This is a genomic window from uncultured Pontibacter sp. (genome assembly GCF_947495565.1).
Lineage (GTDB): Bacteria > Bacteroidota > Bacteroidia > Cytophagales > Hymenobacteraceae > Pontibacter.
This window is the reverse complement of record NZ_CANLZM010000006.1, coordinates 171,900-229,570: the sequence shown is the minus strand read 5'-3', so window position 1 is coordinate 229,570 and position 57,671 is coordinate 171,900. Positions and strand designations below refer to the sequence as shown.

The window sequence follows — 57,671 nt, the reverse complement described above, 5'->3', positions numbered from 1 at the left end:
CATTTTTAGTTTTATAATTTTCTACTTCGACATCACTTGTATAGAAAGGATACTTATCACTTCTTTTCTTAATAACTCCTTTCTCAAACAAACATGGAAAGCCAGCAGGAACTGTAACTTCACTTTCAGGATTTTTAGGACCGTTCTTTACTATTGTATTTTGAATGATATCTTTAAATAGTTTACTATCCTCATTCACATTAGGATCGATAACTGCACCAACCTTGAATCCATCTTTCAGCTTACAATAGCTAAGAATGTATTCATGACAGTTTTTGATTTGTGCTTGATTATCAAAGTTGCCATCTGTCCTCCAGATAAATTTTGAAATTAGATTTTCTTCTCCAAAAACCTCGTCACAAAGCAACTTCAACTGAGCCTGCTCATTGTCATCTATACTTATAAAATAACACCTTTGGGAGAAAGAAGGCACTTGGCCAGCTCGAGGCGTTTGTGCATAAAGCTTAGCCATTTGCTGTGGCGATAGCTGTCTTCGCGGTCCACGAAGCTGTCATTATACTTAAAGTCCTTATTGCCGGTGTTGTAGGGCGGGTCTATGTAGATGACGTCAACCTTGCCTTCGTGGGTAAAGGTAAGGGCCGTTAGGGCGTGCAGGTTGTCGCCTTCTATTAGGATATGGTTGGGGTTTTCTTCTCCGTTTACAATGGCTTTCGCAGCCACTTCCTCCAATACAGGCAAGTGTTGGCGCAGCTGTTCCTCCACGTCCTCAGGCTTGTCTTCCCACACCAGTCCGTACTTTTTCTGGTTCAGCAAATCAATCAGGTAGCTGCGCTCGTCGGTGCTCAGGCTCTCCAGGCTTTTGAGTTTGTTTATCAGCTCGTGTTTCTCGTCTTTTCTCATCAGGTATGTCCAACTTCTCGGTTTCCAGCGGGCTAGCCGGTGGTGGAATATAGGTTTATGTTTTAGCAAGTATAGCCAGTGCGCAAGGCCGTAGCCCGTGTTGCACCATCTGTTGCCAAATATAATAAAATATCAATGTTTTAGGGCTATGGAATGTTGAAGTGCTTGGCTAAACCTGTAGTAAGCAGGTTGCTTTAAAATTTCCTCTTGCCGCCGTAGCGCACTAAATATATGATGATGTTAATTTAATTAAAGTTTTATATATTTATATTATAAAATATATATATAAGAAAGCCTACGGGAGCGATGGAGGAGAAAATTTGGTATGAACTGGTTCAGGTAAAGTTCGGAGAAACCTACCTCGCCCAGTACATTTCGCTACAACAATACTTAAGACGCACTTTTAAAATCCTGACATTAGTTCTATCTAGTAGTGGAGCGCTTGGTTGGGCTATTTGGAAACCTATTGCCGGGATTGCCTGTGGCATTATTGCTGTAATGCAAGTGCTATCTATGATTGAAAATCTGCTTTTCAGGACTGAAGAAGAGATTCAAAAAGTCTGTGACTTGCGGACAATGTACATAAAGTACCTTAATAAGATAGAGCAGCTCTGGGTAGCCTACAGCAATGGCGATCTTTCTGAGAGTGACGCATCAAAAGCTTTCTTTAAGCTAAGGAATAAAGAGTGGGTCCAGATCGAGCAGCTTGATAATACCTTAAATATCAAGCATTATAAAAAGCTAGAAGAAAAGGCAGATAGATTAACGAATCAGTATATAACTACTTATCATTCAACTAATGGCAAAGCAGTCACCAAGCCCGAAATCGTCTGTTAAGACAAGCATGCCCAATGGGGAAGTAAAGGGAAGTGTTCCAAAGATGAAGAACCCGCCTCCGCCACCTAGGAAAGACTAACACTTTTCATTCTGTGGGCACTTACTCAATGAGTTGAAATAGCACCATGATGTATCTTTAAGAAACTTCATGGTGCTATTTCTATATATTAGGATGTCTAAATTACCCTTTACACTTCTCTTTCCACTTTTTGTAATGAAGCTGAAGGCCTGTTTTTTGCCCACCTCGAAAGAATCGCCCTTCGTTCAATGTGTTAATCAACTTCTCCACGTCTTTAGCATGCTGCGCCTTCCATCCTAGCTTGCCGACGAGGTAGGAACCTATCTCGTCGGCGTTTAGCTTCGGTTCATACTTGTGTAGCGCTTTGATGTAAGTCTTAGCCCTCTCTTCATCTGAGGGGTGGTTTATGCCGGTTGTCCTATTGATTGTAGCTGTTAGCGACTCCATGGCCACTTTCACCACGCATGAAGGCTCAGGGTGAGAAGCCTCTGTCTGCTGATTTCCCCTAAGCTCAATAGGGCTCCAGGTCTGCACCCACTTGGCAAGCCCTTCCTGGCTCCAAGGTATGGCGATGATTGCCCTAATGGAACGGTAACCGTCTATTTTGAGCACTTCTTCCGAGTCTAGCCCAAGCGTGATCACCGCTTCCTCTGGTGTGTAGCCCCCGCTGTAGGTTCTGAGGGTCTCTATTTTAAACAGCGGTGTGCAGTTTTTGAATTTAGTCCCTGTGAAAAGTTTCTTCACGGTGTCATTCCCGAATAGTCTTTCCAGCCATCCAACATTTTGCTTGGTGTGAGCCAGTAGAATAACCTTTTTAATCTCGGGATACTCCTCGGCGAGGCGGCAAGCAAAAGCCATTGCCTCTCTGTACGCCTCGTCGTCATTGCCTTGTGTGGCGATATAGTACCTATCCTTATCCATTATTGAAAGTTATCGTTAATTTACTTTATTGTGCGCTATATTAGCTGATGACACCGCCCAAGCGCTAAAGATCCTTGAAATCAAAGGAGCTTTCCAGCTCCTTTATTTTTGCTTGTTTGCTTTCTGCGCTCCAGAGCCTGTGATAGCACAGATTAAATGTCACAATAAGATATGAGATCGGAGCATAAAGCAACGCTCTTAAGGAGGTTTGCTTTGTCTCGCTTTCCAGCCCGTCGACCCACTTGACAAGCATAGCAGGGTAGTTGTACTCCCACTCACTCAGAACGAATTGTAGAACAGTGAACAATATGATAATAACTCCGAACAAAAGAGACCAATAAGCCGAAGATTGCCACTTAATAAACCTTTCCCTCACAAAATTACGCTTTAGCTTGTCTTTCAGCTCTTGATTCTCCTGCTCCTTTTCTTGGATTTTTCTTTCTCTTGCCGCTGCCACTGATGCCAAGTCGGATAATTTGCCCTCTGCCTCTTCCTGCTGGATTGCCATTTGGCCTGTAAGCTCGGCATTCTGGACTGTGATATTCTCCAGCTCTCTTTCAAGTGCGGACTTAGCGAAGTCTTTCGTTCGCTCCAGTATCTCGTCACCTTCGGCCCCGTTGTCCAGTATGCCTTCAAACTTGCTTTGTACAAGCGAATTGACCAGCATTTTCTGCTGCATGTAATTGGTTGTCATCTCACTAATGCCCGCTAGCACGATGTGCAGCTTTTCGCTGTCTATCGCCTGCTCCGAGTTCGGCAGGTTCAAAAAACTGACGAAGCTTCGGAAATCGTCGCTGCTTCTCGAGACATACCTGAGCACGATGCTTAGCCACTGACTCGGCAGCAGGACAATCGGCGTGACACTGGTGCGGTAGTAGTCCCATCTTCTGAGCATCTGGTCAGTTGAGATGAAGTAGTACTTGGAGTCAAATAGGTTGATGTTGTTGTCGTCCCGTTTTACATTGACTAGGTGTACGTTACAGGCATCGGTGTAGCTGCTGTCGTAGCCGTGACTGACGCCTTCGGCCGTTTTAAAGCTCGATATATCGTTGGCGATTTCAGCGATAACCTTGGCCGTCTTCTCCTCGGACAGGTCGAAGGGTATTTTGTAGTCTACCTCAATTGCAAAGTCTTTCTTGAACGAGTCGTAGTGGCCCAGGACATAGGCTTCAAACAAATCGTGGCTGTCGTTGACCCTCCCAATGCGCCATTGGTGGTAGTAATCGTAGAAGCTGCGCAGGCTCCTGAAGTGCTTCTGGTTAAGGATCTCTGGGTTGAGATTTTTGACAGGGTACCTCCTCAACTTGTTGACATAGAACCTAACACTTTCCTTGAACTCGGCTTCAGTGAACTTAGAGATTACCAGCTTCTCACCTGCGTCCATGAATTTCCTAAGGAAGGTACGCGTCCGCTTCTCCCTGTCTGCTCCGTTGATGCCCAAGGCCCTAAAGACCACATTAGTATCGAGATAGAAAATTTTGTTCCTCAGCGAGGAAAGATGTACAGCCGCACCATGGCTGTTGTTGGTGAGCATGCAGTATTCGAGTGCATAGCTGGCAATATCAAATACTGCCTTGTTCTTCTCGTCGTTATTCCAAGAAAGGAAGTCATTTATTATGCTCCTTTCAGAGGCAGAGTAGCGATTCGATTCAACGCCTATTAAGTCATCTACCGCTTTATCCTTCTCCAGAAGCTTTTTAAAACTTGTGATGTTAGTGTTAAGAAGCTCGTAAAGGAACCTGTACAGCAAATCTTTGACGTTTGCCTCGGCAGGAATGTCGCTGCTCTCCCTTACGAACTGCTCAATGAAAAAGTCGATGTTCCTTCCCGAAAGCTTCGCATGCAAGGTCAACCGCCTTTTCTCCGTCAGGCTAACATAGATAGTGCCGCCTCTCTCGTTCGCGAGAAAGCTGTCTTCCTTCTCGTTAAGAACTATGGAAGCAACTTCGCCCTCATCGAAATCTATGCTGTAGTTCTCCTGTATGTGATCAATAATGCTGTGTACGCTCAATTCCTTACCGCCTACGTCCAGCAGGGCGGACTCGATTATCTTCTTATGAATCGTTCTGGGGGTGACTTCGTAGTTGTTGTCGGCATAGAGTACCGCGGCTAAGCGAAATGATTGCTTTTTTAATTCTGTGACCACGCTTAATGTTTGTTTCCTGTTAGATGATATTAAATAATGGAGTATGCGCTGACACAGCATCAAATAGATGTCAGATACTAACTCTAGATACATGCTAATATAGGGAATGAATTGTTAAATATTATGGAATTTATAATCTAAAGAGGTATATATCAATAATGTAAAGAAAGCTACATCATAGATGAGAAATCCATAAAGCTAGGCACTAACGGAGAAGGTACTGTTTACATTGAGAAGTATCGCCACCACTGGGGATTACTACGGCGTAGAAGGGTTAACTTTTCTCGTTTTATACTTGAGGTTAGTGTATAAAAGAAGTAAATTTGATTACAATAGACATCAGGCATCTTAGATAGGAGGTAAATTCGGATGTCCGCTGTGTTTTTGGGAGATAAGTAATTGGTAATAAATAAGTTATGCAGGTGGTTCGAATCCCTGCATAACCTGGCGTCCCTTTCCTTTGAACAGTACCATGGTTTAAAAACTGCCGAGTCTGTAGCGAACAAGTTCTGGCTCATATCGCAAAGAGGATAGGCTTTGCTCGTGGCGTCGGAGATTTGGCACACCCTTTAAGCTGGCCTTCACTGGCAATTTCGCTGTTGCTAATTTTGCTGAGCCAGACCTGGGGCGGGGACAATCATTTGCCTCCAACCTTTACAAGCTTTTCATACCAAAGCATATTTTATAAAAGCTTTTCACGCGTTCTAGTTGGTTTTCCTATCTTCGCTGTATAGGCTTTTCCCCGCATTGTGGCGGATGACAGTTGCTTATGATTTTAGACTGGCGAACCTAACACGCCCAGTGACTTCACAATCGGGGCACCCCACACCGCTCTATTTGCTTACCTGCTTCACATACTACTACTGCCCAGTTTTACGCAGCAAACGTTGGGCTGAGGAATAGACGGCAGAGAGTGCAAGTAACTCTCCTGCTGTAGTGGCAACAGAGACGATCATGTCTCCTTCTTTTGTCGGACAAACGATATGGATGTCGGATAAATGGCGGATAAAGCTTCCCATTTACCCAGCAGGTGAACTGGCTTTTACTTGTCGAGTTTTTGTGTTGCTAAACTTGACAAACCACCCTGTTTTCCGATTCGGGGCCACAAAAGCAGCATGCCCATCGCTAATGCATCAAAACGTAATCTATACTGGACAAAGCCGAGCAGGTGGCCGAGTGCGCGGCCATCTCGCGTCCCACACTAAGCCAGATTGAGAAAGTGGAGCCTACGGTGGCCATGGCGAAGCACAAGGATGCTAACATCTTGAAAATCGATCATTCTTCCATCCTGCCTTTCCAGGGGGCAGCTTGGTCGGGAATGACTAAGTTAGCGACCAAGGTGGTGTCTACGCTGGTGACCAGGTTAGTGACTGAGTGAGGGAGCTGTCAGCCTGTTTAGGCGTGGAGCACCTGCGGGTGTCGGCTTACGCCGCTAAACCGGCGAAGCGCAAACAGACACGCAGACAATAGCTCCTGCTTTCTCTCGTTGATTAATCTGCATTTACATGTCAAATCCTGCTCATTCACGCTTTGGTTGTCTATTTTTAATTACTAATTTGCAATTCGCGAATCACAAATAAAGGATAAATGAAGAAGCACAGCGGCATGCGGCCGCAGGATATCGTGGTATTGCTGGCCATCGTCGCCCAAGGCGATAGCCCCTGGATGATGAAGGACATCGCCCGGGAGGCCTGCATTAGCCCGTCAGAAGTCACGGAGTCGCTCCACAGGTCCTACAAGGCAGGCCTGATCGATAAGTCGAAGAAGAAGGTGATGCGGCACGCGCTGCTGGAGTTCCTTTCGCACGGTTTGCGGTATGTTTTCCCCCAGGAGCCCGGGGCGATTGTGAGAGGGGTGCCCACAGCTTTCAGTGCCGCTCCTTTGGATGAGCTTATTATGAGCAGCGAAAAGCTGGTCTGGCCCTATGCCAAGGGGCAAGAGCGGGGGCAGGCGGTAGAACCGCTTTACCCTTCGGCCGTGGAGGCGGCAATCAGTAAGCCTGAGCTGCACGAGCTGCTGGCGCTGGTGGATGCGCTCCGGGTGGGGAGGGTGCGGGAGCGGGAGCTGGCCAATGCGGAACTTGAGAAGCGAATTCTGAATGGACGGTAAGGCAATCAACATAGAGGTCATCAAGAAGGTGGCCACCGGGCTGCAGGAGCTTCGGGAGGAGATGGTGTTCGTGGGCGGGGCCACCCTGAGCCTCTACGCCGACGACCCCGCCGCCGACGCAGTTCGCCCCACCAGCGATATAGACCTGAGCGTATCGCTGGCTGGCTACGGTGCCTGGAACCGGCTTCAGGAGCGCCTGCAGGAGCTAAGGTTCTATCCCGATCCGTCTAGCAGGGTGATCTGCCGCTTTGCCTACGAGGGCATCACCATAGATGTGATGCCGGATGACCCGGCTATACTGGGTTTCACTAATCCTTGGTACCAGCCGGGCCTGGACCAGTCGGTAACTGTCGCACTGGCAGGAGATCTGCACATTCGCATACTGCCCGTGGCGTACTTCCTGGCAACCAAGTTCGCCGCCTACCACAGCCGGGGCGGTGATCCCCGCACAAGCCACGATTTTGAAGACATTGTGTATGTAACTGACAACAGGCTGCGCCTGGTAGAGGAAATCGCGCGTGCACCCAAAGAAGTGAGGGAGTACCTGCAGCAAGAGTACAGGGCAATCCGAGACAGCCGATACAGGGAGGAGATATTGGGCTGCCACCTGATGGATCAGGACCGCTTGCCGCTGCTAGAGGAGAGGATCGAGCAGATCATCGCAATCTAAAGTAGAAGTTGTCACAGGGAGCTACGGGCTTACTTAACATAGGGGAAGTTAGTACAAAGAGCTAAGATTATTAGTTACTACCAATGTAGAAGCTGTGGCTGCGGGTAAAGTTGACAAAGTGGAAATCTTTAAGTATTTTTAAATCATAGCATTTGCAGCTATTCCGCAGTAAACCAGGCGGTGAGCGATTCGGTGAGTAGTGCTTTGTGCAGGTTTGTAAAGTGTTGGTTTTCAATTGATAAGTGGGATGTACAAAATCCCTCACTCTCTGCAAAGCCTGCAACTGAAGAGTTTGCAGGCTTTTTTGTTTTTATAGGGTTTACGGCGGCGGTATAATACTAATCAGTTGATTTTATGGTAAGGCTAAAAACCGGTTTATACTCTGAAAGGCATATACTGGCAGGTAACTGCTGTTCCACCTGAGATTGCTGCGGAGGTGCAGGATGGGTGACCTTAAAATAACAAGAGCCGCCCTGGCGCTTATCCTTCAGCACATTACTAACGCTTTACTATTCAAAGTTTCATAATTTAATTAAAGCCTGCATGCGGAAACGTTTGCAGGCTTTCTTGCTTAAAGGCCACTGAAATTCTTATATGGCAGAGCAGTTGCAGCAACCTCTTTTTTAGCTCATGAACCTGCTGTTAGCGCCGTTTAAGTTGATTATTCGTAATTTCAAGCTCCCTATACTTTCTGTCTTGGCTTAGGTATAAGGAGTATTAAATTGATCGATACCTTCCATATTCATGAGAAAAACATCTCTTAAATCAAGTATATTGTTTAGTATGATGGCTTTAGGTGCTTGCCAGTCGCAGAAACCAACGGCTGAAATTGGTGGAGCTGCCATCTGGCAGTCAGAGGCTTATACCATTTACCCGGATAGCGTGGTGCAGGGCGAGCATGTGGCTCGGGTTATCTCCAGAACAGAGATGACTACCGATTATAAGAGTCCGGCCAATGCATTTCAGAGCCCCCGCATTACGTTCAAGTTCGCCATCAACGGCCGTGACAATGAAATGAAATCCGGCACCGACCATTACTTTAATTGCCTTAGCGGTAGCTGCCAGACTCCTGTTATCACTTTCGGGCAGCAGTTTACTGATCCGTCTGAGATACCGAATGATGCGTATCTATCGCCTAATACCGAGATGACCGTGCGCCTGGACATGCGCCCGGTGCTGCAGGCTTTCGAAAAGCATGGCGTTTATACTTCAGCAACCGGCGACAAGATCTATAAGGAAGATTTTAAAGGAGTATATATTGCCGGCAACACCGCGCCTCTGACCTGGGACTTCGACAACCTGGGCGGCAAAAAAGATGCAGAGCTGCAGGACCCGGACGGAGACGGTATTTACGAAATCACGCTAAAGCTTAATGTCCCTGAAGACGACAAATCTACGGCCACGCATTGGGCGCTGACGCGGGATATCTCTGCCTTCCCAAAGTATACTTCTGACTACCCAGTGATCGATGCGCTCTACAACATGTCGCTGGAGGAGATGCAGAAAGACATTGAGGCAGACAGCACCTTCAGAACTGGAAAAGAGTGGGCCGGCGTTTGGACCCGCGACATCAGCTACAGCATTATACTTGGCATGGCGCAGCTGCAGCCCAAAGTATCCATGTACAGCCTGATGCGCAAGGTAAAGGACGGGCGCATTGTACAGGATACCGGCACCGGGGGCGCTTACCCTGTCTCCACGGACCGCATGACCTGGGCGATGGCCGCTTGGGAAGTATACAAAGCCACCGGTGATCAGAATTGGCTACGCGATACGTATGCCATCATCAAGAAATCATTGGAAGAGGACTATAGAAACGCCTATGATTCCGAGACAGGAATGGTGCGCGGCGAATCATCTTTCCTGGACTGGCGCGAGCAAACGTACCCGCTCTGGATGCAGCCTGCTGATATTTACGCATCAGATAATTTAGGTACAAACGCGGTGCATTACCAAGCAAACATGGCAGCCGCTGAAATGGCCGAGCTGCTGAACGACAAGGCTGCTGCTGCCAAGTTTAAAGAGATGGCCCAAGGTATAAAGGCAGGCATGAACAAGCTGCTGTGGCAGGAGGAGAAAGGCTATTACGGCCAATACCTGTATGGGCGCAATTACATGGTGCTGTCGCCGAGGGCGGAGGCCTTGGGTGAGGCGCTGAGCGTGATCTATAACGTGGCCGATGCGGAGCGCAGCAAAACAGTAGTGGCCAATACGCCTGTAACCGATTACGGCATTCCGAGCATTTACCCTCAGATTCCGGGCATACCGCCGTACCACAACAACGGCATCTGGCCATTTGTGCAGGCCTACTGGAGCTTGGCTGCGGCCAAAGCCGGTAACGAGCAGGCGCTTACCGAGAGCATGAGTGCCATCTACCGTCCGGCCGCTCTGTTCCTGACAAACAAAGAGAATTTTGTAGCCAGCACCGGCGATTATGCCGGCACCCAGATTAACTCTGATAGACAGTTATGGAGCGTGGCCGGAAACCTGAGCATGGTGTACAAGGTGCTGTTCGGGATGGACCTGCAGCCAGACAAGCTGGTGCTGAAGCCGTTTGTGCCGAAGGCCTTTGCCGGCAACCGCAGCCTGACCAACTTTAAGTATAGGAATGCGGTGCTAAACTTCGAGATGAGCGGTTATGGCAACGAGATCAAGTCCATTACCATGGATGGTAAGCCGCTGGAGAACGCCGAGGTTCCGGCAAGTATAACCGGTGAGCACGATATCAAAATCGAACTGGCAAACAACAAGGTGGGAGGCAAATCGAACCACACCCTGGACTATACTTCGCCGGACATGCCGCGGGTAACTTATACTTCCGGCAAGCTTAGCTGGCCAGCCGTAGACGGAGCCGTGGCATACAAAATAACCAGGAACGGCGAGGAGCTGGTGAAAACGGAGAGCACAAGCCTGCAGGTAAACGCCAATAGCTACGCGGAATACATGGTAATGGCCATAGATGAAAACGGCGTAAGCTCCTTCGGCAGTGAGCCGGTGGTAGTGGTGCCTGACAAGTATAAACTGGTGTACGAGCTGGAGAAATCCGCACCTAAGGCCAAGCTGCCGTACCGCGATTTTTCAGGCACCGGCTTTGTGGAGCTTAGTAAAAAGCAGAACGCAAGTATAAATATTGAAGTGATTGTGCCTGAAGATGGTGTGTACGCTGTTGATTTCCGATATGCTAACGGCAACGGCCCGATAAATACGCAGAACAAAGCAGCTATCCGCACACTTCAGAAAGGCGACAGCTTTATCGGTACTATTGTGTTGCCGCAGCGTGGCACCGATGAGTGGAACAACTGGGGCTTTACCAACGCTGTAGAGGTGCCGCTTCAGAAGGGCAGCCATACGTTAACCCTTTCTTTTGAACCGCACAACGAGAACATGAATGGCGAGGTAAATCAGGCCATGGTTGACTACATACGCCTCATTAAAATCAAATAAGCTATACTTAATAAAAGAACCAGCGCCTGCAGCCCCTAAGTTGCAGGCGCTGCTTTTTTAGAAGATTTATGACATAAAGGCCCAGGGAGAGATACAAATAAACCTCTTAGGCTTTGCCGTAAATTGGCGCTAAGCATCTAATTTAGCAGTTTATAAAAAAGCTTGACCATCAGACACGAATTTTCATGAGTATCCATTTTTCCAAATCAAGTATAAATTTTTACAAAAGGTATCTGCTGCTGCTGCCTTTTTTGCTGGTTTTGTCGCAAAAGCAGACAGTAGCACAGGTTATGTATAAAGGTGGCACCAATGTGCAGTTGCTCTATGGCAAGCCGCTGAACCAGTCAGGCGAACTGGCCACTATCACGCTGGAGCACTTCGGGATGATAGGCGATTTTGAAAATTTTGGATTCACGGATCTGTCTAACAACGTAAGCTTGGAAGGCCCTACCATGTACCTGGAGTGGTATCCGAAGTTAAGCCTGAGCAGAGCCACAAACAGTGATGTAAGCCTGGGGCCCGTAAGCGATGTATTGCTGGGCGGTGGTATAAACGTGCTGTTTGGCGGCAACGAGGATTTTTTCGTGTACCTGCTGGGGCCAGCTTTTAAGTTCCGCCTGCCGGGGCAGGGGCTGCTGCAACTGGAAACCTTCTACTATAAGCAAAACGGCTCTGAGTACCACGGCACCTACCAGTTCACTCCGAGTTGGGATGTGCCGCTACCTGTCTCTGAAAAAGTACACTTGCGCTTCCGCGGCTTCATGGACTTTATCGGAGATCGCGGGCCGGGCTCTACACAGTACCTGACGCAGCCGCAACTGCTGCTGGACCTGGGTAACCTGCGCGGAAAGCCAGGCAAAGTATACGCAGGCACAGAGTGGCGTTACTGGCAAAACGTAGTGGGCCTGAAAGGCGTTGACGAATCCATACTGCAAGTAAATGTGCTGTTTCAGTTATAAGTATTCAGCAAAGAAACAGTAGCTAAGGTAATTCATAGGAACAGCTACAAAACCTGGCGCTAGCAGTTTGTTTGTCTGTAAGGGCTCGTTACAACTTTTAAGTCACTTTTTCTTTAAACTCCCTAGGGCTGCTCTAAGTAGAGCAGCCCTATTTTTTTAAGCTACTCTACCATTTAAGTAAACAAAGGTAGCATAGGCACCCTACAAGGCATTTCCCCACAATAACTTCATCTGCTGCTAGATAGCAAGCAGCCTGAGGTGAAAGTATAATCCTTTCATTTTCGATGTGCTGCATTTCTAATCAGTAATAACCTGTCAAAGCTGCTTTAGTAGGAAACTCATTTTTTTATTACAGTTTACTGCCGTCAGTCATTAACATGCCTTACTACTTACTGTGAGTAAGTGTTTACTTTAAGATAACATAGATAATGTAAATATAATTTATAGCTAAAATCACTCAGCTTTAGCATAATGATATCTGTAAGAGTAAATTATTATGAAATAAATAAATTTATTGATTTTTATTAAATGAAATAATAATAGTTAAAACTAATCTTTTATTAAAAAATTATTTAAGTCTTGTTTGTAATATAAAAAAATACATTCTTTATGTGGTGATTGAGTCAATAATCACTAAAGTTACAGCTAGTACAGAAAATAATACGATGCAGACCTTGGGTAAAGATCTAATGTATAAAATTGGATTTATTTAAGATTGCCAAGGTGAGGACAAGCTGGCTTTGGGCATAGGATTAACGCTAAAGTTATCGAGCTATAGCTGAAAGTATAGCTCAAGTTCAAACTGAGATATAGATAGCTTATACAGGAACAGATAATCACTAAACTCTGATGTTGTTATGAACGAAGATTTACAAGTCAAAAGCAAGGGAAACTCACGGCGAAAATGCTCGATGCTACTGCTCGCATTGCTAGGTGTTGCCCCTTTTCAAGGAAGTGCAATGAAGACTGAAGCACTTGCCTCCTCCTTTAGTGCCTTGGTGCAGGAGAGGCAGGAGAGGCCTGTGTCAGGTGTTGTAAGAGATGTGAACGGGATGGTGCTGCCGGGAGTATCAGTTACTTTAAAGGGTACCAATAAGGGGGCTACAACAGGGGCAGATGGCAGTTTCGCGATTAATGTGGCTGGTGTTGCGCAGCCTGTGTTGGTTTTTTCATACATAGGTTTTGAAAGGCTGGAGATGGCAGTCGGAGATCAAAATAATTTATCCATTTCCCTTAATGAGGATACCAAGGCACTTGATGAAGTGGTGGTAGTTGGGTATGGAACTCAGAAAAAAGCAAACCTTACCGGAGCCGTACACCAGATAGAAGCAGAGGCGCTGGAGGACAGACCCATCACAAATGTAACTTCCGGATTGCAGGGATTGATGCCAGGCGTAACCATTACAGGGGCCTCAGGTGCTCCGGGCAGCAACAGCGGCGATATACGAATTAGAGGAATTGGCACCTTGGGAAATGCGGCGCCGCTTGTGGTGATAGATGGAATACCTGGTGGTACACTTGATTTGCTGAATCCGAACGATATTGAGAGTGTATCTGTGCTAAAAGATGCTGCTTCCTCTTCTATATATGGTGTACGCGGCGCCAACGGCGTTATTGTAGTCACCACTAAGAAAGGCACAGGTGATAAACCAACGGTTTCTTACAACACCTACTATGGCTTGCAGACCCCGACGGCATTGCCGGAGTTTTTGGGGTCGCCACAGTATATGGAACTGCTGAACGAGTCTCAGGTAAACGCAGGCAGAAATCCAACTTATTCTCCAGAGGAAATTGAACTTGCTCGAAATGGCTCAGATCCTAACTATTTTGCCAATACAAATTGGATCAACGAGGTACTCAAAAAAAGTGCGCCGCAGCAGAACCACAACTTTAGCATCAATGGTGGCGCCAACAATATAAACTACTTCCTGTCTTATGGCTATTTAAACGAAGGTGGGCTTGTTGTGGGGGATAGCTTTAAGGCCAACAGGCACAATGTTCGGGCAAAGCTAAGCACTACAATAATTGATCGTTTAGATGTTTCTGCAAATGTAGGCTACATTGACAGGTCATACGCTGGAGCCGCAGCAGGAACAGGTCCTATTTATTCTGCTCTGTCTATCATCCCGCTGGTGCCAGTTCGGTTCACTACCGGCACTTGGGGGTATTTGGGCGGCCAAAGCAATCCTGTTGCCGTAGCTACCGATGGAGGTACCAATGACTTCGGCTCGCAGGAATTCACTGGAAACCTGAATGCTTCTGTTAAACTGTTCGAGGGTTTTAAACTTAGAGGGCAGTACGGTTTGATCCGCTCAAACTCCAAGCGAACCATCTTCACAAAAACCATCAGTTACTACAGCCCTGAAACGGGAGAACGGATTTACAGAACCGGCTATCCCAATGAAATAGATGCACGCGACTACACGACTATGTACCAGACCTTTATCGGTACAGCCGAGTATGAGAAGCGTTTCAATGAGCAGCATGATGTAAAGCTGCTGCTGGGTGCGTCTCAGGAAGAAACTAAAGGTGATTACTTTGCCGCAACAAGGACAAACCTTGCCTCACAGGCTATCGGGCATATTAATCTGGGTACGGAGAACCAGCTCAATAGCGGCAGTGCTTCCCAAAACGCACTTCGCTCTGCCTTTGGAAGAGTGAACTACGGATTTAAGGATAAGTACCTGGTAGAGGCCAACTTCAGGTATGATGGATCCACCAGGTTTGCCAGAGATGTTAGGTGGGACTTGTTTGCCGCCGCCTCTGTGGGTTGGGTATTTACTGAGGAGAGTTTCTTTGAAGGCCTTAGAAAGGTGGTAGAGTTCGGTAAGATCCGCCTTTCATACGGGACCCAGGGAAATGACCGGGTGGGCGACTTTGCTTACATGGATATCTTGAGTCCATTTGAGACAATGCCAATCGGTAACGAGATTACATTCGGTGTCAGGCAAACCATTGTTGCCAATAAGCTACTGACCTGGGAGTCGGCAACAAAGAAAAACGCGGGCTTGGACTTGGCTTTCCTGGGTAACCGCCTGAATGTTTCTGCCGACTACTTCATCAACGAAACCGATGATATTCTGCTCGTGATTCCACAGCCAGGTGTGTTTGGCGCTCCAGAGCCGCCCCAAAACGCCGGTAAGGTAGAGAACAAAGGATGGGAGTTGCAATTAGGCTGGAATGACAAGAAGGGCGATTTCCAGTACGGAGGTAATTTCAACGTATCGGATGTCCGAAACAAAGTAGTTGACTTAGGGGGTACACTGGCCACCTATGGCGAGAGAGTAAGGCTAATCGGTCAGCCAATCGATGCTTTCTATGGCCTGGTGGCAGAACGCCTTGCCCAGGAGTCTGATTTCAGGTATGACCCTGAAAGCGGAAACTTCGTACCAGACTTCCCATATATCAAGAGCGACCCTGTAGCGCCAGGCGATATCATCTACAAGGATTTGGATGGTGACGGCGAAATTACGCTGGAGGATGACAGGCAGGTAATAGGTAGCCACATTCCACGCTATACCTATGGCTTCCGTGGAAACATGGCCTGGAAAGGCGTTGACTTCAGCTTCTTTCTGCAGGGGGTAGGTGAAGTGGATGGGTACCTGTATGGATCGGCTCGCCATGCTTTTGCAACAGAGAGCAATATGCCACAGAAGGTGCATTTGGACCGCTGGACACCAGAGAATACAGACGCAAGCTATCCTCGCCTGGCCTATCAGCAGAGTTACAACCAAAGACTCTCAACTTTCTGGCTGGAGGATGCCTCTTACCTTAGATTGAAGAACGTGCAGGTTGGCTATACCTTGCCTGCCAGCCTGACAGAAAAGTTTAGGGTAAGCCGTCTACGAATCTATGCTTCCGCAGACAACTTGCTGACAAAGACAGACTTCTTTTATGGCTTTGATCCGGAGTCTCCGGTAAGCAACGGAAACTTCTATCCGCAAGTGAAGACGTATGTACTCGGCCTCAACATTAACCTCAAGTAAGAAGTACCATGAAAAAGAGAATATTATATAGCTTTATACTTAGTGCTTTCCTTTTAAGCTCCTGCGATGATGATTTCCTAGAGAGGGCTCCTTTGGATGAAATATCTAACGAGACATTCTGGGAAAACGAAGAGCAGTTGGTGTTGGCCACTAACGCGCTTTACGCTAACGTGAAGGCGAAAAACACAGTGGATATGGAGAACATGGGCGATAACACGCTATGGCCATCCACTACACAGTATCAGCTTATCGGCAGCGGTAACTTCGGAAATGACCTGAGCACGCTTAACACAGAGTGGACAACCCAATATAGAGGCGTACGACAGGCAAATGCTTTCCTGGAGAACTATCAGAAAGCAACTATTGACCCTGCCAGGAAAGAAGCTTTGGCCGCAGAAGTTCGTGTTATTCGGGCCTTGATGTATAGCTACCTGACCAATTTCTGGGGGGACGTGCCATTGGTTAAAAACACTCTTTCTATTGATGAAGTGTATGTGCCAAGAAATCCGAAAGAAGAAGTAGTGAACCTTATCCTTGAGGACTTGGAGGAAGCTGCGCAGCACCTGCCCTCCGAGATACCTACCGGGGCAAACCTTGGAAGAATGAGCAAGGGGGCTGCACTGGCTCTGCAGGCTCGTGTGGCTTTGTACAACGGCCGCTGGGATGTAGCAGAAAAGGCAGCGAAAGATGTGATGGATCTTGGAGTGTATGCGCTCTTCACATCGGGAGACCCAAGCAGGAATTACTATGACCTTTTTACTTATAAAGGAAAACTCTCCAGGAATAATAACCGGGAGACCATTATTGCCCGTCCTCATTTAGAGGACCTGGTGCTGCATAACCTCAGCCGTGAGATTCAGGTGCCTGACCAGGTGGTGCGTTGGAACCCAACTAAGTCGCTGGTAGATAGTTACCTGATGGTGGATGGTCTGCCAATCGAAAAATCTCCGCTTTACAGTATAGAAAAGTATGAGGATGTATTTGAGAACCGCGACCCACGTATGACGCAGACGATACTGGAGCCGGGGGCTGAATGGGGAGGCCGCTATGACGGAAGGCCAATTTCAGAAAATGAGAACCCTAACGTTTTCATGGTGCCCAAGTTTAGTTCAGACAGGAGAGGAGCAGTTACCATTACAGGCTATTACTTTACAAAGTATGCAGAAGTCTCTACCGTAGGTATGGTAGGCCGTGATGCAAATGATATCCACTTGCTACGCTACGCCGAGGTACTGTTGACCTATGCTGAGGCAAGACTGGAGCAGGGGAAGTTAACGCAGGAGGATATTGATATGACTATTAACCTGCTGCGCGACCGCGTAGGTATGAAACACATGAACCTGGCAGAACTGGCGGCAAATGGTATGGACGTGCGGGAGGAGATCCGTCGGGAGCGCCGCGTGGAACTTGCATTAGAGGGGCAGCGCTACTTCGACATCCTCCGCTGGAAACAGGGCGAACTCCTGGCTCAGGACGTAAAGGGCACCAACGTAAACTGGCTGTCAAACCCTGCCTCCGCAGCAAACCTGCGCAAGGATCAAAATGGCTTTATTGTAGCCTATACCGGAAGAACCTTTGACCCTTCCAGAAACTATCTGTGGCCTATCCCGCTGTCGCAGTTGGAGCGCTTCCCTGATCTTGGGCAAAATCCTGGTTGGTAATAATCCCAAGTGAGCATGTCTTGAACACTGTAGTCTAAGATGTACCTCTAAGGTTATCATGGCTACAGCGTTTAGGGCTCCACGGCTGAACTTTATGCCTTTGTGGTCAAAAAGATGAAATGCGTGGTGCGGCTGAGTACGAGCTCTCTCCGCCTGTAGTAAGGATGAGGAACTTAAACCTGTTGCAGTACATAAGCCTGCCATAACCAAGCCCGATGCTGCTCTAGATTTAAGTATAATGACATGTAGTGTACACCTGGCACGCTCACCTTCGGCAGAAGCAAAGCAGGGCATGCCAGCCATAGTGCGTGTAATATAGGATGCAAGTCTGAGAATGATTGACTATGTCATGTACAGAAGCACAGATAAGGTAGAGGTGGTATCTAAGAAAGTAATCTTTAGCTATTTGGCTGTTGTAGCAGAACTAAGCCCTGTATGCAAATCAGATAAAAGGATTGACAGAACTAAAATGATATCTACAATGAAAAATGTAAAAGTACTCTTACTATGTCTTTTGATGAGTGTCTCGTTTTATGCCTGTAAAGACGATGACATGGGAGATCTTTTGCCGCCCGATGTTGATTTTAATTATACACCAGCGGCACCGATAGAGGGTCAGGAGATCCTCTTTTATGCAGACCCAACAGAAGGGTCAGGCGAAATAGCAGAGTGGAGCTGGGATTTTGGCGATGGGGAAGGGAGCACATCTGAGAAGCGAAACCCATACCACACTTTCGCCAGTGCCGGCACCTATCAGGTAACACTAAAGGTTCGGAATGCTGCCGGCACCACTTATGATATAACAAAGTCGGTGGAGGTGGCGCCTCCGCCAAAAGAGTTTATAGCGAACGTGGTCTGGGCGTTCTCCAATAATGCTGCGGTTTCGAAAATAAATGAGGGATCGAGCGCTCCGGTTATCGGTGACGACGGTACTATTTATTATGTAGAGGGGAATGTCAATGGTGGCTTAAACGGTAATGCCGTAGCTGTCACGGATCAGGGAACAAATGCTCAATTAAAATGGGCAACAGAGTTAGATTCTTACATTGCGAACGCACCATCTATTGGGCCGGACGGAAATATCTATATAAATACGTGGTCAAATTCCAAGATGGTGTACAAGCTGAACAGTGCAGACGGAAGTGAAATGTGGAGTGGCAGCGGAAGAGGGGTTTCCAACAACACACCTGCAGTAGACGCTCAAGGCAATATCTACCATGGCTCAAGATTCCAAAGCCAGGATGGTGGTGCTTATTCCTGGAACTCAGGCGGCGAAAAACGCTGGGAAATTGTAGGGGTAGGGGCTTTCTATGCTGCTCCGGTTCTCAGCAGAGACGGACAGACTGTTTATTTTCTGAATACAAGCGAGGGCAAGCTGTGGGCCATCAACACAGCGGATGGCACCAAGAAGTGGAGCGAATCAGTAGGTACGGGTAGTGGTACTCACGGAAGCTCCTTATCTATGGATAGGGATGGCACGATTTACTACACCACAAACGTACATGTTGTAGCCATTACCGATGGCGGCGAAAGGGGCTCAGTTAAATGGTCTGCCGAGGTGGCAGGCGCTGCTCAGTCAGGTATTGTCATTGGTCCGAACGGACATCTCTATACCGGTGGCGGTGCAGGATTGGTGTCTCTTAACCCGAATGATGGTTCTGTTAACTGGACTTACAGTTTAACAACAAACGAAAGCGTGCCGGCAGTGGATGTGAATGGTAATGTATACATCGGTACAGCAGAAGGGAAACTTGCTGTCATCAACCCTGATGGGCAGTTACTGAAAGAAATAGAACTCGGCAACGGTGTGGTTAACTCACCAACTATTACCGCTGATGGAACAGTTTATGTGGAGGCGCTAGATGGCGCTGTTATAAAACTCTACAAAATAGCTGTGGAGGAGAGTGGGCTTGCAGACTCGCCATGGCCTATGAAAGGCCAGAATGTGAAGAACACAGGCCGTGCAGAATAGCTTTACATCTTGATGAGCAGAGTTGCATGGTACTTGGTCTAAAGTATAAACCATCCATTTCAGCTGCAATAAAAAAACCAGGCGGATGATTTATACTTGCGCTATAGCCAGGCGCATGCCTTTGCCTTCTGGCGCCACCTTAGAATGTTTGTATTTACTGCTTTCCGTAAAGAAAATAAAATGAAAAGATTATTGCTTTGTTTCGTAACGGGCGCTGCGTTTCTGATAGCCTCCTGTGATAAATCTTCTGGCCCAACAGACCCTGCTCCGGTAGACAAGCCTGATGATAAAGAAGAAATTGTAGCGTCTGTGAAGGTGATGGCTTACAACATTCATCATTGTAACCCTCCATCAAAACCTAATATAATTGATGTAGCTGCTATTGTGGACGTAATCCGTGCAGAAAAACCAGACCTACTGGCCTTGCAGGAGGTGGATGTGGATACAGAGCGTTCGGGAGCTGTTAACCAGGCACAAGAAATTGCTAATCAACTGCAAATGCGCTACTTCTTTGCCAAAGCAATTGATTACAGAGGAGGAGAGTATGGAGTAGCGATTCTCTCTAAATATCCTTTATCAGAAACTACTGCGCACCAGCTTCCTACTAAAGCCGGGAGTGGAGGGGAGCCACGTGTATTGGCCACAGCCAAAGTTGAACTGCCAGATGGTAGATTTATTCGTTTTGGAAGCACACACCTGGATGCGCAGTCAGACCCGACAAACAGGCAGTTGCAGATAGAGAAGATAAGCGATATCGCTTCAAAAGAGACATTACCGTTCATTATAGCCGGTGATTTCAATGCAACGCCTGGCTCTGTGGAAATCAATGCGCTGGATGCGATCTTTAAAAGAAGTTGTAAAGTATGCGCTCCTACTATTCCGGCAACCAATCCGACCAAGGCTATAGACTTTATTGCCTATGCACATCCTGCAACTAAGTTAAGTACGATTTCTCATAAGGTAGTGAACGAGCCCTACGCCTCAGACCATAGGCCTGTAGTTGCGGAAATTGGCATGCAATAAAGTAGCAGCGATTTCATAATGAACATACATGGCTTATGTCCTTGAAAAAAAGTGCTCCAAGCTAACCATACTCTTGTGTATCGGCAGGCAAACTATAATAGCTTAGATTAAAGACACGCTCAGGTTTGCTGGTATCACAAGTCAATTGATCTTGATGAGGATGAAGACGCTAAACTCTTAGTAAATACGGATAACTTAGACAAAATATAAGCCGAAAAGTGGATGTATTATTATAGAGGCGGTAAAAAGTCTGTTAGCGTCTGTAAGTAATAAGTGTACCAGTTTTATAATTAAAATTATACATGTTGTTATCTAAGTTCAAAATTAATGTTTGTTTATTAAAATATATTAGTTAAACATTGATACTTGTTTAATTTTTTTTTAAAAGTGCTTGCTTTTAGCTAAATAAATGACATTCTTGAACAAGTTATAGATTATACACAATGAGTATTTTGATTCTTGAGAATACCTCTTTGGATGCACTCAATAATATTGAAAGGAAGAAGCATACCCAAAGAATAAAAATTATAAAGCACCTCTATGTTAACGGGGCAAAAGCAAACGCTGAGTTGTGCGCTGATTTTAACATAAGCTCTCCAACATCTATGAGCTTACTCGGTGAGCTTATAGCGGAAGGGTTGGTCGAAAAGCAGGGAAGAGGTAAGTCTGAGGGTGGCAGAAAACCGGATCTGTACGGACTCAGAGATAATTCTCTGTATGTGCTAAGTATAGCCATGGGGCGGTTCAAGACCAAAATGGCAATCTTTGATAACAACCACAACAATATAACAGGGATTCAGACATTCCCAATCCGCATCTCCGAAGACTTGACTGCAGTGGACAAATTGCAGGAAAATGCAACAGCGCTCATTGCCGACTCAGGCATAGACACCGGCAAGCTCATGGGTGTAGGAATAAGTATGCCGGGACTGGTTGATTCCTCCGAGGGTAACAACCATACCTATATGCGTACAAACTCTCCGTCTGAATCCTTGCAGGACTTGTTAAGGCGAAAATTGGGTAAGCCGGTGTTCATTCAAAATGACGTAAAGAGCATTGCCCTTGCCGAGCATCGCTTTGGTCTTGCTCAAGGGAAAAAAGATGTGCTGGTGCTATCACTTGATTGGGGCGTGGGCATGGGTATGATCATGAATGGCAAGCTGTGCACTGGCATAACCGGTTTCGCCGGGGAGATAGGGCATATCCCATTCGAGAATGATGGCATCCTTTGCTATTGTGGAAAGCGCGGCTGCCTGGAGACAGTGGCGTCGGGGATTGCTCTTGCCAACATGGCCAAAGAGGGCATACGGTCTGGCCAGCACTCCTTGTTAAATGAGCTGGCTGATTTCGAACTAGACAGTATAGAGCCACAACTGGTGGTTGATGCGGCAAACAGAGGCGATCAGTACGCAATCAATATCCTGGCAAAGGTTGGAATGAACCTTGGTAAGGCTATTGCCACGCTTATACAGTTATTTAACCCGGAGCTGATCTTATTAGGTGGCAGAGTGGCTGAGGCGAAACAATATATTACAACACCAATTCAGCAAGCTATTTATACATATAGTATGGCGCAGCTAAGGGAGAAAACAGAGATAGCGCTTTCTACCTTAGGCAAAGATGCCGGGATTCTCGGATCTGTGGCAGTTGTAATGGAAAATATTTTTGAGGATCGGCTGGAGTCGGAGTCCTGATTTCGAGCCCATATTGCTAAATCCCGGATTTTATACTTACAAAAGAACAGAGGTGCCAACCACTCATGCAGAGGGTTTTGTTTTCATGAGTTCTGTAAAAGACCTGGGTTTCCTGAGTAACAAAATTTTAAACAGACATCCTTCCGTCCATAAAATCAGGTTTTGGAGGGGAGGGGACACAAACGATTCATTTTACTGTTAATGTATGCTTGTGGTGTTTTTGCAAGCGCCGTATTCAGACAAACAGGGCAGCTCTTTGGGCAACTTATTTTATGGGAGAGGAAAAGAAAGTTATTGGCATTGATATCGGCGGGACTAAAGTTCATATTGGCTTGGTGCAGCATGGGAAAGTAATAAAAGAGGTAAGACTTTCAACTTCTGCAAACGCTCCAAAAGAGCAGATATTAGACGAAATTGTAGATGGGGTAGCGCAGGTGTTGACACCAGATGTAGAAGGCATAGGTATTGGAGTGCCGGGTTTGGTAGATGAAGAGCAGGGCATTGTACATAATGTGCAGAATATTCCCTCCTGGAGGGAGGTGAACCTGAGAGGGCATTTGGAAGAATATTTTAGAATACCCGTTTTTGTTACCAACGACGCTAATGCTTTCGCTGCCGGCGAGAAGATATATGGAAAGGGCAAGGCCTATAATAATATAGCTGGCATTACACTGGGAACAGGTTTTGGCACAGGCATTATCATTGACAACAGCCTTTATTCCGGTAAGTTCTCGAGCGCCGGCGAGTTCGGCGGCATCCCATACCTGGACCAGACTTTAGAAGACTATTGTAGTGGTAAGTTTTTTCTTAACAAGTATGGCATACCTGGTGCAAAGGTGCAGAAACTTGCAGAGGAGGGAGACCAGCGGGCACTGGATATATTAAATGAGTACGGCCACCACTTAGGAAACGGTATCAAGATCATCCTGTATGCTATTTCTCCGGAGGCAATCATACTAGGCGGCTCTGTCTGTAGCTGTTTTCCATACTTTAAGGGTGCCATGGAGAACAGCATAGCGTCATTCCCTTTTAAACCGGTAACAGATCAACTTGTGATAAAATGCTCTTCGATCGGTAATTCAGCCATTCTGGGAGCCGCAGCACTTTTCAAGATGAGAAATATCAAAGAGCCAGCAGGTGATAAAGTATTTGCCTAGCGGCAGGAAATGATAGCAGGGTACTGCTTGAGGAGTTTAACTGAAATAAGTATACATTCATAAAGTATCGCGCTATGGCCACAAACCTTTTAGTGAAAGAGTTAGAAGGTGATTTAATTGTTGAAAATCAAGGCTATATGCGGCCTATGCTCATCATTGGTACGCTGTTCTTCATCTTTGGCTTTGTTACCTGGCTTAACTCAGTTCTAATACCTTACCTGCAAATTGCCTGCGAGCTAAATAATTTTGAATCTTACCTGGTCGCATTTGCCTTTTACATCTCATACCTGGTAATGGCTGTTCCCTCGGGTTGGGTGCTGAAGGCCACCGGCTTTAAAAAGGGAATGCCGTTAGGCCTAGTAGTTATGGCTATTGGTGCCCTTGTGTTTATACCTGCAGCACAGACACGCACCTATTCTTTATTCTTGTTGGGTTTATTTATTCAGGGCACTGGTTTGGCGCTGCTGCAAACAGCCTCTAATCCTTACATTACCATACTAGGGCCGCGCGAAAGTGCTGCAAAGCGCATCAGCATTATGGGTATCTGTAACAAAGTGGCAGGTGCATTGGCTCCGATCATACTGGGGGCGGTTGCTTTGAGCAATGCAGATATCCTGGTAGAAAAGTTGGGTAGCATGAGCGTCACACAGAAAGCAGTTGAACTGGATGCACTGGCTGCCAAGGTTATTTCGCCTTACCTTATTATGACGGGTGTGCTGCTTGTGTTAGCCGTTATAATCTATTTTTCCTCCTTGCCTGAAGTAGATACAGATCAGGAAGATGAAACTGTATCAGCGGCCAATGCTGGTAAAACAAGTATTCTGCAGTTTCCGCACCTTTTGCTGGGGGTACTGCCTATGTTCCTGTATGTGGGCGTGGAGGTAATGGCAGGTGATACGATTATCAGCTATGGCGCATCACAGGGGATACCTCTTGCTACAGCAAAGTTTTTCACCACCAGTACATTAGTGGCTATGGTAGTAGGTTATATGGTGGGCATAGTGGCCATGCCTAAGTACATATCTCAGGAGAAGGCCATGAAAGTGTCAGCTATACTTGGTGCTATGTTTACACTGGGGGCCATTCTTACCGATGGGTATACCTCTGTATTATTCGTTGCCCTGCTAGGGTTAGCCAATGCGCTTATTTTTCCCGCTATCTGGCCGCTGGCTATAGCCGGCCTAGGGCGCTTTACCAAAACCGGATCCTCCCTATTGATCATGGGGATTGCCGGTGGGGCAATCATACCATTGCTATATGGCTACTTCGCCGATCTGATAAACCCGCAGCAAGCCTACTGGGTTATGGTGCCCTGCTACGTGTTTATCTGGTACTATGCTGTTTCGGGGCATAAAGCAATAAGCCGATAGGAGACATGCCAACTGCAGTTTGTTGTGTAATTAATCATAATATGAAAAGAGCTATACCTTATTTTGTTATACTGCTTTTTGTTGCTGCCATTGCAGTTTCCTGCTCCAAAAGCTTGCCCTCATCCTTCTCAGCTAAAAGAGAGGTGACGATCATGTCCTATAACATACACCATGCTAATCCTCCTAGCAAAGAGGAGGCAGGAGAAATAGACATCGATGCAATTGTTGCTGCCATAAGGAAGCAAAACCCGGATCTGGTGGCACTGCAGGAAGTGGATGTAAACACAGGGCGGGCCGGCAAGGTAAACCAGGCTGTGGCAATTGCAGAAAAGCTTGGTATGAAAGCCTTTTTTGGAAGAGCAATTGACTACGATGGCGGGCAATATGGCGTGGCCATACTTTCAAGGTATCCTTTAACGGAGGCTACTGTTACGCCCCTGCCCGAAGATGCCGACCCGATGGCGGAAGACCGTGTAATAGCCACTGCAAAAGTAGAGTTACCTGGTGGTTTGGTGGTGCGCTTCGGTAGCACACACCTGGATGTAAGAAGTACAGAAAACCGGGACCAGCAGGTAAGGGCTATAAACGAAATAGCTGCTAATGAACCAATTCCTTTTATAGTGGCCGGTGATTTCAATGCCATGCCTGAAAGCTCTTCTATTGCGGAGTTGGATAAGGTCTTTACCCGCACCTGTGACACTGATTGTGAGCCTACTATACCGGTAATTAACCCAAAGAGAGCCATAGATTTCATTGCATTCACAAAAGATGCACCTTTTAAAGTTGTTTCGCAGAAGGTAATACCGGAAACATATGCATCGGATCACTTGCCCGTAGTAGCTACGCTTAGCTACTAAGCAAAAGGAAGATCTTGGCAAATTATCCAATGTGGTTGGTGGGAGTAGAGGCAAGGTTATACTTAGGGGATATACCAGTGCATCTAAACCTTACCTGAAGCATGACACAAGCAGCAGCAGTACCTGATATGGCACAGTGTTTAACTTCCGGGATACTTTAGGAAGTGCTCCACTGCGATTAATACGAATGGAAAAAGCCGGGCAATAAACCAAAAACCCTGGATAAGAAGATGAAAAATTGGGAGTGGTAGTGGATGAACGGTTAGATCCGCTACAGAAACACAACCACAGGTCTTGCCATGGCAAGTCAGATATACTATAAGAAGAATCAAATTGTAAAATAGAGTTAGAGCATGCCATAATCAGCACTGCCTATTATCATTTAGTTTAATCCAAGAAGTATAAAACCTTTGCCATGAATCGTAGAAACTTACTAAAATCGTTAGGGCTTAGTATAGGTGCAGCAGTTATCAGCACTGACGCACTGGCTAAGTTGGGGGAGAACAGATACGGGTATACTGTACCGGCAAACCCCTTGCATAAACCTATGGCTAAGCCTGTTACGGCAATTACCCTGGGTGCTGGTAACCGTGGAACCGTCTATGGTAATTTTGCGGCCAAGTTTCCCGAGCAAATGAAGATTGTTGGTGTGGCAGAGCCTATTGAGTTGCGAAACAAGAGGTACGCTTCCAAACACGCCATACCTTCAGACAGCCGCTTTGATACATGGGAAAAGGTTTTTGAACGCCCTAAGTTTGCCGATGCTGTTATTATCTCCACACCGGACAACATGCACTATGAGCCATGCATGAAAGCCCTTGCAATGGGTTATGATGTGCTTCTGGAGAAGCCAATAGCCCCAACTGAGAAAGAGTGCCGCAGCATTCTGGCACTGGCTCAGAAAACCGGAAGAATTGTAGCAGTATGCCATGTACTCAGATATGCGCCATACTTTGTGAAGATGCGTGAGCTTATTGCCCAGGGAGCTATCGGGGAGGTGGTGAGTGTGCAGCATTTCGAGCCAATCGAGCACACGCATATGGCCCACTCTTACGTACGCGGCAACTGGCACAACTCCAAAGAAACCACACCGATTATACTTGCCAAATCCTGCCACGACCTGGATATTATAAAATGGGTTATCAACAAACAGAGCAAACAGATTGTGGCTATGGGCGACCTGAAGTGGTTTCGCAAGGAAAATGCTCCGGCAGGCAGCACCGCCCGTTGCACGGATGGCTGTAAGGTAGAGCGCGAGTGCCCTTATTCTGCTATCCGGCATTACCACGACGAGCGAAGGAGAACTTCTGTGCTAAACCTGCCGGACGATAAATCCAAGCATGGAGAGGTGATCATGGAGAGGCTAAAAACGACCAATTATGGACGCTGTGTGTACCGCATGGAAAATGATCAGCCTGACCATTACGTCACCAGCATTATGTTTGAGGACAATGTAACGGCCAGCTTCTCTATGGAGGCATTTACCTCTTACCATGGCCGTCGTACCCGTGTGATGGGCTCTATGGGAGACATGGTGGGCGACATGGATAAACTGGAGGTTACAGATTTCAGAACAGGTAAATCCGTGACATTTGAGCCTAAGGCCGAGGATGTGGAAGGGTACAAGAATAGTGGCCACGGGGGAGGAGACTGGTTCCTTGTTAAGGATTTTGTTCAGGCTGTAGCACAGCAGGACCCTACCATCCTCACATCTACTATTGACGCATCAATCGAAAGCCATATCATGGGCTTCATGGCGGAAGAGAGTAGAAAGAAAGGGAAGGTAATGCCTATTAAAATGATGAAAGTGTAGTTAGGTGAATATTAAGTGAAGAGAGCCTCAATGCGTCAAGTATTCGAGGCTCTTTTTTTGCCCCTCCAGAGCTAGCATAACCAGTTACCTGCTGAAGGTGGTGCATAAAAATAAGTGGCACCTGGCAATCAGATGGGTTATATCCGTGTGGATGTTAACAAATAACAATGTTTATCCATCAATTTTAAGGATTCACCAAGAAATACAGGAAAAATCGCTCTTTAAACTGAGTACTCACTTGATTTTCTGTACACTTTCAGATATATTGATTTCTCGAAAAGTTAAAACCTATGGTTGCTGTCTATTTCTTTAAGCTGCTTTGCTTCCGGAATAAAGGCTAAATAGGTTAAGCATTTATCTAACCTGAATTCTCATTTTAAAGATCTCACCCTACCTTATGGCGGAAAATGTTTATGATGCAATCGTAGTAGGCTCAGGAATATCTGGTGGCTGGGCTGCCAAGGAGCTCACTGAAAAAGGACTGAAGACCATAATGCTGGAGCGTGGCCGAAACGTAGAGCACATAAAAGGCTACGAAAACGCAACGAAGCACCCTTGGGATTTTCCGCACCGCGGGCGCAGAACCCAGCAGATGATTGAGGATTACCCCGTGCTGAAGCGCGATTACCCGCTACAGGAAACCAACCTGGATTATTGGGTAAACGAAAAAGAAAGCCCATACACGGAGGTAAAGCGCTTCGACTGGTTCCGTGGGTACCAGGTAGGGGGGCGCTCCCTGATGTGGGGCCGCCAAAGCTATCGCCTCAGCGACCTTGATTTTGAGGCAAACGCCAAAGAAGGTGTCGCTGTAGACTGGCCGATCCGGTATAAAGACATAGCGCCCTGGTACAGTTACGTGGAGAAATTTGCAGGCATCAGCGGGTCAAGAGATGGCATTCCGCACCTGCCGGACGGTGATTTTATGCCTCCGATGGAGATGAACTGCGTGGAGAAGGACGTTGCCAGCCGTTTAAAAAGCCACTACAAAGGCGACCGCCACATGATCATCGGCCGCGTGGCCAACATTACGCAGCCGCATCATAACCGGGTAAACTGCCAATACCGAAACAAATGCTGGCTGGGCTGTCCTTTCGGGGGGTACTTCAGCACGCAGTCTGCCACTTTGCCGGCAGCCATGGCTACAGGCAACCTGACGCTGCGCCCTTTCTCTATCGTTACCAAAGTAATTTACGACAAAGACACCAAGCGCGCCAAAGGGGTAGAGGTACTGGATGCCGAAACCAACCAAACGTACGAGTATTTTGCCAAAGTCATTTTCCTGAACGCCTCTACCCTGAACACAACCTGGGTGCTGATGAACTCTGCCACCGATGTATGGGATGGAGGATTGGGAAGCAGCAGTGGCGTACTTGGCCACAACCTGATGGACCATCATTTCAGGCTGGGCGCATCTGGCATGGCAGAAGGGTATGACGATAAATACCTGTATGGCCGTCGCCCGAACGGAATCTACATCCCTCGTTTCAGAAACCTGAATGGTGAAAAACGCGACTATTTGCGTGGTTTCGGCTACCAGGGAGGCGCAGGGCGAGAGGGCTGGAGCCGCGAATTGGCCGAGATGAACATTGGCGGCGACTTTAAAGACGCCCTGACCGAGCCGGGAAAATGGACCATGGGTATCACGGCCTTCGGCGAAATTCTGCCATACCACGAGAACAAAGTAACCCTCGATAGAAACAACACCGATAAGTGGGGGCTGCCTTTGCTGGCTATCGACTCTGAGCTTAAAGAAAACGAGATGAAGATGCGTGTGGATATGATGGCGGATGCGAAAGAGATGCTGGAAGCGACCGGCCTCAAAAACGTGAACACCTTTGATGCAGGCTATGCCATGGGGCAAGGCATTCATGAGATGGGAACAGCACGTATGGGCCGCGATCCGAAAACCTCTGTACTAAACGCAAATAACCAGGTTTGGGACGCACCGAACGTATACGTAACCGACGGCGCAGCCATGACATCAGGTGGTTGCCAGAACCCGTCGCTTACCTACATGGCCCTCACCGCCAGAGCAGTAGACCATGCCGTTGGCGAACTGAACCGCCAGAACATCTAAACAGTAACTTAAGAAAAAGACCAAAGTATAGCAGAAGCTGAAAAATATAAACAGCAGCACAATCTATACTTTGGTCCATTTTCTATACTTGCCTTTTCTACTATTCTTAAAGCCAAGTATGAGAGAGCAAGTAATTCCTTTCTGAAGATGTAAAGTATAAAAAGATCTAAATCGCTGTAATTATAACATATGAACAGAAGAGAAGCATTAGGTGCTGTTAGCTGGATATTGGGTGGCGCTCTGGTAAGTGCAGACCTGCTGGTATCTTGCACCGCCAAACCAACCAAGGTGAACGACCTGTTTGACCAGGACCAGGTTGCTTTCCTGAACGAGGTCGGCGAAACCATACTTCCTGCCACCAGTACCCCAGGGGCGAAAGCCGCCGATGTAGGGGGCCTGATGGCCGTAATGGTGCAGGATTGCTATACCAAGCAAGATCAGGATGTCTTTATCAACGGCATTGCCCAGATTGATGAAGCCAGCAAAGAGAAGTTTGACAAGAAATTCCTGAAACTCGACAAGCAGCAGCGCACCGAGCTACTTACAGCCCTGGACGAGGAGCAGAAGAAATACCAGGCCGAAAAAGCGCCAGAGGCCCCGAACCATTATTTCCGAATGATGAAGGAGCTTACTTTATTTGGCTTCTTTACCTCAGAAGTAGGGGCTACACAAGCACTGCGCTACGTAGAAACTCCTGGCCGTTACGATGGCTGTATGCCTTACAAAAAGGGAGACAGAGCCTGGGCAACCTAACAGCCGTTGCTTTCTCTTTGCTATCAGGCATCAAGAGTATCCTCTGAAATATTAAATAATGTGCTGCACTTGCACTATTGGTTTGAAAATAAGTGCAGCAGGCAGCAACCAAAGTATGACAAAGTATAAATAGAGACGTAGAAGGCTCTATTTATACTTTGTTTATATGTTACATCTGCTCCGTAGCAGGAGCCGAACTTTTTAAGCATGTCAAAAAAACTACGCTTAGGTATGATAGGCGGCGGGCAAGGCGCTTTTATTGGAGCCATTCACCGCATTGCGCTGCAAATGGACGGTGAGTACGAACTTGTCTGCGGAGCTTTTAGCAGCAACCCGGAGAAATCTAAAGCCGGCGGCGCTATGCTTGGGCTGCAGCCGGAGCGGGTATATTTATCTTATCAAGAGTTGTTTGAGAAGGAGCAGCAGCTCCCGGAAAACCAAAGGGTGCAGGTTATCAGTATTGTAACGCCCAATCATGTGCATTTCGAGCCAACTAAAATGGCGCTGGGAAACGGTTTTCATGTGGTGCTGGACAAACCCATGACCTTTAGCCTGGAGGAGGCGCTGAAACTGCGAACTGTCGCCGCCGAATCTGGCAAGCGCTTCTGCCTTACCCACACTTACACCGGCTACCCGATGGTGAAGGAGGCCCGCCAAATGGTGGCTTCCGGAAAGCTGGGTAAGATCAGGAAAGTATACGTGGAGTACCCGCAGGGCTGGCTGAGTCGCTTTGAAGAAGGAGGCGATAACAAGCAAGCTTCCTGGCGCACCGACCCAAAACAAAGCGGCATAGCCGGTGCCATGGGTGACATTGGCACGCATGCCTTTAACCTGGCCGAGTATGTAAGCGGGCTTTCCGTAACTAAGATTTGTGCCGATATAAACACCGTAGTGGAAGGCCGCCAACTAGACGATGACGGTGCCGTGCTACTGAAATTTGATAACAGTGCCAGCGGCGTATTGATTGCCACACAGGTGGCAGCCGGCGAGGAAAACAATGTGAAAATTCGGGTGTACGGTGAGCAGGGTGGCGTAGAGTGGCAACAGAGCGATGAAAACACGCTGCAAGTGAAATGGCTTGACAAGCCTGCCGAAATCTGGCGTACAGGAACTGGCTATGTGAGCTCCTACGCACAGCACAATTCCCGCACCCCGGCCGGCCACCCGGAAGGATACCTGGAGGCCTTTGCCAACCTCTACCGCAATTTTGCCTTGTGCATCAAAGCCGATATGGCCGGGGAAGAGACAAAGCCGGAGTGGGAAGACTATCCAAGTATGGAAGAAGGAGTGCGAGGCATGGCCTTTATTGAGCACGTCATCGCATCAGGCAAATCAGATCAGAAGTGGACAGACTTTAGCATTTAAAACTATGAATACAATCAAAGGACCAGCAATCTTTATTGCCCAGTTTGTACAGGATGAGGCACCCTTCAATAACCTGAAAGATATTAGCCGATGGGCTGCAGATTTAGGCTATAAAGGCATACAGATACCGTCGCATGACCCTCGTTTTATAGACTTGCAGAAAGCTGCCGAGAGCAAGACTTACGCTGATGAGATAAACGGAATTGTGCAGGAGGCTGGCGTACAGATCACTGAACTCTCCACGCACCTGCAGGGGCAACTGGTGGCTGTGCATCCGGCATATGATACCTTATTCGATGGATTTGCGCCGGAGGAGTATCGCAATAACCCCAAAGCCAGACAGGAGTGGGCGGTGCAGCAGCTGAAATATGCGGCCAAAGCCTCTAAGAACCTTGGGCTTAACGCCTGCGCCACTTTTAGCGGCGCTTTAGTTTGGCCATACTTTTACCCATGGCCGCAGCGCCCTGCCGGCCTGGTAGAAACAGGCTTTAAAGAACTTGGGCAGCGTTGGATGCCAATCCTGAACGAGTTTCAGGAATATGGGGTAGACCTTTGTTATGAAACCCATGCCGGCGAGGATATTCATGATGGAATCACCTACGAGATGTTTTTGGATGAAGTAAACCAGCACCCAAGCGCCTGCCTGCTCTACGACCCGTCGCATTTTATACTACAGTCGCTGGATTACCTCTCTTTTATCGATCATTACCACGAGCGCATCCGAATGTTCCATGTGAAAGATGCTGAGTTTAACCCAACAGGCAAGCAAGGCGTGTATGGTGGCTACCAGAGTTGGGTAAACCGCGCGGGGCGTTTCCGCTCGCTGGGCGATGGGCAGGTAGATTTTACCGGCGTGTTCAGCAAACTCACGCAGTACGATTACCAGGGATGGGCCGTGCTGGAGTGGGAGTGCGCCCTGAAACACCCCGAGGATGGTGCCCGCGAAGGAGCGCCATTTATCCAGGATCACATCATTCGGGTAACAGAAAGAGCTTTCGACGACTTTGCCGCTTCTGGCGTGGAGGAAAGCAAAAACAGGCAACTGCTCGGCTTATCTTAACAAGAACGCTATTCAACCACATACTATAAAATTATGAAAAAGAACCTGCTCATACTTGGCTGCCTGGCCTTTACCTTCGCCTGCGGCAACTCATCTGATACGACAACAGAAGAGGGCGGCAGCACAACCAGCTACAGCGTAGATGGAGAAATGGACTCCATTTCGGGGGCAGCGGTAAGCGCGTCCAGCAGACAATCAGAAATAGACACCAACCGCATGGACATCGGCACTGACCGGACAGCGGGTGGCGGTGAGGCCCTGGCAAGCGGAAACTATCAAAACGGCGCCAAGCTAATTGCTAATTCAGACTGCCTTGCCTGCCACCAGGAAAAGCAGAAACTGGTGGGGCCTTCTTATGCAGAGGTGGCTGATAAGTATGAGTTTAATGATAAGAACATAGATTACCTGGCAGGCAAAATTATTGAAGGCGGCGCAGGTGTATGGGGGCAGGTGCCGATGACGCCGCACCCGAACATCCCGAAGCAAGACGCCCAGGAAATGGCCCGTTACATCTTATCGCTTAAAAACTAATAACCACAAATGCTGAAAAACTATATCGCGGCGCTGGCCATGCTCTCCCTGCTTGGCTGCCAGTCCACTGACCAGGAAACGACAACGATGGCGGATAACAACCAAAACCAGACGGAAAACGAAGGAGATTGGATCTCGCTTTTTGACGGGAAAACCACCCAGGGTTGGCATACCTATGGCAAAGACTCTATTGGCAGAGCCTGGATTGTGGATGACGGCGCCCTGCACCTGGACGCCTCTAACAAAAAAGACTGGCAGACAAGCGACGGCGGAGACATTGTATCAGAGCGGGAGTTTGACGATTTTCATCTGCAGCTGGAGTGGAAAGTAGCCGAGAACGGCAACAGCGGCATTATCTTTTACGTGCAGGAAGACACCTCCAAGTATGATTATACCTGGAACACGGGTTTGGAAATGCAGGTGCTGGACAATAACGGCCATCCGGATGCCAAAATACACAAGCACCGCGCCGGCGACCTGTACGACCTGATTGCCAGCAGCGCCGAAACAGTTAAACCTGCAGGCGAATGGAACCAGGTGGAGATTATCAGCAACAAGGGCCAGCTAGAATTTCACCAGAACGGGCAGAAAGTAGTTGAAACCACGCTATGGGACGATAACTGGCGCGAGCTGGTGGCAGGAAGCAAATTTGCCGACATGCCAGGCTGGGGCTCCTTTAAATCAGGGAAAATTGCCCTGCAAGACCACGGCGACAACGTATGGTTCCGCAACATCCGCATCAAAGAACTTTAAGCTACATCATATCTCACCTTAAAACGCAGCAACCATGAATTCGGCGACCCGCATTAAACTTTCTATCATGATGTTCCTGGAGTTCTTTATCTGGGGTGCATGGTTTGTTACCTTAGGCACCTTTCTGGGCAACAACCTGAAGGCAACTGAGCTAGAAACAGCAAGTGTTTTCTCTACGCAGTCTTTTGGGGCTATTATTGCGCCATTTATAATTGGCCTTATTGCAGATAAGTATTTTAATGCGGAGAGAATTCTGGGCATTCTGCATTTGGTAGGAGCCGTTTTAATGTATCAGATGTACCATGCGGATGATGTGGCGACTTTTTACCCGTTCGTGCTGTCTTACATGATCGCTTATATGCCTACGCTTGCCCTGGTTAACTCAGTGTCGTTCAGACAGATGAAAAATCCGGAGAAAGAATTTTCGGTGATTCGCGTTTGGGGTACCATCGGTTGGATTGCGGCAGGCTTGTCCATCAGCTACCTGTTTCACTGGGATTCTGCCGCAGGAATTGGAGAGGGGCTGCTAAGAAATACCTTTATGATGGCGGGCGTTGCCTCACTTATACTTGGTATCTATAGTTTCCTGCTGCCTAAAACGCCGCCAGTTAAAAACCAGGAGAAAAGCAGCTCTATTTCAGAAATCTTAGGCCTGGACGCGATCAAGCTTTTAAAGAACAGAAACTTCCTAATCTTTTTCATCGCTTCCATACTTATCTGTATCCCGCTGGCCTTTTACTACCAGAATGCAAACCCTTTCCTGACGGACATCGGCTTGGAGAACCCAACCGGCAAAATGACGATCGGGCAGATATCGGAGGTATTATTTTTACTGTTGCTGCCCGTTTTCTTCTCCAGGTTCGGCTTTAAAAAGACCATACTGGTAGGCATGGCTGCCTGGGCGCTACGTTACGTGCTGTTTGCCTACGGTAATGCCGGAGAGTTATCTTTTATGCTGATTTTAGGCATTGCACTACACGGCATCTGCTATGATTTTTTCTTTGTGTCTGGCCAGATTTACACCGACGCACGAGCCGGAGAAAAGTATAAAAGCTCGGCCCAGGGACTTGTCACCTTGGCCACGTATGGTGTTGGTATGCTGATAGGTTTCTGGGTTGCCGGTTTTGTGAGCGAGTATTACAGGGCCGCTGATGCAGAGAACTTCTGGCAGAGCGTCTGGTTAGTGCCGGCAGGTATAGCGGGTGTGGTTGCATTGATTTTCATGCTCCTTTTCCGGGATGACAAAGCCGCCGCAGACGCAACTATAAACAAACCTTACAGCGCCGAAACCGAAAGGCAGGAACTGACAAGCTTGCCATAACAAATAATGATGCCAAAGGAACCAGCTCGCAGAGCCACCCTTAAAAAGATCATGGCCGGCACTGCCTCTCTTACTGCTGCAAGTATGTTGCCCTCGCTGGCTGCCTATGCGCAGGCTGCCGAGGCTACACAGCAAGGTCTGAAAGGTAACATAAACCACTCCGTTAGCCGGTGGTGCTTTAGCCACTTGTCGGTGGAGGAACTGTGCAAAGAAGCCAGGGCCATCGGCATCAAAGGTATAGATTTGGTAGGCCCGCAGGATTGGCCCGTGCTGAAACAGTATGGCTTGGAATCTACCATGTGCAATGGGGCTGAGCTCAATTTAGTGGACGGCTGGAACGACAAGCAGTTTCATGGAAAGTTAGTGAAGAACTACACGGAGATGATTTCGATGGTAGCCAGGGCAGGGTACAAAAACCTGATATGCTTTAGCGGCAACCGGCGCGGCAAAGACGATGAAACTGGCTGGCAAAACTGTGTGGACGGCCTGAAGCAGGTGCTGCCGCTGGCTGAGAAGCACAAGGTAACCCTGGTAATGGAGCTGTTAAACAGCAAAGTCAACCATCCGGATTATCAAGCCAATAAAACAGCCTGGGGCGTGGAGCTAGCAAAAAGACTCGGTTCTGAAAACTTCAAACTGCTGTACGATATCTACCACATGCAGATAGATGAAGGCGATGTAATCCGGACTATTCAAAATAGCCACCAGTATATTGCCCATTACCATACTGCCGGCGTGCCGGGCCGCAACGAGATTGACGAGACTCAGGAGCTGTATTATCCGGCTATTATGCGGGCTATAGTGGCGACAGGTTTCAAAGGCTATGTGGCGCAGGAGTTTGTGCCGAAGCGGGAGGATAAGCTTGCCTCGCTCCGCCAGGCGATTCAGATTTGCGACGTCTGATGAACAACCCAATTCACAACCTATTTTAGGATATCACCCCAAAGAGAAACGATACATGACAACAAGAAGAAACTTTCTGCAGCAGGCGGGCTTGCTTACGGCAGGTATACTTATTGCGCCCAGCTGTATGGTGGCAAAGGCAGATCAGAAAAATATCGGTATTCAGCTTTACACGCTGCGCGAGCAGTTGCCGAATGATGCAAAAGGCGTTATTGGAAAAGTGGCCCAGGCTGGCTATAAGGAGGTGGAGACGTTTGGCTACTCCACCGAAGGAGGGTTTTTCGGCATGAAACCAAACGAGTTTGCCGCCCTGCTAAAGAAGCACAACCTAACTGCACCGAGCGGCCACTTCGGCTTTGACGCTTATATAAGCGAAGGCAAGGAAGATGACCTAAAGTCATACATAGATGCAGCCAAGGCGATAGATATGAAGTATATTGTTGTGCCTTATCTTGGCGAGAACCTGCGCCAGAGCGCTTCTGATTATCAACATATAGCAGCGCGAATCACCAAGGCGGCGGAAGCATGTAAGTCTGCCGGGCTACAGTTGGCTTACCACAACCACGACTTTGAGTTTCAGCAATTCGGCGACAGAACCGGCTTTGATATACTATTGACGGAGACGGACCCTGATTTAGTGAAGTTTGAGCTGGACCTGTATTGGGTAGTGAGAGCGGGCAAAGACCCGGTGGAGCTATTTAAAAAAGATCCCGGCAGGTATGAGCTGTGGCACGTGAAAGACATGGATAAGGCGGATTCTACAATCAATACGGAAATAGGGTCCGGTTCCATCAACTTTAAAGAGATTTTCAATCATGCAGAGTTAGCCGGTGTAAAGCACATGCTGGTAGAGCAGGAAAACTTCTCTATAGACCCCTATAAAAGTATAGCCAAAAGCCATACTTACGTAAAGGAAAACCTGCTATAAAAGCTGATTAGCTGCAAGTATAAAATCAGGCCATTCATTTTATAAACCAACTCGAATGGCCTGATCTTTTTAGCAGCAGCAGCCGGTGCTTCATCTTAGCGTCGTAAAATCAATCCCTGATTACATTCAGTACGCCTTCTGGCGTTGTAGCCCCTAAAACCCTGTTGAAATCCCCGCGCAAAGCCTTCAGCGCATACCGTTCCTCTGCTATTTCTTTTCTTGTCCGAAGGCCGAACTTACGAAGCAAAGGCAGGGGAGGGCACCAGCCTTGTAGCCCGTGCTGCAGCAGGAAAGAAGCCACAATACCAGAAAGTATAAGCCAGCGCTTGTCTTTTGTAGCGGCTAAAACAACACCTGTTAAAGCCAAGGTAGAGGCATTTGTTTCCAAGGCTCGTTCCAGGTCCCACTCTTTATCCAGCTTATCCAGCCGCTTTTCAATGGCCTCTGGGCCGTCATAGCCATAAGCCTGTATGTTTTCAAGCGTTTTCTGATCAATGGCTTCGTTTGCTGCATCTGTTGATGCCCTTCGTACCCGACCTTCATGTTTATCTTGGTTCTCTTTCATGCTGCATAATTTTTCTGACTATACGAGGCAAAGCAGGAAGTGGTATAAGCGGTAGGTTCAAAGCGTTTTGAATTCAGCGCTACAAAGTATACTGCAGTTCAGTATTAAAAAAAAAGCGCTGCCCGAATGTATGAATTCGGGCAGCGCTGAAAGTATGAAACTTTAAATCTAAAGTATAGAAAACCAGATTTCGATTTACAGGTTTCTGCCGATTTTATGGCCTGATGTAGCGTAGAACCAGATAAACAGGTAGCACGGCACCATAATCCAGTAGGCGTCCTGTGGGTTCCAGCTATCGGCAAGGGCTCCGTAGGCAAGCGGCACAATCGCCCCGCCCGCAATGCCCATCACCAGCAACGAGGAGGCGGCCTTCGTGAAACGGCCTACGCCAGCAAGTGCCAGCGGCCAAATGGCTGGCCACATAAGCGAGTTAGCCAGGCCCAGCAGCGCGATAAAAGCCACCGACACGTAACCGGAGGTCAGAATAGCGCCCACTGAAAAAGCCACGCCCAGCAACGCGCACACCTTCAGGGCGTTCTCTTGTTTAATATATTTAGGGATGGTGATAATGCCGATTACGTAGCCCACCACCATGGCCACCATGGTAGCGGTAGTGAAGAACTTTGCCGTCTCCAGCGGGATGCCCTGCGAAGAGCCGTAGCTAATGATCGAGTCGCCGGCCATTACCTCCACGCCCACATACAGGAACAGCGAGAAAACGCCCAGTAGTACGTGCGGAAAGTCAAACACGCTTGTCTTGCCCGTGTTGCCGGCCGCCACTGTTTCATCCTCCTGGTCCGTGTCAACCTCTGGCAGGCTGGAGCGGAAGATCCAAAACGCTAGCACCAGCAGCACCGCAATAATGCCGATGTAAGGCGGGATCACCTGCAGGGCCATCTCGTCGAGGGCAGCGGCTCTGGCGCTTGCCGTCATGTCGGCTATTTCGGAGCGAAGCCTGTCGGCGTCATCGAGCCGGAGGAACAGGCCCAATATGATAGGGGCAAGAGCGCCCGCGAATTTGTTGCAGATGCCCATAATGCTGATGCGCTTGGCCGCACTCTCAGGCGGGCCGACAATGGTGATATAAGGGTTAGATGCCGTCTGTAGGATGGCAAGCCCGCTGCCCATAATAAACAGGCCGATAAGGAACAGCAGGTATGTGCGTGTCATGGCGGCGGGGATGAACAGCAGCGCACCCACGGCCATCAGAATCAGGGCCACCGACATCCCGTTTTTGAAGCCAAAAGCCTTTAGTACCCGCGTGGACAGGGGCGCCATGACCAGGTAGGCGATGTAGAAAGCGAAGGTGACGAAGAAGGACTGGAACTTGGTCAGCTCACAGGCAATCTCCAGGTAAGGGATCAGCAGGGAGTTGAGCCAGGTAACGAAGCCGAAGATAAAAAACAGCGCGCCGATAATAACCATGGCGCCCGTGCTGCCCTGCTGGCTTAGCTCCGGCGTGTGCAGCTCGTGTTTGGTGGAGGTGTTAGACATAATGTTTACTCAGGTTGGGTGTGTAGAATTTAGTATCAGTTCAGGGATGGTTAAGCAAGTTTATCAGTTTCAGCTGGGGCTATAGCTTCTAGTTTGCCCCATACTTTGGAAGTATAAGCATCTCTCTGGCTTTGCCATTCCGCATTTTTCTGAAATGCAAGATACCTTTATTTTTAAAACTATCACTTGAGTAATCACTCCCAGTTTAAGCTGGTGATGAATTTTTGTGTTTACTAATGTTATAGCAGCGTTCTTGGTTCGGCCATACTTCTAAATGCCAATGTTATTTCTGGAGTTGCTTAGATATCAATGTTGATAGAGGAGAGTTGTGAGATGCAGAAAGCTAGGAAAATCAGAATGTAAGCCAGCCACTACCTTAGATGCTGTTTAACAGTGTCCCGACTAAAGGCAACTGAAAGTTCTCCGGCCACAGCCATAGTACGAGCAAACCACCAACCAGCACTACGCCAAATAGCAGCGCAACTTTTATGAAAACAGATCTGCTGCCGAGCACACTTACCAGCCCCACTTTGAAAACCAGGTTGGATAATGCTGCCACCAGGATCAGACGCCATCCGTTACTCGGTTCCAAATCTCCTATTTGCATCAGGCGGGACGTAGAAAGCGTAATGGCATCCACATCTGTAAGCCCGGATATAATTGCTACAATGTAGAGCCCGCTGCTGCCGAGTTGGTCTTTTGCAAAGGCAGTGGCAAGTATAACAATGGCATAAATCGCCCCGAAAACAAGGGCCGTTTTAAGTTGGGCAGGGTTTCCCTGCTCGGGCATACTGTCGTGCTCGCCGCCTTTAAAGAAGTATAAAACCAGACCCACTGCCAGCATCAGCAAAAAAACAGCCGCAAGGGGAGGAAGTACAATAGATATGGTGCCGGGAGCCACTATGGCTACTTCCGTTATAATCCGGATAATAGACACGGCTGAGGCAATGAAAATAACAAGGGCCGCAAGTATAGTGCTGGTGTTGCCTTTGCCTTTCGTGCGGCGGGCATAGCTTACCGTGGTGGCTGTGCTGGAGACAAGACCCCCCAAAATACCACCCAGTGCAGTGCCGGATTTCTGCCCAAAGACTTTATAAGCAAAGTATCCCAGTAAGCCAATCCCGACGATAAGCACCACCATCAGCCAGATGTTGTGGGGGTTCAGGACATCATACGGCCCATAGGTTTCGTTAGGGAGCACAGGGAGTATCACAAGAGAGATAACCACAAACTGCATAATCGCCCGGAGGTCTTCGGGGCCGATTTTGGCTACAATACGGTGCAGGGAATCTTTGAGGTGAAGCAAAACAGCGACAGTGGCTCCCACGGCGACGGCTACAGTACTTTGGCCGAGCACCAGGTAGGCTCCCACAACAAACATGAGCAGAGTAGCCGCCTCGGTTGTCAGGCCGATATCAAAATCAGGTTTTCTGCTCCTCATAAAATTAGCGACAGCCACCATGGCAGCCAGACTAAGTATGCCCATCGCTATAATCCAGCCTCCAAAATCCTGGGCCAGAAGACCTGAAATTGTGCCGAATAGTGTAATTAGCGGAAACGTACGGATGCCAGCCAACCGCGACTGGTCATGCTGCCGCTGCAGCCCGACTAGTAACCCTAATCCAAGTGATATGCCAAGTGTCTCGAAAAGCTCTAGCTCCATTGCAAAAAGTATGACTTACGGAAGTTACAGCCTAAAAGTATAAAAGTATAGCCATGGCTATACTTTTATACTTTTAGGCACTGGCTTTAGAAAGTGTTACAAGCTGGTTTCCTGCAGCAAGGTGCTAGACAGGCGTTTCAGCTCAATTTCTGCTGCTTTAGCTTGATACTGAATGTCGATGAGGCGGTTAGAGGCAACCAATTCGTTTCGCTGAGCCTCGCGTAACTCAATAGCGGTTAAAATGCCTAACTTGTATCGCTCCAGGGCAATTTCTGCGTTTTCCTGCGCCAGCTTTAAGTTAGACTCTTCCAGCTCCAGCAGCTGCAGGCGGTTAGTGTATTGGCTGTAGGCACGGGCAAGGTCAGACTGCAGCCTGTTTTCCTCGCGCAGCAACTCAAGGTTTGCCGTTTCCAGGTTGATGCGGGCATTCTGTGCCTGGCGGTTGATGTTAAAGCCGTTAAAGATTGGCACATTTACACTTAGGCCGTAGTTATAACCTTTGTTCTGGTTAAACCTGGCCTGGAACTCGTTGAGCGGTTCAGCTTCTGAGCGGCTGAAGTTATAAGCGCTCAAAACACTGACGGTAGGGAAGCGGCTGGCCCGCACAGCTTTTATATCCAAATTGGCCAGTTGCCTTTCCAACTGCAGCCGTTGTAGCAGCGGGTTGGCGGCATTAAGGCTGCCGGATGCGGCACTATAGTTTACCGTGGCATCAACCATCATGCTGTCTGTCACCGCAAAGTCAATATCCGGGTTGCGGCCCAGCAGTTGGTTCAGGTTAATTTTGGCATTTTGCAGCAACTCCTGCTGCAGCAGGAGTTCAGATCTGTCGGCATTATAATCTACCTGCGCCCGCAGAATTTCTACTTTAGCACTTACGCCAACCTCGTACTGCGCCTGAGCTATTTCCACGCGAGCTTCCGAAATGGCAATTGCGTCTTGCAGCGCCTGTATTTTAAAAGACTGACGCGCCACCTCAAAATAGCTCGCGGCAATATTAGCAAGCGTGTTCTCAATGGTCTGCTTGGTCAGGAGCTCTCCTGATTTCTCCAGTGCCTTCAGCCGCTCCAGGTTTATAAACATGCCCAGGCCATCAAAGATTACCCAGTTAAGGTTTACACCGTAGCCGAGGTTGTTGGAACTGGCACCAGTGCGCACTCTGTCCGGGCCTGTGCTAAACTCCTGCCTGGAGTTGTTCTCACTGAAAGTACGGTTTGCTCTGCCGTCTATGTTAGGCAAAAAACCAGCGTTGCCAAGCGTTACGTTGTTTTCAGAAATAGCTTCCTGCCTGTTGGCAATCTGTATATCATAATTGTTCTGTAAACCTATGCGGATGGCCTGCTCCAGCGAAAGCTGCTCCTGGCTTTGGGCCCGGCCTGGTAGTAACAGTGCTAACCCTATCAAAATAAGCGCTGCGGCTCTGTATGAAAACATTTATACTTGATCTATCGCGTTAAAATCCTTTGGCTAAAATTATTGATGCTGGCAAAGCTTAGACATACTCCGGCTGCGGCTTTTTCGCCTCTGCTGTCTCTTCCTTCTCGTCCAGGTCTCGGATAACGTTGGCCTCTGCTGAGGAGAAGTATGAATACACCGCTGGGATAACATAAAGTGTAAGCCCGGTAGCCAGAATCAAACCGCCCACCACGGCAATACCCATTGGCACCCGGCTCTCAGCACCTGTGCCCAAAGCCAGCGCAATAGGCAACGTACCAAGTATAGTAGAGAGCGATGTCATGAGGATAGGGCGGAAACGGGATACGGCCGCGTCTGTGGCAGCCTCCAGCTTGCTTAAGCCTTCTTCTTTGCGCTGGTTGGCAAACTCAACCAGCAGGATGCCGTTCTTTGTTACCAGGCCTACCAGCATAATCATACCTATCTGGCTGAAGATGTTCAGTGTCTGATCGAAGAACCAAAGGCTGAGCAAAGCGCCGGAAAGCGCGAGCGGCACGGTAAACATGATGATAACAGGATCTCGGAAACTCTCGAACTGTGCTGAAAGCGCCAGGTAAATTAGCCCCAAAGCCAGCAGGAAAGCAAACATCAAACTACCTGAGCTCTCAGAGAAATCTCTGGACTGCCCTGTAAGCGATGTCTGGAATGTCTCGTCCAGCACCTGGTCAGCAATTGCATCCATGGCTTCTACACCGTCACCAATCGTTTTGCCTTTGGCAAGGGAGGCGCTGAAGGTAGCGGCCGCGAAGCGGTTAAAGCGGTATACTTGCGGCGAAGCGCTTTCTTCCTTCAGCTCGATCAGGTTGTCCAATTGTATCAGCTCACCGGAGCTGCTCTTTACGTAAAGGCTGCGCAGGTCCAGGGGTTCGCTGCGGTTCTCGCGGGCTACCTGCCCCAGTATTTGGTATTGCTTGCCGCCTTTAACAAAGTATCCGAAACGCTGTCCGCTCAAGCCTAACTGTATAGTCTGGGCAATATCGCGCACTGTTACGCCTAACGACTGCGCCTTTTCACGATCAATCTCCACGCGCAGCTCAGGCTTGTTAAACTTCAGGTTCACGTCCACAAAGTTAAACGTAGGGTCCTGCTGGGCTGCCTCTAAGAAAGGAGGTATAATTTCGCGGAGCTTCTCCATGTTCTGAGACTGAACCACAAACTGCACCGGCTGCCCTGAGCCACGGCCGCCACCCAAGCCTTTATCGCCGGAGGCAAAAGCCCTTGCGCCAGGTATTTGGTTTATCAGCGCTGGCAAATCCTCTACAATTTGCTGCTGCGTCTTGCCGCGCTCATCCGAAGGCACCAGTCGAAGGCGGATAAACCCGGAATTTGAGTTACGCGTCATGGAGGTGATGCTGGAGATGCCCTGCACCGAGTCGTTCACAAGCGCTGTCAGTTCGTTCATGTACTGGTCCATAAATTCGAAGGACGCTCCCTCCGGGCCAGTAGCGTTTATGCGGAGTCCGCTTCTATCTTCATCCGGTGTTAACTCCGACTGCAGCGTAGTCATTTGCCACCAGATAGCTCCCGCTGAGATAACGATAAGTATAAATGCTACCCAACGTACACTCATAAATGCCTCTAGGCTTCGGCGATACCCGTTGGTGAGAGACGTGAAAAATGGCTCTGTTTTACGGTAGAACCAATTTGGCCTTTCCCTGTGCTTCAGAATGCGCGAAGACATCATCGGCGTAAGGGTAAGCGAGACAAAAGACGATATGATAACGGAGCCGGCTACTACAATGCCAAACTCCCGGAACAGACGCCCTGTGGTATCTTCCAGAAAGGCAACCGGCATAAATACAGCCGCCAGTGCAACGGTAGTGGAAATAATAGCGAAGTAAATCTCCGATGCCCCTTTTTTAGCGGCCTTCATGGGCTCCTCGCCACGCTCTATCCGGGTATAGATATTCTCCAGCATGACAATGGCATCATCTACCACCAGGCCAATAGCCAGCACGATACCTAGCAGCGTAAGCACGTTGATGGAAAAATCCATCACATACATAATAAAGAAAGACCCTATGAGGGATACCGGGATGGCAACGACAGGAATTAAAGTAGAGCGCCAGTCGCGCAGGAACAGAAAAATGATGACTACCACGAGGCCGAAAGCCACAAAAATAGTTTCCTGTACTTCTGCGATAGATGCTCTGATATACTGTGAGTTGTCAAACCCGATGGTTAGCTGCAGATCGTCCGGAATATCTTTTTTGATATGCTCCAAGCGTCTGTAAAACTCATCGGCAATTTCAATTTGGTTAGAGCCCGGCTGCGGCACCAGCACTACGCCAATCATTGGGATGCCATTGTAGCGGAGCACTGTTTTCTCGTTTTCAGGCGAGAGCTGCGCATACCCAATGTCCTGGAAACGGATCAGGCGGTCATCGTCCTGGCGCACAATCAGGTTGTTAAACTCCTCAGGCGTAGCGATTCGGCCCATCGTTCTGACAGAAAGCTCTGTGGTGGCACCCTCTATACTTCCGGATGGCAGCTCCACGTTCTGGCGTGCCAGGGCGTTTTGTACTTCCAGGGGCGTTACCCGTAGGGCGGCCAGTTTATCGGGGTCCATCCAGAGGCGCATAGAATAGCGTTTGTCGCCCCAAATCATGATTTCACTTACGCCCGGTATGGTCTGCAGCTGCTCTTTAAACACGTTCATGCCTATATCCGAAAGCTCCAGCATTGTGCGGTTTTCGCTTCGGATGCCTAGGAAAAGAATAGGATTGGCATCAGCGTCGGCTTTCGCAACGGTGGGCGGCTCGGCGTCTTCCGGAAGCCTGCGTTGCGCCCTGGCTACACGGTCGCGCACGTCGTTGGCGGCTGTTTCCAGGTCCACGTCCAGGTTAAACTCCACGGTAATGTTGCTGCTCCCTTCGCTGCTGGTAGAGGTAAGGGTTCTGATACCGGAAATACCGTTGATGGATTCCTCCAGCGGCTCCGTAATCTCAGACTCTATCGTCTCGGCGTTGGCTCCGGTGTAAGAGGTTCTCACGTTTACAATCGGTGGGTCCACGCTAGGGTACTCGCGCACGCCCAGGTAGGTAATGCCAATAAACCCGAATACTATGATCGTGATGCTCATCACAATAGCCAGCACAGGGCGTTTTATACTTATGTTTGATAAACTTGCCATACAAATATCAGGTAGTAGCAGGGGCAGAAGTCGGAGCTCTCAGCATCAGTCAATGCTTTTAAATGCTTCCTGTTATCTTTTACCCTTGTTTAAATGTGGTTAAGTTTGTTTTCACGCTTGGTAGTGTCTCTTCATCCCCTGCACAATCAGCAGCAGGTACAAATAGCGCCATCTTTTATAACGCTTCTATACCATTTTACAGCATAGATGCGCTGCAATTTATTCTGTGTCAGTTGGTTCTTGTGCAGGAGTTGGCAATGCCGTCTCAGCGGTTCGTACTTTGCGGATGTTCAGGTTAGAACCATCGCGCACCTGTAGTATACCGGAGCGGATGATGGTGTCGCCGGGAGCCACGCCTTCCATAATCTGAATCAAAGTTTCTGAGCGTTGGCCGATTTTTACCATCTGCGGCACGGCTTTCCCGTTCTTTACCAGGAATATTTTATGCCCAGTAGCTTCCGGTATAATAGCCTCTGTTGGGATAAGTATGGCATCGTCTGAGTCTTTCAGAGAAAGGCTTACGCTTACGAAAGCCCCTGGTCTCACTTCCTGATTTTCGTTCTCAAAAAGGGCGCGTACCTGCAAGGTGCGGGTAGCGGGGTCTATGCCTGGTTGCACCGCATAGATAAAGGCATTGTATACTTCCGGTCTTCCTTCCACAGTAAAGGTAATTTTGTCGCCGGCTTTCACCTGCTGGCTATAGCGGCCAGGTATGGCAAAGTCTATTTTAACAGGGCTGATGTCTACAATGCGCGCAATAGGCGTAGTAGCCGACACGTAACTGCCCTCGCTTATCTGCCGAAGCCCGATTACACCATCAAAGGGTGCGCGGACATAAGCCTTCGCCAAGGTGGCTTTCAGCGCCTGAATATCGGCGGTAGCGGTGGCCAATTGGTTGCTAACCTGGTCGTATTCCTGCGCGCTGATGTACTCTTTCTCCAGCAGGGTACGCTGGCGCTCTTCCATGTCGCGGTACAGTTTCTGGTTAGACTCCAGTTTCTGCAGCTGCGCGCGCATTTCGGCATCGTTTACCGTTACCAGCAGTTGGCCTTTGCTCACGCGGCTGCCTTCTTTAAAGTTTATGCTTGTCACGCGGCCCGCAATCTCGCTACGCAGCTCCACGTCCTCGTTCGGCAGTACGCTTCCGGTGGTGGCTATCTTGTTCTGAAACGCAGCCGGTGATACTACGTAAACATCCACTGCTACTTTCTGAGCCATAGGGCCGCCGCCACCGCCGCCCATGGCAGCTGCTTTATCAGGTTCGGCTGTTGTTTGCTTATAAATAAAGTAGCCCACTGCCGTAACAGTTACCAGGATCAGGATCGTTTTTAATGTTTTGTTCATTTGTGTTTTAACACAGGTTTAGTAATTGGGGTGCCTGCCATACAAGTATAAAGCTAGCCTGGCAGTTTTTTACAGCTTTAAATATACAGCCAATCTTGCCTAGTATAAAAGTTGCCGTAACTTAAACTCTACAAACAGGCACTATTAAAAGACAAACAACGATAGCGAAGGTTTAAACAGCGGATACTGAAATGGCAAAAAAAGATAGCAAGGAGAATTTCTTTCAGAACGTGTATGAAGTGGTGCAGCTTATACCGCAAGGCCGTGTAACCTCTTATGGGGCCATAGCCAGTTACTTAGGGGCAAAAGGCTCGGCAAGAATGGTAGGTTGGGCACTGATTGCCTCGCACCCCCTAACAAAAATTCCGGCGCACCGCGTCGTAAACCGCAACGGTATGCTGACAGGCAAGCAGCACTTTGACGAGCCAAGCGCCATGCAGCAGCGGCTGGAACAAGAGGGGGTGCAGGTGGAGAACGACAGGGTAGTAGATTTTAGCAAGCTGTTCTGGGACCCCGCGCAGGAACTGCTGTAGTATAGAGCAGCAGGTGGCGTTAGACTTATAACTAACGCCCGGCCAGTTGACCTTTTGGGTAATGGTACTCATAAATGATAGAGGAATCTCCCGTGTTCTCATTTGATGTTAATACCTTCCTACAAGATCCATCGTCTAAGAAAAAATACTGCAGCATTAAAAGTGCATGCTGGTTACTTCTCTTGCCGTTTGGGTGCCATAGTCGGTTTGTTTAAGGTTTTACTGCCAGCACCGTAGCGTTATAGCCTGCAAAAAGCCCTAGGCCACCTGCTATGTTGTTGAATACAGGCCCGGGAGGTGTGGCAAAGTTATCTCTGTATGATTGCTTATCGAGCGTACGGACATAATCGTAGTATGCTCTGGTTATCTGCGCAATACGTATATAAGTTGTCTGCTCAAGAGAGTTCTCCAAGTGTAGGCGCAGCGTTACCGCCTTTCCTTCAAATAGCTTATCACTGAAAAAGTATCGATCCTCCATCGTAAATTCGTATTCAAACGGCTCAGCTAGCTCAAGGCTTACAGATCTCTTGAAAGGTTTTGCATCCAAGTAGCTTGTGTCTGGCGTATAGGCCTGTATGTAGTAGAAGTTTTCCTGGCCTGGAGCATCTGTTAGGGTAAAAGTGGCGCTGACGGTAGTCCCTGACCAGGCTGTGCTCGCAACAGGTGTAGCTATCAGGTTACGGATGAGCGGTGCTGCAGGAATATAAGTTGTTGCGCTGGCCTTTGGCAGGCCCGGCGCTTCTACCTTCAGTTCGTAGTGCTGCTGCACCTGCGGTTTTTGATCTGCTTTATACTTACCGTTGCCTGTATGCGGCAGCGTATATAAAAGCTGCCCGGCATGGTACACCTGTACAGTAGCATTTTCTACCTGCCCGTGCGGTTGATTGGAAAGGGCGCTCTGGCTCGCGCTCACATCTACTGTGAGTATACTATCTGGGTTGATAACGGCATTAACAACCAGCTTTGGCTCATGTGTGGGCAAATCTACTTCTACTACCGTTTCGCAGCTGGTAAGTATAAAAAACAGGCATAGCAGCGGTAAAGTATACTTTATCTTTTTCATCCTGATCAAATCTTAAAATTTAAAACCATAACTAACTGATGGGAGCACCGGAAACAAGGACACCTTGTACAGGCGGCGTGGTAAGCTGCCGTCGCCGCCGGAACTTGGCTGGGGCAGGCGCATAAAAAATGGGTTCTTATGGTTGTAGGCATTGTAGATAGATATATTCCAGCTGCGCTCGCCCCTTTTTTTCTTCTTGGTGTGCGTCAGGCTGAGGTCTAACCTGTGGTAAGAAGGCATGCGGTAGTTGTTGCGCTCGCCCAGGTAATCAACCGTTTCCACGGAGGGGTGCCATGCTCCCGGTTGATACACCGGCTCGTTATAAGCTTTGTATTTTGCCTCTGGCAAGGTGGTGACGTAGCCGGTGCGGTAGACCCAGCTGCCGCCTATACTAAGTTTTTCGGAAAGCTGGTGGTTGGCTACCAGCGAGATGCTGTGGCGGCTATCGTAAGTATAGGGGTACTTCTGATTAAAGTTGATGCTGTCCAACTGCCGCCAAGACCACGCCAACGTATAGCCGAGCCAGCCGGTGGTCTTGCCCTGCCGCTTGCGCAGCAGCCACTCCGAGCCATAGCTCCAGCCTTTGCCGCTTACAATGCGCGTTTCGTAGGGCGGCGACACAAAGTTGGCGAAGTTGGTTTCGGGGCCGCTCCGGAAGAACTCACTAATAAAATCAGCCCCATCCTTAAACTCGGCCACGTCCTGCATTTCCTTATAGTATACATCGGATGTCAGTTCCCACTGCTGCCCCAGTACGATGGCTGCACCGATTGTGGCTTGCCACGAACGCTGTGGCTTCACTTTGTCGGTGGCGGGTACCCAGATGTCGGTAGGGGTGCCGGTGGAGGTGTTGCTGAGCAGGTGCAGGTACTGTACCATGGTGGCAAAAGAGGTCCGCACGCTCACGCCACTGGCCGAAGTATAGCCCAGCGCCAGGCGCGGTTGCAGCGAAGTATAAACCTCTCCGTTCACGGCAAAACCAGAAAAGTGAAGTCCCAATATGGCCTGCAGTCGCTCGCTTAACTGAATGCGGTCATCAGCATAAGTATAAAACTCGTGTGCCTGTATGGTGGAGAAGGAGTCGGTGGTGAGGGTGATGGAATCTGTCTGAAGCGTGGTAACCTCTGGCCTGAAAGTATGAAAGGTGTAGCTGCCGCCGAACCGAACACTGTGCCGGGTGTGGGGCAGGTAATCAAAATCTATTCTGGCACCCAAATCTCTGATGCCCAAGCCATAGTCCACAGACCGGCTTAGTTGCGGGCTCTCCACCTCTGACTGCTGCGCAAAGCGATAGCGGCTGTAGGTGAGGGTGGTGTTGCTGAAGAGCTTCGGGTTGAACACGTGGTTCCAGCGGAGGGCGCTGGTGATGTTGCCCCAGTGCATTTTATACTTTTGTTGCTCACTAGTGCCTGTGCTGTAGAATTCCTGCTTATCCGAAAATTTGTCCTGGCCGCTGTACACGCTCAGGTAGAGTCTGTTGGTAGGGGAGAAAGTGTGATTGATTTTGGCGTTGAGGTCGTAGAAGTTATAATTGCTGATGTCTTCCCCGCTCATGGCCGCTGCGGCGGCGGCCAGTGCATCAAGGTACGTGCGCCGTGCCGCCACCAGGTAAGACGTTTTCTCGTTCTTGATCGGCCCTTCCAGCATCAGCTTAGAAGAAATCAGCCCCACGGCACCCTCACCAGAGAACTGCTGATTATTGCCTTCCTTCAGCTGCACATCCACCACCGACGATAGCCTGCCGCCATAAGGAGCCGGAAAACCACCTTTTATCAGCTCCACTGATTTAATGGCATCCGGGTTAAATACTGAAAACATGCCTAGCAGGTGCGACACATTATATACCGGCACACCATCCTGCAGGATGAGGTTCTGGTCGGGGCTGCCGCCGCGCACGATCAGGTCGGAGGAGCCTTCGCGGCCGCCCAGCACACCGGGCATCAGTTGGATAGCCTTTACTGCATCGGCCTCACCCATCAGGCGCGGTAGCTGCTTCACGTCAGATCCGCGCATGGTAAGGCGGTTGGCCTGCTGCAGGTCAGTGGCTTTCTCAACGGTTATACTTACTTCGGCTATCTGGTTGGAAAGCGGCTGGAGCTGCAGCTGTATACTGGTATCCGCAGAAACAGCGGGAAGAGAAACGTGCAGCGGTTCGTAACCCAGGTAACGCACCTGCAGCTGCACTTGCCCGGCGGCGGGTACAGTCAGGCTGTAAAAGCCATAGGTGTTGGCTGTCGCTCCGGCTGTACCATTGGTTACAATAGCCCCTGCCAAACTCTCTCCGGAAGCTGCATCTGTAATATGCCCGCTGATCGTTATCCGCTTTGGTGTTGACTTTTTTAGAGGCTGAAGTATAATTTGGTTGCCAATCAAACTATAACTCGTGTTGCTGCTTTTCAACAGCTCCTTCAGTACTTGGCGCAGCGGCTGGTTATCTGCGTTTATACTTGCTTTCTGCTGCAGTGGCACCAGGTCGTTGCCGTAGGAGAAGTTGATACTATACTTCTCGGACAGCTCCGCGAGCACCTGCTGGATAGTGGCGTTGTCTTGCCTGACCGTCACCTTTTGGTCCAGCATGTTTGTTTGCGCCAGCACGGTAAAGGCAATAGCCAGCCAGCCTATGCTCAGGCATAGTAGTCGTTTGTTCATAGAAGGTGTGGTTTCTTTAGTGGCAGCCTTCGCCTGTGATCGTATAAGTCTGTTCGTTTTGCTTTGCGATTTTTACTTGCAGCGATGCCTCCAGCACCTGCAGCACTTCCTGCAGGTCTGAGTTTTGGAAAGTGCCCGTAAAGCGACAGCTGCCTAGATTTGGTTGTTTTAGCTGGATTTTTAGATTGTAGTAGCGTTCCAAATCACTTACCACCTCCCGCAGCGGCTGCCCGTTGAAGTGCAGCTTTCCGGTTTTCCAAGCCCAAGTATTTTCACCTGCCGCTTCATACTTCTCAACGCTGTTTTTCTGTTTCTGAAGTATGGCCCCGAAGCCCGGTGTAACAATGGCCTGCGCTGAACCTTCTGTAGCCGTAAAGGCTACTTTTCCTGTATTCACCGTCAGCTCCACCGTCTGCTCTTGGGGGTATGCGCGCAGGTTAAAGGAGGTTCCCAGCACTTGCGTTTCCGACGCCTCCGCCTCAATTACAAAAGGCTGCTGTGGGTTATGCGTCACCTCAAAGAACGCCTCACCCTCCAGCTGCACCTCCCGCTGCGGCCCGTCAAAGTCCGGGTCGTAGGCAAGTATACTTTCTTTGTTCAGCCACACCTGGCTGCTGTCCGGAAGTATAACCGCCATCTGCCCGCTGCCTGACCTTACTACCTCCAGCCCATAATAAGGCAGGAAGTACAGCTTGGCCAGCCAGACGATGCCGACAAGTATAACCACGGCGGCGGCCACGCGCCATAGCTGCCGGTACAGCGGAATAACTTTTGCCTGCTGGCTGTGCGGCGGCTGCAGCCTTGTGCGCACTTTTTGCCAGGCGGCATCGGTATCTACCGCTGTAGCGGGAGCAGGCGTTGTCAGTTTCCAGAGTTGCTGTTGCGCCTCGTACTGCTCCCGATTCTCCGGATTCTGCTCCAGCCACTGGCGCAGCGCTTTCTCCTCGGCAGGCGTGGCCTTGCCTGCGAAGTGTTTGGCGGCTATATCCCAGTAGTTAATATCCATAGTAGGAGGTGCAGCTTGCTGCTTTAAGTTTGATTATAGCTTGGCGGCTCTTGCCAAGGCACCAGTTGTTTTTATCGCTTTGCATAAGTATGACAGGTGAACGTGTCGGTACCGCTACTCCCTCAGGAAAAAATCTGAAAATAATTTCGAGGCACACCAGGAGCAGGCCTAAAAGTGCTTTCCGAAGTATGGCCAGGGCTTTTTTAATGTGGTTATCCACGGTGTTGGGGGAGATGTTCAGGAAGTCTGCAATTTCTTTGTGCGTCATCTCCTCGTAGCGGCTCAGCAGAAATACCTTCTGGCACATGGGCGGTAGCATATCAATGGTCTGCTGTATTTTATATTGCAGTTCCTGCAGCTCTAACTCCTGGTTTGGCTCAACAGTCTGCGGCTGCTCCTGCTGATACTGCTGCGCTATAACACTCCGGCGCTTTTGGCTGCTGACATGATTAAGTGTCTTGTTGATGGCAGCCCGGTAAAGGTAAGCCTCCGGATTCTCCACCTCCTGCCACTGCGCGTCGTTCCAAAAACTGATGAACACCTCCTGCACCAGGTCTTCGGCTACGGCAGCGTCACCCGTGATGCACTGCACCCGCTGGCACAGGCGCTCATAGTTGCGCCTGAATAGCGCTTCGTACTCCTGAAGCTTTTGTGACTGTTTGGACATGGATGTAGGTGAACTGGCACTAAAAGTATAAATTCCTGCCGATAATTTGTCATTGCTTTGTGCAATAAGACCTAAGAAACTTGCCGCTTTAAACCTTTACCGGCTCCGCTGCTGTTGGGCAAGTATAAATTGCCGCTAAGCCCACAAAGCTGGCGGTCAGTCTAAAACAGTGCAGGCTACCGTAGCGGCTTGCACGAGAAAGTATACCTTTGTACTATGGAGATAAAGTTGAGCACGGCCAACACCCTGGAAACCGGCACTACCTGGAGCCTGCCGGAGGTCCGGAATGTAACGCAAAACCGCCTGCTGCTGCACCTGGCCTTCTGGACGGTGTATGTGGTTTTCTTCGGGTTGCTGTACGGCAGTTATATCGATGATTACTACAACGCCTTTATGGTGGAGCTGGTGGAGCTGCCGTTTAAAATGGCGCTGGTATACTTTAACATGTACTATCTGATGCCGCGCTACCTGCTGCAGAAGCGTTACCTGGAGTTTTTTGTGTACCTGCTGCTGCTGATGGGGGCCATCGGTGCGCTGATGCAGTTTGTGCTGCTGCCCTTCCTGATCCACCCGATTTTCTGCCCCAGCACCTGCACTGAAGACAATCTGACGTTCTACCGCTTTATCAAGAACATCGTCAACATCAACTATGTGGTGGCCATTACGGCGGTTATCGCGCTGCTCAAGAACTGGTACAGCCACCAGCAGGCCACCCGAAACCTGACGCAGGACAAGCTGGAGGCGGAACTGAAATTCCTGAAAGGCCAGATCCATCCGCACTTCCTGTTTAACACGCTGAATAGTTTATACTCGCTCACGCTCAAGAAATCGGATAATGCGCCTGAGGTGGTACTGAAGCTATCAGGCCTGATGGACTACATGCTGCACGATGCCAATGCCGCCACCGTGCCGCTGGAGAAGGAGCTGGAGTACATTAAAAACTATATCGCCCTGGAGAAAGTACGGTACGGAGACCGAGTGGATGTGCAATTTACAGCTACCGGAAGTATAGCCGGCAAGCAGATTGCCCCTATGCTGCTGCTGCCTTTTGTGGAGAATGCTTTTAAGCACGGTGTAAGCACCGAAACACAAGGCGCCTGGATTCGCATTGATGTTAAAGTGACCGAGAGCAAGCTGGTGCTGTTGGTGGAGAACTGCAAGTGCTGCGACAAAGCCAGCAGCAACTGCCGCGACATGGCCTCTGGCATCGGGCTTAAAAACCTGCAGCGCCGCCTGGAGTTGCTGTACGAAGGCCGCTACGAGCTGGAGGTAGAGGAGGAGCAGGATAGCTACGCCGCCATGTTAGAGATTGCTTTTGAGTAAAGTGACAACTTGCCGCAAGGTTGCACCACAAGTTGAAAACCCGCGGGAGGCATACTGTTTATAGAACTTGTGTCCGAACTATACTTTAGCCATCAAAGGGAGAGTTTGTTTTTCATACGTTCCTTTGTTGATACACCTACACTATGAATAAAATACGCTGCATGATTGTGGATGATGAGCCGCTGGCGCTGGATGTGCTGGAGACATTTATCCAAAGGCTGGAGAATCTGGAACTGGTGTGCCGCTGCAATAATGCTGTGGAGGCGTACGGCTGTCTGCAAAGCGAGCATATCGATCTGCTGTTTCTGGATATCCAAATGCCAAAGCTTACTGGCATTGATTTTCTAAAATCGCTGGCAAACCCGCCCAAAGTGATCTTTACCACCGCCTACCGCGATTATGCTGTAGAAGGCTTCGAACTGAACGCGTTGGATTACCTGCTGAAGCCAATTGCTTTTGAGCGGTTCCTGAAAGCGGTATCCAAGGCATCGGCTCTGGAGCAACAGACGGCCGCACCGGCTGCGCCTGCCCTTACGGCTGCATCGGCCTCCACGCAAGATTATAAAGAAGCTTTTATTTACCTGAAGGCAGATAAGAAAATGGTGAAAGTGATGCTGTCGGACATCCTGTACATTGAGAGCCTGAAAGATTACATTCGGGTAAAGACGGAGACGAAGGAGATTATATCTTACCAAAAAATATCTTTCCTGGAAGAGAAGCTGCCAACAGACAAGTTTTTGCGCATCCACCGCTCTTTTATTATTGCCCTGGATAAAATTCAGGCTTTCTCGGCCACCGCTGTTGATATCGGAAAAACAGAAATTCCGATCGGCCGCTTCTACAAAAACGAAGTGCTCCAGGTGCTCAACCAGAACAACCTGTTAGAAAGTTAGAGAATTTGGGAGTTAGAAAGTTAGAGAGGTATAACTTGAATCGATTGCGTAAAGTATAGCGATTGGTCGAAGTAAATCGTAATTTATCTGCAGTAACAATATGAGGTATGAAAGTACGATAGAGTATACTTTCATACCTCTCTAACTCATTAACTCTCTAACTTCTAAACTTTCTAACTCCAAAGTGTATATCTCTAAAAAGAAGCTGTTTTACCCGATCAACGGAGGGCTGCGCAAATACCTGCATCATTACGACCGCGAAACAAAGTTGCCGGTGCTGTACGAGAGCCTGCTGCATTTCTCCGACTCCTTCCCGTATTACGACAAGCAGGGGCACGATACGCTGTGGGAGTCGGTGATGTACGATCAGCAGACGCAGGAAGAGCTAAACCGCGGCCTGACCATGATCTACGCGCTGCTTAAAACAGACGGTGATATGTCGGTGATGGAGCACCTATACGTGTCGCGGATCGATTACTGCACCTTCGGCAACTCCAACCCGTTCCGGGTGCAGATCATGAACCAGCTAAACGATAACTACGACTATTTTTACGTGAAGCGCGCTGATGCCTCGCGCATCTATGGGCTGGAGCTGGAGCATATTCTCTCGCCGAGCCGCATTAACTACCTGGTGGACGGGGATAGCCTGATAGAGGAGCACATAGCCGGTATACCGGGCGATGTATTCATCAAAGAGTACGTGAACAGGCCCAACACCAACAAAGTGCGTATCGCTAAAGAGTTCGTGAAGTTTAATGAGCGCTGCTTTGTGCGTTTGCTCGGCGATATGCGCTCTTACAACTATGTGGTGGACGTAACGCCAGATTTTGAGGATGAGCAGTACCGCGTTCGCCCTATCGACTTCGACCAGCAGTCTTACGAAGGAAAAAAGACGATGTACCTGCCGCAGTTTTTCAAAGACAATAACGTAATTGTGGACCTCGTGCTCAAGCTGCTGAAGCCGGATGTAGTGAAGCAGTACCAGAACGAGGAGCGCACCCTCATGTTCCGCCGCCTTAAATCGGCCCGCTACCGCCTCAAAGACCTGATCGACTGTATGCGTAACGACATAATCTCTACGCCGGATAAAATAGAGCAGCTAAAGCAGGAGCTATTCGAGCATCATAACTCAGAAGAATTCCTGAAGTGTAAGTGCATGGGCGATCTGGTGCGCCTCAACCTGAAAGTTATACTTACCAAGGTGAACAAGGTGAAGGCGCTGTAGTTTGCGCCATTGTTCAACCACCCCTTAATGCCGTTAACTTTAGTGTGCATACTTGCCGTTCACCAATACCTTGCTGGCTAAAAAACACAGCAAGGGCGAGACTTGTATTTGCCTGCTCTTTAGGATTCCTGCTCTTCGGGGTTTGCAATCCCGAAGCACCTACTATGAGGATTTGCAATCCGATTTTTAACTTATAGCCGCAGCTCAACAGCTGACAAAGTATAAAATCGGATTATAAATCCTGGCAAAAGCATACTTCCGGATTACAAATCCGAAAGAGCCGAGGTGAGCGGACGCAAAGTATACTTTCGGATTGCAAATCCGAAAGAGCGGAGAGTCCGAAAGAGCAGCTCCTTCAAAGTCTAAACCGACAACTACAGCCTTTCCAGATCCTTCCGGGTACGTTCGCTGGCTTCCAGGTTGCCGGTGTTAACAGTGCTGGCAGGCTCAAACATCAGAACCTCAGCTTCCTGGTTGGCTACCGGCCGATGCTCCACGCCTCGCGGCACGATCATAAACTCGCCCGGCTGCAGCGTTACCACTTTATCCCGCAGGTGCATCTCAAACGCTCCCTTTATCACCAGGAAAAACTCATCCTCATGCTCGTGGTGGTGCCACTCGAAAGGCCCCAGAAACTTTGCCAGCTTCACTTGCTGGCCATTAAGCTCCCCAACAATGCGCGGGTTCCAGTGGTCGGAGAACTGGCCGAACTTCTCCGCCAGGTTTACTTTATCAAGTTGATTTTCCATACTTGTAAATTTATCTGAACTAAATCTAAATAAGTAAGCGTTTTTATTTGGACTGGTTCTAAATAGTAATTAGCTTTGCAATACAATCCGAAGCCAGTACAGCTAAGTTACACCACATGATGCATACAGCCACTAAACTTGCCGAAATTTATACTTCTGAAGCAGGCGCCGTTTACCAGTGTGACCGCCGAAACCGCTTGGTGCTGCATTTTGCCGGAGAAGTATCTATACTAAAGTTAGACGCTTTCCTGCGCCTGAAGCAGGCCGTGGATAGTATAGACCTGGATGTGATGGCCAGCAGCCCGGAGCGTTCCTCTGATTTTGGCATTGTAACTGTTTGCGGCTGCGACCGCTGTTTTGTGCTGACGCTGGCCGAGCTTTATACTTTTAAAGAGCTACTTGCCGGGGCGCGTTTTGTGCTGGAGCTAAACAGCATGCTGCACGAGTGCCTGAACGCAACGCTGGTTTAGCAGCACAGCAATTCGGGGAGATGAAACCAGGCACAGCAGCAGCTGTGCTTTTTTTATTTAGACTTCTTCCGAATTTGCGGAGAGAGTTGCACAGGCACAACCTAAGTGCTTAACTTCAGGTATTAATGAGGAGGTGCCAACTGCACCGCATTATCTAATCAACTACCTAAACACCCCGACTTATGAAAGATTTACTGAGACTGAGAACCTCGCTTAGCGAGTCGATAGAGCAAATACTGAACGACCAGA

The 57,671-nt window shown here is 48.7% G+C and carries 43 protein-coding genes and 1 pseudogene (2 of these 44 cut by a window edge); 30 read left to right on the top strand and 14 right to left on the bottom strand.

Annotated elements, in window-relative coordinates; translation table 11 throughout:
• Nucleotides 1-861 (bottom strand): annotated as a pseudogene (locus tag Q1B04_RS10035) (site-specific DNA-methyltransferase) (it extends 989 nt beyond the left edge of the window).
• Nucleotides 862-1,167: 306 nt separating this feature from the next.
• On the opposite strand from Q1B04_RS10035, the gene Q1B04_RS10030 reads away from it, so the two are divergent.
• Nucleotides 1,168-1,698 (top strand): hypothetical protein, encoded by a 531-nt coding sequence (locus Q1B04_RS10030; protein WP_299758675.1) that lies wholly within the window; start codon nucleotides 1,168-1,170, stop codon nucleotides 1,696-1,698.
• A gap of 181 nt (nucleotides 1,699-1,879) precedes the next feature.
• Here Q1B04_RS10030 and Q1B04_RS10025 read toward each other — a convergent pair whose 3' ends face one another.
• Nucleotides 1,880-2,461 carry a hypothetical protein gene (locus tag Q1B04_RS10025; RefSeq protein WP_299758674.1) on the bottom strand — a complete coding sequence of 194 codons (582 nt, stop codon included), beginning with the start codon at nucleotides 2,459-2,461 and terminating at the stop codon, nucleotides 1,880-1,882.
• A gap of 241 nt (nucleotides 2,462-2,702) precedes the next feature.
• Nucleotides 2,703-4,784, bottom strand: a complete 2,082-nt coding sequence (locus tag Q1B04_RS10020; RefSeq protein WP_299758673.1) for a hypothetical protein — start codon at nucleotides 4,782-4,784, stop codon at nucleotides 2,703-2,705.
• 1,168 nt (nucleotides 4,785-5,952) lie between these two features.
• Between Q1B04_RS10020 and Q1B04_RS10015 the strand changes: the two genes are divergently transcribed.
• The 23 genes from Q1B04_RS10015 (at nucleotide 5,953) to Q1B04_RS09905 (ending at nucleotide 37,190) form a co-directional block, all read left to right on the top strand.
• Nucleotides 5,953-6,162, top strand: coding sequence for a hypothetical protein (locus Q1B04_RS10015; protein WP_299758672.1), 210 nt, complete (start codon nucleotides 5,953-5,955; stop codon nucleotides 6,160-6,162).
• Nucleotides 6,163-6,371: 209 nt separating this feature from the next.
• A complete protein-coding gene (locus Q1B04_RS10010) occupies nucleotides 6,372-6,893 on the top strand; it encodes a hypothetical protein (RefSeq protein ID WP_299758671.1) in 522 nt (173 codons plus the stop codon).
• Entirely contained in the window at nucleotides 6,883-7,563 is a 681-nt protein-coding gene (locus tag Q1B04_RS10005; protein WP_299758670.1) for a nucleotidyl transferase AbiEii/AbiGii toxin family protein, read from the top strand. The genes Q1B04_RS10010 and Q1B04_RS10005 overlap by 11 nt, the downstream gene beginning before the upstream one ends.
• Nucleotides 7,564-8,307: 744 nt before the next feature.
• On the top strand, nucleotides 8,308-11,007 hold the full coding sequence (locus tag Q1B04_RS10000; protein WP_299758669.1) for a trehalase family glycosidase: 2,700 nt from the start codon (nucleotides 8,308-8,310) through the stop codon (nucleotides 11,005-11,007).
• A gap of 185 nt (nucleotides 11,008-11,192) precedes the next feature.
• Nucleotides 11,193-11,966: a hypothetical protein gene (locus Q1B04_RS09995; RefSeq protein WP_299758668.1), complete on the top strand. Its 774-nt coding sequence runs from the start codon at nucleotides 11,193-11,195 to the stop codon at nucleotides 11,964-11,966.
• Between the two features lie 959 nt (nucleotides 11,967-12,925).
• Nucleotides 12,926-15,952 (top strand): TonB-dependent receptor, encoded by a 3,027-nt coding sequence (locus Q1B04_RS09990; RefSeq protein WP_299758667.1) that lies wholly within the window; start codon nucleotides 12,926-12,928, stop codon nucleotides 15,950-15,952.
• 8 nt (nucleotides 15,953-15,960) lie between these two features.
• A complete protein-coding gene (locus Q1B04_RS09985; RefSeq protein ID WP_299758666.1) occupies nucleotides 15,961-17,613 on the top strand; it encodes a RagB/SusD family nutrient uptake outer membrane protein in 1,653 nt (550 codons plus the stop codon).
• 517 nt (nucleotides 17,614-18,130) lie between these two features.
• On the top strand, nucleotides 18,131-19,585 hold the full coding sequence (locus Q1B04_RS09980) for a PQQ-binding-like beta-propeller repeat protein (RefSeq protein WP_299758665.1): 1,455 nt from the start codon (nucleotides 18,131-18,133) through the stop codon (nucleotides 19,583-19,585).
• A 180-nt stretch (nucleotides 19,586-19,765) separates the two neighbouring features.
• Nucleotides 19,766-20,608, top strand: a complete 843-nt coding sequence (locus Q1B04_RS09975) for an endonuclease/exonuclease/phosphatase family protein (RefSeq protein ID WP_299758664.1) — start codon at nucleotides 19,766-19,768, stop codon at nucleotides 20,606-20,608.
• A gap of 605 nt (nucleotides 20,609-21,213) precedes the next feature.
• Nucleotides 21,214-22,302 (top strand): ROK family protein, encoded by a 1,089-nt coding sequence (locus tag Q1B04_RS09970; protein ID WP_299758663.1) that lies wholly within the window; start codon nucleotides 21,214-21,216, stop codon nucleotides 22,300-22,302.
• 272 nt (nucleotides 22,303-22,574) lie between these two features.
• Nucleotides 22,575-23,459 carry an ROK family protein gene (locus tag Q1B04_RS09965; protein ID WP_299758662.1) on the top strand — a complete coding sequence of 295 codons (885 nt, stop codon included), beginning with the start codon at nucleotides 22,575-22,577 and terminating at the stop codon, nucleotides 23,457-23,459.
• 74 nt (nucleotides 23,460-23,533) lie between these two features.
• On the top strand, nucleotides 23,534-24,829 hold the full coding sequence (locus Q1B04_RS09960; RefSeq protein WP_299758661.1) for a sugar MFS transporter: 1,296 nt from the start codon (nucleotides 23,534-23,536) through the stop codon (nucleotides 24,827-24,829).
• A gap of 41 nt (nucleotides 24,830-24,870) precedes the next feature.
• Nucleotides 24,871-25,686, top strand: coding sequence for an endonuclease/exonuclease/phosphatase family protein (locus Q1B04_RS09955; protein WP_299758660.1), 816 nt, complete (start codon nucleotides 24,871-24,873; stop codon nucleotides 25,684-25,686).
• A 547-nt stretch (nucleotides 25,687-26,233) separates the two neighbouring features.
• Complete coding sequence (locus Q1B04_RS09950) at nucleotides 26,234-27,499, top strand: Gfo/Idh/MocA family oxidoreductase (RefSeq protein ID WP_299758659.1); 1,266 nt, start codon at nucleotides 26,234-26,236, stop codon at nucleotides 27,497-27,499.
• A 397-nt stretch (nucleotides 27,500-27,896) separates the two neighbouring features.
• On the top strand, nucleotides 27,897-29,576 hold the full coding sequence (locus Q1B04_RS09945) for a GMC family oxidoreductase (RefSeq protein WP_299758658.1): 1,680 nt from the start codon (nucleotides 27,897-27,899) through the stop codon (nucleotides 29,574-29,576).
• Nucleotides 29,577-29,765: 189 nt separating this feature from the next.
• Nucleotides 29,766-30,329, top strand: coding sequence for a gluconate 2-dehydrogenase subunit 3 family protein (locus Q1B04_RS09940; protein ID WP_299758657.1), 564 nt, complete (start codon nucleotides 29,766-29,768; stop codon nucleotides 30,327-30,329).
• A gap of 207 nt (nucleotides 30,330-30,536) precedes the next feature.
• Nucleotides 30,537-31,694 (top strand): Gfo/Idh/MocA family oxidoreductase, encoded by a 1,158-nt coding sequence (locus Q1B04_RS09935; RefSeq protein ID WP_299758656.1) that lies wholly within the window; start codon nucleotides 30,537-30,539, stop codon nucleotides 31,692-31,694.
• A gap of 4 nt (nucleotides 31,695-31,698) precedes the next feature.
• The gene (locus tag Q1B04_RS09930; protein ID WP_299758655.1) at nucleotides 31,699-32,754 is read left to right on the top strand and encodes a sugar phosphate isomerase/epimerase; all 1,056 of its coding nucleotides are present in this window, start codon (nucleotides 31,699-31,701) and stop codon (nucleotides 32,752-32,754) included.
• A 33-nt stretch (nucleotides 32,755-32,787) separates the two neighbouring features.
• Nucleotides 32,788-33,285, top strand: coding sequence for a c-type cytochrome (locus tag Q1B04_RS09925; protein ID WP_299758654.1), 498 nt, complete (start codon nucleotides 32,788-32,790; stop codon nucleotides 33,283-33,285).
• 9 nt (nucleotides 33,286-33,294) lie between these two features.
• Nucleotides 33,295-34,038 carry a DUF1080 domain-containing protein gene (locus Q1B04_RS09920; RefSeq protein ID WP_299758653.1) on the top strand — a complete coding sequence of 248 codons (744 nt, stop codon included), beginning with the start codon at nucleotides 33,295-33,297 and terminating at the stop codon, nucleotides 34,036-34,038.
• A 34-nt stretch (nucleotides 34,039-34,072) separates the two neighbouring features.
• Nucleotides 34,073-35,359: a nucleoside permease gene (locus Q1B04_RS09915; RefSeq protein WP_299758652.1), complete on the top strand. Its 1,287-nt coding sequence runs from the start codon at nucleotides 34,073-34,075 to the stop codon at nucleotides 35,357-35,359.
• A 9-nt stretch (nucleotides 35,360-35,368) separates the two neighbouring features.
• Nucleotides 35,369-36,262, top strand: a complete 894-nt coding sequence (locus tag Q1B04_RS09910) for a TIM barrel protein (RefSeq protein ID WP_299758697.1) — start codon at nucleotides 35,369-35,371, stop codon at nucleotides 36,260-36,262.
• Nucleotides 36,263-36,317: 55 nt separating this feature from the next.
• Nucleotides 36,318-37,190 (top strand): sugar phosphate isomerase/epimerase, encoded by an 873-nt coding sequence (locus tag Q1B04_RS09905; RefSeq protein WP_299758651.1) that lies wholly within the window; start codon nucleotides 36,318-36,320, stop codon nucleotides 37,188-37,190.
• Between the two features lie 109 nt (nucleotides 37,191-37,299).
• Here Q1B04_RS09905 and Q1B04_RS09900 read toward each other — a convergent pair whose 3' ends face one another.
• The 6 genes from Q1B04_RS09900 to Q1B04_RS09875 form a co-directional block, all read right to left on the bottom strand.
• Nucleotides 37,300-37,755 (bottom strand): YgaP-like transmembrane domain, encoded by a 456-nt coding sequence (locus Q1B04_RS09900; protein WP_299758650.1) that lies wholly within the window; start codon nucleotides 37,753-37,755, stop codon nucleotides 37,300-37,302.
• A gap of 195 nt (nucleotides 37,756-37,950) precedes the next feature.
• On the bottom strand, nucleotides 37,951-39,249 hold the full coding sequence (locus tag Q1B04_RS09895; protein WP_299758649.1) for a sugar MFS transporter: 1,299 nt from the start codon (nucleotides 39,247-39,249) through the stop codon (nucleotides 37,951-37,953).
• A 376-nt stretch (nucleotides 39,250-39,625) separates the two neighbouring features.
• Complete coding sequence (locus Q1B04_RS09890; RefSeq protein WP_299758648.1) at nucleotides 39,626-40,912, bottom strand: MgtC/SapB family protein; 1,287 nt, start codon at nucleotides 40,910-40,912, stop codon at nucleotides 39,626-39,628.
• A 96-nt stretch (nucleotides 40,913-41,008) separates the two neighbouring features.
• A complete protein-coding gene (locus Q1B04_RS09885) occupies nucleotides 41,009-42,346 on the bottom strand; it encodes a TolC family protein (protein WP_299758647.1) in 1,338 nt (445 codons plus the stop codon).
• A gap of 58 nt (nucleotides 42,347-42,404) precedes the next feature.
• The gene (locus tag Q1B04_RS09880; RefSeq protein ID WP_299758646.1) at nucleotides 42,405-45,500 is read right to left on the bottom strand and encodes an efflux RND transporter permease subunit; all 3,096 of its coding nucleotides are present in this window, start codon (nucleotides 45,498-45,500) and stop codon (nucleotides 42,405-42,407) included.
• A 219-nt stretch (nucleotides 45,501-45,719) separates the two neighbouring features.
• Nucleotides 45,720-46,844, bottom strand: a complete 1,125-nt coding sequence (locus Q1B04_RS09875) for an efflux RND transporter periplasmic adaptor subunit (RefSeq protein WP_299758645.1) — start codon at nucleotides 46,842-46,844, stop codon at nucleotides 45,720-45,722.
• 191 nt (nucleotides 46,845-47,035) lie between these two features.
• Here Q1B04_RS09875 and Q1B04_RS09870 point away from each other — a divergent pair, with 191 nt between their 5' ends.
• Entirely contained in the window at nucleotides 47,036-47,377 is a 342-nt protein-coding gene (locus Q1B04_RS09870) for an MGMT family protein (protein ID WP_299758644.1), read from the top strand.
• Nucleotides 47,378-47,588: 211 nt separating this feature from the next.
• Here Q1B04_RS09870 and Q1B04_RS09865 read toward each other — a convergent pair whose 3' ends face one another.
• The 4 genes from Q1B04_RS09865 to Q1B04_RS09850 are packed head-to-tail and all read right to left on the bottom strand — an operon-like array spanning nucleotide 47,589 to nucleotide 52,762.
• Nucleotides 47,589-48,440 carry a DUF4249 domain-containing protein gene (locus tag Q1B04_RS09865; protein ID WP_299758643.1) on the bottom strand — a complete coding sequence of 284 codons (852 nt, stop codon included), beginning with the start codon at nucleotides 48,438-48,440 and terminating at the stop codon, nucleotides 47,589-47,591.
• 12 nt (nucleotides 48,441-48,452) lie between these two features.
• Nucleotides 48,453-51,089: a TonB-dependent receptor gene (locus Q1B04_RS09860; RefSeq protein ID WP_299758642.1), complete on the bottom strand. Its 2,637-nt coding sequence runs from the start codon at nucleotides 51,087-51,089 to the stop codon at nucleotides 48,453-48,455.
• Between the two features lie 16 nt (nucleotides 51,090-51,105).
• A complete protein-coding gene (locus Q1B04_RS09855) occupies nucleotides 51,106-52,095 on the bottom strand; it encodes a FecR domain-containing protein (RefSeq protein ID WP_299758641.1) in 990 nt (329 codons plus the stop codon).
• Nucleotides 52,085-52,762: an RNA polymerase sigma-70 factor gene (locus Q1B04_RS09850; protein WP_299758640.1), complete on the bottom strand. Its 678-nt coding sequence runs from the start codon at nucleotides 52,760-52,762 to the stop codon at nucleotides 52,085-52,087. Before Q1B04_RS09850 ends, Q1B04_RS09855 begins: the two co-directional genes overlap by 11 nt.
• 216 nt (nucleotides 52,763-52,978) lie before the next feature.
• Here Q1B04_RS09850 and Q1B04_RS09845 point away from each other — a divergent pair, with 216 nt between their 5' ends.
• The 3 genes from Q1B04_RS09845 (at nucleotide 52,979) to Q1B04_RS09835 (ending at nucleotide 56,203) form a co-directional block, all read left to right on the top strand.
• Entirely contained in the window at nucleotides 52,979-54,085 is a 1,107-nt protein-coding gene (locus Q1B04_RS09845) for a histidine kinase (RefSeq protein ID WP_299758639.1), read from the top strand.
• Nucleotides 54,086-54,228: 143 nt separating this feature from the next.
• A complete protein-coding gene (locus Q1B04_RS09840; protein ID WP_299758638.1) occupies nucleotides 54,229-54,978 on the top strand; it encodes a LytTR family DNA-binding domain-containing protein in 750 nt (249 codons plus the stop codon).
• A 184-nt stretch (nucleotides 54,979-55,162) separates the two neighbouring features.
• Nucleotides 55,163-56,203, top strand: a complete 1,041-nt coding sequence (locus Q1B04_RS09835; protein ID WP_299758637.1) for a hypothetical protein — start codon at nucleotides 55,163-55,165, stop codon at nucleotides 56,201-56,203.
• A 374-nt stretch (nucleotides 56,204-56,577) separates the two neighbouring features.
• Here Q1B04_RS09835 and Q1B04_RS09830 read toward each other — a convergent pair whose 3' ends face one another.
• The gene (locus Q1B04_RS09830) at nucleotides 56,578-56,952 is read right to left on the bottom strand and encodes a cupin domain-containing protein (protein WP_299758636.1); all 375 of its coding nucleotides are present in this window, start codon (nucleotides 56,950-56,952) and stop codon (nucleotides 56,578-56,580) included.
• Between the two features lie 116 nt (nucleotides 56,953-57,068).
• Between Q1B04_RS09830 and Q1B04_RS09825 the strand changes: the two genes are divergently transcribed.
• Both Q1B04_RS09825 and Q1B04_RS09820 read left to right on the top strand, forming a co-directional pair.
• Nucleotides 57,069-57,422, top strand: a complete 354-nt coding sequence (locus Q1B04_RS09825) for a hypothetical protein (protein WP_299758635.1) — start codon at nucleotides 57,069-57,071, stop codon at nucleotides 57,420-57,422.
• Nucleotides 57,423-57,604: 182 nt separating this feature from the next.
• A protein-coding gene (locus tag Q1B04_RS09820; RefSeq protein ID WP_299758634.1) for a ferritin crosses the window boundary here: on the top strand, nucleotides 57,605-57,671 show its beginning. Its footprint extends 470 nt past the window's final position; 67 of the gene's 537 nt are visible here — the first part of the coding sequence; its start codon is at nucleotides 57,605-57,607; the stop codon falls past the right edge of the window.

Bases quoted from the DNA above. Each gene is read 5' to 3' on its own strand.
- Q1B04_RS10030 (WP_299758675.1), top strand. From the start codon at position 1,168: ATGGAGGAGAAAATTTGGTATGAACTGGTTCAGGTAAAGTTCGGAGAA.
- Q1B04_RS10010 (WP_299758671.1), top strand. From the start codon at position 6,372: ATGAAGAAGCACAGCGGCATGCGGCCGCAGGATATCGTGGTATTGCTG.
- Q1B04_RS10005 (WP_299758670.1), top strand. From the start codon at position 6,883: ATGGACGGTAAGGCAATCAACATAGAGGTCATCAAGAAGGTGGCCACC.
- Q1B04_RS10000 (WP_299758669.1), top strand. From the start codon at position 8,308: ATGAGAAAAACATCTCTTAAATCAAGTATATTGTTTAGTATGATGGCT.
- Q1B04_RS09995 (WP_299758668.1), top strand. From the start codon at position 11,193: ATGAGTATCCATTTTTCCAAATCAAGTATAAATTTTTACAAAAGGTAT.
- Q1B04_RS09990 (WP_299758667.1), top strand. From the start codon at position 12,926: ATGAAGACTGAAGCACTTGCCTCCTCCTTTAGTGCCTTGGTGCAGGAG.
- Q1B04_RS09985 (WP_299758666.1), top strand. From the start codon at position 15,961: ATGAAAAAGAGAATATTATATAGCTTTATACTTAGTGCTTTCCTTTTA.
- Q1B04_RS09980 (WP_299758665.1), top strand. From the start codon at position 18,131: ATGAGTGTCTCGTTTTATGCCTGTAAAGACGATGACATGGGAGATCTT.
- Q1B04_RS09975 (WP_299758664.1), top strand. From the start codon at position 19,766: ATGAAAAGATTATTGCTTTGTTTCGTAACGGGCGCTGCGTTTCTGATA.
- Q1B04_RS09970 (WP_299758663.1), top strand. From the start codon at position 21,214: ATGAGCTTACTCGGTGAGCTTATAGCGGAAGGGTTGGTCGAAAAGCAG.
- Q1B04_RS09965 (WP_299758662.1), top strand. From the start codon at position 22,575: ATGGGAGAGGAAAAGAAAGTTATTGGCATTGATATCGGCGGGACTAAA.
- Q1B04_RS09960 (WP_299758661.1), top strand. From the start codon at position 23,534: ATGGCCACAAACCTTTTAGTGAAAGAGTTAGAAGGTGATTTAATTGTT.
- Q1B04_RS09955 (WP_299758660.1), top strand. From the start codon at position 24,871: ATGAAAAGAGCTATACCTTATTTTGTTATACTGCTTTTTGTTGCTGCC.
- Q1B04_RS09950 (WP_299758659.1), top strand. From the start codon at position 26,234: ATGGCTAAGCCTGTTACGGCAATTACCCTGGGTGCTGGTAACCGTGGA.
- Q1B04_RS09945 (WP_299758658.1), top strand. From the start codon at position 27,897: ATGGCGGAAAATGTTTATGATGCAATCGTAGTAGGCTCAGGAATATCT.
- Q1B04_RS09940 (WP_299758657.1), top strand. From the start codon at position 29,766: ATGAACAGAAGAGAAGCATTAGGTGCTGTTAGCTGGATATTGGGTGGC.
- Q1B04_RS09935 (WP_299758656.1), top strand. From the start codon at position 30,537: ATGTCAAAAAAACTACGCTTAGGTATGATAGGCGGCGGGCAAGGCGCT.
- Q1B04_RS09930 (WP_299758655.1), top strand. From the start codon at position 31,699: ATGAATACAATCAAAGGACCAGCAATCTTTATTGCCCAGTTTGTACAG.
- Q1B04_RS09925 (WP_299758654.1), top strand. From the start codon at position 32,788: ATGAAAAAGAACCTGCTCATACTTGGCTGCCTGGCCTTTACCTTCGCC.
- Q1B04_RS09920 (WP_299758653.1), top strand. From the start codon at position 33,295: ATGCTGAAAAACTATATCGCGGCGCTGGCCATGCTCTCCCTGCTTGGC.
- Q1B04_RS09915 (WP_299758652.1), top strand. From the start codon at position 34,073: ATGAATTCGGCGACCCGCATTAAACTTTCTATCATGATGTTCCTGGAG.
- Q1B04_RS09910 (WP_299758697.1), top strand. From the start codon at position 35,369: ATGCCAAAGGAACCAGCTCGCAGAGCCACCCTTAAAAAGATCATGGCC.
- Q1B04_RS09905 (WP_299758651.1), top strand. From the start codon at position 36,318: ATGACAACAAGAAGAAACTTTCTGCAGCAGGCGGGCTTGCTTACGGCA.
- Q1B04_RS09900 (WP_299758650.1), bottom strand. From the start codon at position 37,755: ATGAAAGAGAACCAAGATAAACATGAAGGTCGGGTACGAAGGGCATCA.
- Q1B04_RS09895 (WP_299758649.1), bottom strand. From the start codon at position 39,249: ATGTCTAACACCTCCACCAAACACGAGCTGCACACGCCGGAGCTAAGC.
- Q1B04_RS09890 (WP_299758648.1), bottom strand. From the start codon at position 40,912: ATGGAGCTAGAGCTTTTCGAGACACTTGGCATATCACTTGGATTAGGG.
- Q1B04_RS09885 (WP_299758647.1), bottom strand. From the start codon at position 42,346: ATGTTTTCATACAGAGCCGCAGCGCTTATTTTGATAGGGTTAGCACTG.
- Q1B04_RS09880 (WP_299758646.1), bottom strand. From the start codon at position 45,500: ATGGCAAGTTTATCAAACATAAGTATAAAACGCCCTGTGCTGGCTATT.
- Q1B04_RS09875 (WP_299758645.1), bottom strand. From the start codon at position 46,844: ATGAACAAAACATTAAAAACGATCCTGATCCTGGTAACTGTTACGGCA.
- Q1B04_RS09870 (WP_299758644.1), top strand. From the start codon at position 47,036: ATGGCAAAAAAAGATAGCAAGGAGAATTTCTTTCAGAACGTGTATGAA.
- Q1B04_RS09865 (WP_299758643.1), bottom strand. From the start codon at position 48,440: ATGAAAAAGATAAAGTATACTTTACCGCTGCTATGCCTGTTTTTTATA.
- Q1B04_RS09860 (WP_299758642.1), bottom strand. From the start codon at position 51,089: ATGAACAAACGACTACTATGCCTGAGCATAGGCTGGCTGGCTATTGCC.
- Q1B04_RS09855 (WP_299758641.1), bottom strand. From the start codon at position 52,095: ATGGATATTAACTACTGGGATATAGCCGCCAAACACTTCGCAGGCAAG.
- Q1B04_RS09850 (WP_299758640.1), bottom strand. From the start codon at position 52,762: ATGTCCAAACAGTCACAAAAGCTTCAGGAGTACGAAGCGCTATTCAGG.
- Q1B04_RS09845 (WP_299758639.1), top strand. From the start codon at position 52,979: ATGGAGATAAAGTTGAGCACGGCCAACACCCTGGAAACCGGCACTACC.
- Q1B04_RS09840 (WP_299758638.1), top strand. From the start codon at position 54,229: ATGAATAAAATACGCTGCATGATTGTGGATGATGAGCCGCTGGCGCTG.
- Q1B04_RS09830 (WP_299758636.1), bottom strand. From the start codon at position 56,952: ATGGAAAATCAACTTGATAAAGTAAACCTGGCGGAGAAGTTCGGCCAG.
- Q1B04_RS09825 (WP_299758635.1), top strand. From the start codon at position 57,069: ATGATGCATACAGCCACTAAACTTGCCGAAATTTATACTTCTGAAGCA.